Annotated in this window: 63 protein-coding genes (2 of these 63 only partly in view); 36 read left to right on the top strand and 27 right to left on the bottom strand. The window is 60.8% G+C overall.

The window, feature by feature from the left end:
* Positions 1–529, bottom strand: partial view of an ATP-binding protein gene (locus tag QWZ03_RS01990; protein WP_290331198.1) — the 5' end (the start) only. It extends 794 nt beyond the left edge of the window; the window shows 529 of its 1,323 coding nt (coding positions 1–529); its start codon is at positions 527–529; its stop codon lies off the left edge, out of view.
* Positions 529–1,257 carry an osmolarity response regulator transcription factor OmpR gene (gene ompR, locus QWZ03_RS01985; protein ID WP_290331197.1) on the bottom strand — a complete coding sequence of 243 codons (729 nt, stop codon included), beginning with the start codon at positions 1,255–1,257 and terminating at the stop codon, positions 529–531. Before ompR ends, QWZ03_RS01990 begins: the two co-directional genes overlap by 1 nt.
* 182 nt (positions 1,258–1,439) lie before the next feature.
* Here ompR and QWZ03_RS01980 point away from each other — a divergent pair, with 182 nt between their 5' ends.
* The 10 genes from QWZ03_RS01980 to QWZ03_RS01935 all read left to right on the top strand — a co-directional run bounded on the left by QWZ03_RS01980 (position 1,440) and on the right by QWZ03_RS01935 (position 10,978).
* A complete protein-coding gene (locus tag QWZ03_RS01980; RefSeq protein WP_290331195.1) occupies positions 1,440–1,787 on the top strand; it encodes a hypothetical protein in 348 nt (115 codons plus the stop codon).
* 104 nt (positions 1,788–1,891) lie between these two features.
* Positions 1,892–2,275, top strand: a complete 384-nt coding sequence (locus QWZ03_RS01975) for a response regulator (RefSeq protein ID WP_284194458.1) — start codon at positions 1,892–1,894, stop codon at positions 2,273–2,275.
* A 14-nt stretch (positions 2,276–2,289) separates the two neighbouring features.
* Positions 2,290–2,613, top strand: a complete 324-nt coding sequence (locus QWZ03_RS01970; protein ID WP_284194457.1) for an STAS domain-containing protein — start codon at positions 2,290–2,292, stop codon at positions 2,611–2,613.
* The gene (locus QWZ03_RS01965; protein ID WP_290331194.1) at positions 2,613–4,850 is read left to right on the top strand and encodes a chemotaxis protein CheA; all 2,238 of its coding nucleotides are present in this window, start codon (positions 2,613–2,615) and stop codon (positions 4,848–4,850) included. Before QWZ03_RS01970 ends, QWZ03_RS01965 begins: the two co-directional genes overlap by 1 nt.
* A complete protein-coding gene (locus QWZ03_RS01960) occupies positions 4,847–6,562 on the top strand; it encodes a methyl-accepting chemotaxis protein (RefSeq protein ID WP_290331193.1) in 1,716 nt (571 codons plus the stop codon). The genes QWZ03_RS01965 and QWZ03_RS01960 overlap by 4 nt, the downstream gene beginning before the upstream one ends.
* Before the next feature lie 16 nt (positions 6,563–6,578).
* Complete coding sequence (locus QWZ03_RS01955) at positions 6,579–7,118, top strand: chemotaxis protein CheW (protein WP_290331192.1); 540 nt, start codon at positions 6,579–6,581, stop codon at positions 7,116–7,118.
* A gap of 4 nt (positions 7,119–7,122) precedes the next feature.
* On the top strand, positions 7,123–7,971 hold the full coding sequence (locus QWZ03_RS01950; RefSeq protein WP_290331191.1) for a CheR family methyltransferase: 849 nt from the start codon (positions 7,123–7,125) through the stop codon (positions 7,969–7,971).
* Positions 7,968–8,474, top strand: coding sequence for a chemotaxis protein CheD (locus QWZ03_RS01945; protein WP_290331190.1), 507 nt, complete (start codon positions 7,968–7,970; stop codon positions 8,472–8,474). Before QWZ03_RS01950 ends, QWZ03_RS01945 begins: the two co-directional genes overlap by 4 nt.
* Before the next feature lie 47 nt (positions 8,475–8,521).
* On the top strand, positions 8,522–9,667 hold the full coding sequence (locus QWZ03_RS01940; protein ID WP_290331189.1) for a protein-glutamate methylesterase/protein-glutamine glutaminase: 1,146 nt from the start codon (positions 8,522–8,524) through the stop codon (positions 9,665–9,667).
* A gap of 90 nt (positions 9,668–9,757) precedes the next feature.
* Positions 9,758–10,978, top strand: a complete 1,221-nt coding sequence (locus QWZ03_RS01935) for a GGDEF/EAL domain-containing response regulator (RefSeq protein WP_290331188.1) — start codon at positions 9,758–9,760, stop codon at positions 10,976–10,978.
* A gap of 40 nt (positions 10,979–11,018) precedes the next feature.
* Here QWZ03_RS01935 and QWZ03_RS01930 read toward each other — a convergent pair whose 3' ends face one another.
* From QWZ03_RS01930 to QWZ03_RS01905, 6 genes are all read right to left on the bottom strand, one after another.
* The gene (locus QWZ03_RS01930; protein WP_290331187.1) at positions 11,019–11,849 is read right to left on the bottom strand and encodes a substrate-binding periplasmic protein; all 831 of its coding nucleotides are present in this window, start codon (positions 11,847–11,849) and stop codon (positions 11,019–11,021) included.
* A gap of 165 nt (positions 11,850–12,014) precedes the next feature.
* A complete protein-coding gene (moaC, locus tag QWZ03_RS01925; protein WP_290331186.1) occupies positions 12,015–12,509 on the bottom strand; it encodes a cyclic pyranopterin monophosphate synthase MoaC in 495 nt (164 codons plus the stop codon).
* Positions 12,506–13,102, bottom strand: coding sequence for a molybdenum cofactor guanylyltransferase MobA (mobA, locus tag QWZ03_RS01920; protein WP_290331185.1), 597 nt, complete (start codon positions 13,100–13,102; stop codon positions 12,506–12,508). The genes moaC and mobA overlap by 4 nt, the downstream gene beginning before the upstream one ends.
* Positions 13,086–13,613 carry a molybdopterin synthase catalytic subunit MoaE gene (gene moaE / locus QWZ03_RS01915; protein ID WP_290331183.1) on the bottom strand — a complete coding sequence of 176 codons (528 nt, stop codon included), beginning with the start codon at positions 13,611–13,613 and terminating at the stop codon, positions 13,086–13,088. Before moaE ends, mobA begins: the two co-directional genes overlap by 17 nt.
* Positions 13,614–13,617: 4 nt before the next feature.
* Positions 13,618–13,875 carry a molybdopterin converting factor subunit 1 gene (moaD, locus tag QWZ03_RS01910; RefSeq protein WP_284194443.1) on the bottom strand — a complete coding sequence of 86 codons (258 nt, stop codon included), beginning with the start codon at positions 13,873–13,875 and terminating at the stop codon, positions 13,618–13,620.
* Positions 13,876–13,880: 5 nt separating this feature from the next.
* Positions 13,881–15,092 (bottom strand): molybdopterin molybdotransferase MoeA, encoded by a 1,212-nt coding sequence (locus tag QWZ03_RS01905; RefSeq protein ID WP_290331182.1) that lies wholly within the window; start codon positions 15,090–15,092, stop codon positions 13,881–13,883.
* 213 nt (positions 15,093–15,305) lie between these two features.
* Here QWZ03_RS01905 and nadA point away from each other — a divergent pair, with 213 nt between their 5' ends.
* From nadA to QWZ03_RS01885, 4 genes are all read left to right on the top strand, one after another.
* Positions 15,306–16,256, top strand: a complete 951-nt coding sequence (gene nadA, locus QWZ03_RS01900; RefSeq protein ID WP_290331180.1) for a quinolinate synthase NadA — start codon at positions 15,306–15,308, stop codon at positions 16,254–16,256.
* A gap of 150 nt (positions 16,257–16,406) precedes the next feature.
* Entirely contained in the window at positions 16,407–17,480 is a 1,074-nt protein-coding gene (locus QWZ03_RS01895; RefSeq protein WP_284194440.1) for a bifunctional nicotinamide-nucleotide adenylyltransferase/Nudix hydroxylase, read from the top strand.
* A gap of 38 nt (positions 17,481–17,518) precedes the next feature.
* Entirely contained in the window at positions 17,519–18,235 is a 717-nt protein-coding gene (locus tag QWZ03_RS01890; RefSeq protein ID WP_290331179.1) for a helix-turn-helix domain-containing protein, read from the top strand.
* 69 nt (positions 18,236–18,304) lie between these two features.
* On the top strand, positions 18,305–18,727 hold the full coding sequence (locus tag QWZ03_RS01885; RefSeq protein WP_290331178.1) for an Mpo1 family 2-hydroxy fatty acid dioxygenase: 423 nt from the start codon (positions 18,305–18,307) through the stop codon (positions 18,725–18,727).
* 73 nt (positions 18,728–18,800) lie between these two features.
* On the opposite strand, the gene QWZ03_RS01880 is transcribed toward QWZ03_RS01885, so the two are convergent.
* The 3 genes from QWZ03_RS01880 to pepN form a co-directional block, all read right to left on the bottom strand.
* Positions 18,801–20,927: a putative bifunctional diguanylate cyclase/phosphodiesterase gene (locus QWZ03_RS01880; RefSeq protein WP_284194437.1), complete on the bottom strand. Its 2,127-nt coding sequence runs from the start codon at positions 20,925–20,927 to the stop codon at positions 18,801–18,803.
* A gap of 15 nt (positions 20,928–20,942) precedes the next feature.
* Positions 20,943–21,377, bottom strand: coding sequence for a response regulator (locus tag QWZ03_RS01875; RefSeq protein ID WP_284194436.1), 435 nt, complete (start codon positions 21,375–21,377; stop codon positions 20,943–20,945).
* A 183-nt stretch (positions 21,378–21,560) separates the two neighbouring features.
* Complete coding sequence (gene pepN, locus QWZ03_RS01870; protein ID WP_290331177.1) at positions 21,561–24,209, bottom strand: aminopeptidase N; 2,649 nt, start codon at positions 24,207–24,209, stop codon at positions 21,561–21,563.
* A gap of 271 nt (positions 24,210–24,480) precedes the next feature.
* Here pepN and QWZ03_RS01865 point away from each other — a divergent pair, with 271 nt between their 5' ends.
* The 3 genes from QWZ03_RS01865 to cobA are packed head-to-tail and all read left to right on the top strand — an operon-like array spanning position 24,481 to position 27,409.
* Complete coding sequence (locus tag QWZ03_RS01865) at positions 24,481–26,148, top strand: nitrite/sulfite reductase (RefSeq protein ID WP_290331176.1); 1,668 nt, start codon at positions 24,481–24,483, stop codon at positions 26,146–26,148.
* The gene (locus QWZ03_RS01860; protein WP_290331175.1) at positions 26,141–26,656 is read left to right on the top strand and encodes a DUF934 domain-containing protein; all 516 of its coding nucleotides are present in this window, start codon (positions 26,141–26,143) and stop codon (positions 26,654–26,656) included. The genes QWZ03_RS01865 and QWZ03_RS01860 overlap by 8 nt, the downstream gene beginning before the upstream one ends.
* A gap of 3 nt (positions 26,657–26,659) precedes the next feature.
* Positions 26,660–27,409, top strand: coding sequence for a uroporphyrinogen-III C-methyltransferase (gene cobA / locus QWZ03_RS01855; protein WP_290331174.1), 750 nt, complete (start codon positions 26,660–26,662; stop codon positions 27,407–27,409).
* A gap of 14 nt (positions 27,410–27,423) precedes the next feature.
* On the opposite strand, the gene QWZ03_RS01850 is transcribed toward cobA, so the two are convergent.
* Positions 27,424–27,735, bottom strand: a complete 312-nt coding sequence (locus QWZ03_RS01850; RefSeq protein WP_290331173.1) for a hypothetical protein — start codon at positions 27,733–27,735, stop codon at positions 27,424–27,426.
* On the opposite strand from QWZ03_RS01850, the gene QWZ03_RS20860 reads away from it, so the two are divergent.
* On the top strand, positions 27,642–28,109 hold the full coding sequence (locus QWZ03_RS20860; protein WP_308447499.1) for a DUF3309 domain-containing protein: 468 nt from the start codon (positions 27,642–27,644) through the stop codon (positions 28,107–28,109). The genes QWZ03_RS01850 and QWZ03_RS20860 overlap by 94 nt on opposite strands.
* 99 nt (positions 28,110–28,208) lie before the next feature.
* Positions 28,209–28,925 (top strand): alpha/beta fold hydrolase, encoded by a 717-nt coding sequence (locus QWZ03_RS01840; RefSeq protein ID WP_290331171.1) that lies wholly within the window; start codon positions 28,209–28,211, stop codon positions 28,923–28,925.
* A gap of 272 nt (positions 28,926–29,197) precedes the next feature.
* On the opposite strand, the gene QWZ03_RS01835 is transcribed toward QWZ03_RS01840, so the two are convergent.
* The 3 genes from QWZ03_RS01835 to QWZ03_RS01825 form a co-directional block, all read right to left on the bottom strand.
* Positions 29,198–29,425, bottom strand: a complete 228-nt coding sequence (locus QWZ03_RS01835) for a hypothetical protein (protein WP_290331170.1) — start codon at positions 29,423–29,425, stop codon at positions 29,198–29,200.
* 184 nt (positions 29,426–29,609) lie between these two features.
* Positions 29,610–29,864: a GlsB/YeaQ/YmgE family stress response membrane protein gene (locus QWZ03_RS01830; RefSeq protein WP_290331169.1), complete on the bottom strand. Its 255-nt coding sequence runs from the start codon at positions 29,862–29,864 to the stop codon at positions 29,610–29,612.
* 84 nt (positions 29,865–29,948) lie between these two features.
* Positions 29,949–30,170, bottom strand: a complete 222-nt coding sequence (locus tag QWZ03_RS01825; RefSeq protein ID WP_290331168.1) for a CsbD family protein — start codon at positions 30,168–30,170, stop codon at positions 29,949–29,951.
* A 420-nt stretch (positions 30,171–30,590) separates the two neighbouring features.
* Between QWZ03_RS01825 and QWZ03_RS01820 the strand changes: the two genes are divergently transcribed.
* The 4 genes from QWZ03_RS01820 (at position 30,591) to QWZ03_RS01805 (ending at position 34,446) form a co-directional block, all read left to right on the top strand.
* A complete protein-coding gene (locus tag QWZ03_RS01820; protein ID WP_290331167.1) occupies positions 30,591–31,928 on the top strand; it encodes a cation:proton antiporter in 1,338 nt (445 codons plus the stop codon).
* A 265-nt stretch (positions 31,929–32,193) separates the two neighbouring features.
* The gene (locus QWZ03_RS01815; protein WP_290331166.1) at positions 32,194–32,682 is read left to right on the top strand and encodes a CsbD family protein; all 489 of its coding nucleotides are present in this window, start codon (positions 32,194–32,196) and stop codon (positions 32,680–32,682) included.
* 199 nt (positions 32,683–32,881) lie between these two features.
* The gene (locus QWZ03_RS01810) at positions 32,882–33,706 is read left to right on the top strand and encodes a BON domain-containing protein (protein WP_290331165.1); all 825 of its coding nucleotides are present in this window, start codon (positions 32,882–32,884) and stop codon (positions 33,704–33,706) included.
* Between the two features lie 203 nt (positions 33,707–33,909).
* Complete coding sequence (locus tag QWZ03_RS01805; protein ID WP_290331164.1) at positions 33,910–34,446, top strand: ferritin-like domain-containing protein; 537 nt, start codon at positions 33,910–33,912, stop codon at positions 34,444–34,446.
* Positions 34,447–34,476: 30 nt separating this feature from the next.
* Here the strand turns inward: QWZ03_RS01805 and QWZ03_RS01800 are convergent, their stop codons facing one another.
* Positions 34,477–34,746, bottom strand: coding sequence for a hypothetical protein (locus QWZ03_RS01800; RefSeq protein WP_290331162.1), 270 nt, complete (start codon positions 34,744–34,746; stop codon positions 34,477–34,479).
* A 217-nt stretch (positions 34,747–34,963) separates the two neighbouring features.
* On the opposite strand from QWZ03_RS01800, the gene QWZ03_RS01795 reads away from it, so the two are divergent.
* The 6 genes from QWZ03_RS01795 to QWZ03_RS01770 all read left to right on the top strand — a co-directional run bounded on the left by QWZ03_RS01795 (position 34,964) and on the right by QWZ03_RS01770 (position 41,188).
* Complete coding sequence (locus QWZ03_RS01795) at positions 34,964–36,037, top strand: OmpA family protein (RefSeq protein ID WP_290331161.1); 1,074 nt, start codon at positions 34,964–34,966, stop codon at positions 36,035–36,037.
* A 262-nt stretch (positions 36,038–36,299) separates the two neighbouring features.
* A complete protein-coding gene (locus QWZ03_RS01790; protein ID WP_290331160.1) occupies positions 36,300–36,776 on the top strand; it encodes a hypothetical protein in 477 nt (158 codons plus the stop codon).
* Between the two features lie 158 nt (positions 36,777–36,934).
* Entirely contained in the window at positions 36,935–39,097 is a 2,163-nt protein-coding gene (locus tag QWZ03_RS01785; RefSeq protein ID WP_290331159.1) for a catalase, read from the top strand.
* Between the two features lie 159 nt (positions 39,098–39,256).
* Complete coding sequence (locus QWZ03_RS01780) at positions 39,257–39,415, top strand: hypothetical protein (RefSeq protein ID WP_290331158.1); 159 nt, start codon at positions 39,257–39,259, stop codon at positions 39,413–39,415.
* Between the two features lie 167 nt (positions 39,416–39,582).
* On the top strand, positions 39,583–39,990 hold the full coding sequence (locus QWZ03_RS01775; RefSeq protein ID WP_290331157.1) for a ribbon-helix-helix domain-containing protein: 408 nt from the start codon (positions 39,583–39,585) through the stop codon (positions 39,988–39,990).
* A gap of 49 nt (positions 39,991–40,039) precedes the next feature.
* Positions 40,040–41,188, top strand: coding sequence for an extracellular catalytic domain type 1 short-chain-length polyhydroxyalkanoate depolymerase (locus QWZ03_RS01770; protein ID WP_290331156.1), 1,149 nt, complete (start codon positions 40,040–40,042; stop codon positions 41,186–41,188).
* A 51-nt stretch (positions 41,189–41,239) separates the two neighbouring features.
* On the opposite strand, the gene QWZ03_RS01765 is transcribed toward QWZ03_RS01770, so the two are convergent.
* Entirely contained in the window at positions 41,240–41,614 is a 375-nt protein-coding gene (locus tag QWZ03_RS01765) for a hypothetical protein (protein ID WP_290331155.1), read from the bottom strand.
* Positions 41,615–42,298: 684 nt separating this feature from the next.
* Here QWZ03_RS01765 and QWZ03_RS01760 point away from each other — a divergent pair.
* Positions 42,299–43,036 carry a Crp/Fnr family transcriptional regulator gene (locus tag QWZ03_RS01760; protein WP_290331153.1) on the top strand — a complete coding sequence of 246 codons (738 nt, stop codon included), beginning with the start codon at positions 42,299–42,301 and terminating at the stop codon, positions 43,034–43,036.
* Positions 43,037–43,220: 184 nt separating this feature from the next.
* Here the strand turns inward: QWZ03_RS01760 and QWZ03_RS01755 are convergent, their stop codons facing one another.
* From QWZ03_RS01755 to QWZ03_RS01740, 4 genes are all read right to left on the bottom strand, one after another.
* Positions 43,221–43,412: a hypothetical protein gene (locus tag QWZ03_RS01755; protein WP_290331152.1), complete on the bottom strand. Its 192-nt coding sequence runs from the start codon at positions 43,410–43,412 to the stop codon at positions 43,221–43,223.
* A gap of 115 nt (positions 43,413–43,527) precedes the next feature.
* Positions 43,528–43,899, bottom strand: a complete 372-nt coding sequence (locus QWZ03_RS01750) for a YXWGXW repeat-containing protein (protein ID WP_290331150.1) — start codon at positions 43,897–43,899, stop codon at positions 43,528–43,530.
* 424 nt (positions 43,900–44,323) lie between these two features.
* Positions 44,324–44,905, bottom strand: coding sequence for a sterol desaturase family protein (locus QWZ03_RS01745; protein ID WP_290331149.1), 582 nt, complete (start codon positions 44,903–44,905; stop codon positions 44,324–44,326).
* Between the two features lie 95 nt (positions 44,906–45,000).
* Entirely contained in the window at positions 45,001–45,369 is a 369-nt protein-coding gene (locus QWZ03_RS01740; protein WP_290331148.1) for a PRC-barrel domain-containing protein, read from the bottom strand.
* A gap of 388 nt (positions 45,370–45,757) precedes the next feature.
* On the opposite strand from QWZ03_RS01740, the gene QWZ03_RS01735 reads away from it, so the two are divergent.
* Entirely contained in the window at positions 45,758–46,117 is a 360-nt protein-coding gene (locus QWZ03_RS01735) for a hypothetical protein (RefSeq protein ID WP_290331147.1), read from the top strand.
* A gap of 93 nt (positions 46,118–46,210) precedes the next feature.
* Here QWZ03_RS01735 and QWZ03_RS01730 read toward each other — a convergent pair whose 3' ends face one another.
* The gene (locus QWZ03_RS01730) at positions 46,211–46,528 is read right to left on the bottom strand and encodes a hypothetical protein (RefSeq protein WP_290331146.1); all 318 of its coding nucleotides are present in this window, start codon (positions 46,526–46,528) and stop codon (positions 46,211–46,213) included.
* 141 nt (positions 46,529–46,669) lie between these two features.
* Between QWZ03_RS01730 and QWZ03_RS01725 the strand changes: the two genes are divergently transcribed.
* The 3 genes from QWZ03_RS01725 to QWZ03_RS01715 all read left to right on the top strand — a co-directional run bounded on the left by QWZ03_RS01725 (position 46,670) and on the right by QWZ03_RS01715 (position 49,325).
* Entirely contained in the window at positions 46,670–47,389 is a 720-nt protein-coding gene (locus QWZ03_RS01725) for a Crp/Fnr family transcriptional regulator (RefSeq protein WP_290331145.1), read from the top strand.
* Between the two features lie 267 nt (positions 47,390–47,656).
* Positions 47,657–48,349, top strand: coding sequence for a Crp/Fnr family transcriptional regulator (locus QWZ03_RS01720; RefSeq protein WP_290331143.1), 693 nt, complete (start codon positions 47,657–47,659; stop codon positions 48,347–48,349).
* 163 nt (positions 48,350–48,512) lie between these two features.
* Positions 48,513–49,325: a beta/gamma crystallin-related protein gene (locus QWZ03_RS01715; RefSeq protein WP_290331142.1), complete on the top strand. Its 813-nt coding sequence runs from the start codon at positions 48,513–48,515 to the stop codon at positions 49,323–49,325.
* 673 nt (positions 49,326–49,998) lie between these two features.
* Here QWZ03_RS01715 and QWZ03_RS01710 read toward each other — a convergent pair.
* Both QWZ03_RS01710 and QWZ03_RS01705 read right to left on the bottom strand, forming a co-directional pair.
* Entirely contained in the window at positions 49,999–50,499 is a 501-nt protein-coding gene (locus QWZ03_RS01710; protein WP_290331141.1) for a hypothetical protein, read from the bottom strand.
* Positions 50,500–50,548: 49 nt separating this feature from the next.
* Positions 50,549–51,154 carry a diguanylate cyclase gene (locus QWZ03_RS01705; RefSeq protein WP_290331140.1) on the bottom strand — a complete coding sequence of 202 codons (606 nt, stop codon included), beginning with the start codon at positions 51,152–51,154 and terminating at the stop codon, positions 50,549–50,551.
* 245 nt (positions 51,155–51,399) lie between these two features.
* Between QWZ03_RS01705 and QWZ03_RS01700 the strand changes: the two genes are divergently transcribed.
* The gene (locus QWZ03_RS01700; protein WP_290331139.1) at positions 51,400–52,116 is read left to right on the top strand and encodes a Crp/Fnr family transcriptional regulator; all 717 of its coding nucleotides are present in this window, start codon (positions 51,400–51,402) and stop codon (positions 52,114–52,116) included.
* A 42-nt stretch (positions 52,117–52,158) separates the two neighbouring features.
* Here the strand turns inward: QWZ03_RS01700 and QWZ03_RS01695 are convergent, their stop codons facing one another.
* The 3 genes from QWZ03_RS01695 to QWZ03_RS01685 form a co-directional block, all read right to left on the bottom strand.
* The gene (locus QWZ03_RS01695; protein WP_290331138.1) at positions 52,159–52,473 is read right to left on the bottom strand and encodes a BON domain-containing protein; all 315 of its coding nucleotides are present in this window, start codon (positions 52,471–52,473) and stop codon (positions 52,159–52,161) included.
* 69 nt (positions 52,474–52,542) lie between these two features.
* Positions 52,543–52,797, bottom strand: coding sequence for a GlsB/YeaQ/YmgE family stress response membrane protein (locus tag QWZ03_RS01690; RefSeq protein ID WP_290331137.1), 255 nt, complete (start codon positions 52,795–52,797; stop codon positions 52,543–52,545).
* Positions 52,798–52,847: 50 nt separating this feature from the next.
* Entirely contained in the window at positions 52,848–53,072 is a 225-nt protein-coding gene (locus QWZ03_RS01685) for a CsbD family protein (RefSeq protein WP_290331136.1), read from the bottom strand.
* 334 nt (positions 53,073–53,406) lie between these two features.
* On the opposite strand from QWZ03_RS01685, the gene QWZ03_RS01680 reads away from it, so the two are divergent.
* On the top strand, positions 53,407–53,775 hold the 5' portion of the coding sequence (locus tag QWZ03_RS01680) for a DUF4398 domain-containing protein (RefSeq protein WP_290331135.1). 9 nt of this gene lie beyond the right edge of the window; only the first 369 of its 378 coding nucleotides appear in the window; it begins with the start codon at positions 53,407–53,409; the stop codon falls past the right edge of the window.

The following is a 53,775-nucleotide window of genomic DNA, read 5'->3' as shown; positions in this document are numbered from 1 at the left end:
CAAACAGGGCCGCTACGGTGAGGGCCACCAGGGCAAACATGGCGGCGCTGGCAGCCAGGGTCCAGCTGGCATCCATCTTGAAGCGGCCCAGTGGCACTACCAGCCAGCGCGGCTGGCCCAGCATGTCTACCTTGACCCAGAGCTGGCGCTTGGGCCGGCGCACCTCACGTATTTCGCTGACGCCCGCCAGCTTGCGCCGCAAGGTGGCGGCAACCTCGCGACTCTGCGCCGACAGCAGGGGGCCGGCTTTGCGTACTTCCGGGTTGTCGATGGCAATCAGGTAGGGGGTATAGGGGCGGCGGGTGGCCGCCAGCCACTCGGCCTGCTCGACAGGCGTCATACCATCCAGTTGGTCTTCCAGGTCTGCCAGCACCTCGCTGACCTGTTCGGTGATGGCTGCCGCCACCATTTGCTGGCGCTGGTAGGCGAACAGGGCAATGACAAAGCTGACGCTGATGATCAGTGCGCCGGCGGTCAGCCAGGTCAGGCGCCAGAAGATGGTCTGCGGCAGTACCCGGGACCAGCGCATCAGCGTTCGCTGCCATCCGGCACGAAGACATAGCCAAAGCCCCACACCGTTTGGAGGTAGCGCGGCTCGCCCGAATTGTCTTCAATCAGCTTGCGCAGCCGAGATACCTGCACATCGATGCTGCGGTCAAAGGCCTCGTGTTCGCGGCCGCGGGCCAGCTCCATTAGCCGTTCGCGCGATAGCGGGGCGCGCGGATGGCCGGCAAACACCCGCAGCAGGGCAAACTCGGCATTGGTCAGCGGCAGCGGTACACCCTCGCGCAGCAGGCGGCGGTTGGCGATCTCCAGGCGGAATGGGCCAAAGTCGAAATGCTCGCCCTCGGTCAGCGGCGCGGCCAGTGCCGATGGCTCCTTTTGCCGCCGCAATACGGCATTGATGCGGGCCAGCAGCTCACGCGGATTGAAGGGTTTGGGCAAGTAGTCGTCTGCCCCCATCTCGAGGCCGATAATGCGGTCGATATCGTCCCCCCGCGCAGTCAGCATGATGATGGGGATATTGTCACCCATGGCCCGCAGCCGCCGGCAGACCGACAGGCCATCCTCGCCCGGCATCATGAGGTCCAGTAGCACCAATTGCGGTCGGTTGCGCTGCAGCCGCGCTTCCAGCCGGCTGGCATCCTCGAAGGCATCCACCGAGAAACCCTGTTCGTTGAGATAGCGTTGCACCAGTTCCCGCAGGCGCGGGTCGTCGTCTATCAGCAGGATTTTCTTGGGTGCGGAGGCGGTCATGGCGGCAGGGTCTGGAGTAATGAGCGCAGTGTAGCGATTGCACGTCATGCCAGCGCAGGCAGATGTAAAAAAGCTTTACCGGCAGGCATGCTGGTCAAGCCCGTTTACAATTGGGTTCCGTCGCCGGGTTTGAGGCGGCGTATTCTCAAGTTATCGACTTCATCCTGTTGCTATATACCATCATGTCGCGCACTGCCCATCTCGCCATCCTGTTGCTGGCCCTGCCTTTGGCATGGGCTGGGCCGGATGCGCCTGCACCCGCCAGGCCGGAGCGTGATCACGCCCAGCCCAGGATGGAGCGCGAGCATGAGCGCTTTCAGCATCGCCAGGCCCGCATACGGGAGGCGCTGGAGCGGGGTGACCTGACGCCGGCCGAGGCCGCATTGTTGCGACAGCGGCTGGAGATGCGGCGCGAGCGGCTGGAGCGCTGGCGCAACCTGCAGGAGCGTTTGCGCGAGGCTGCCCGGCCCGAGACGCCTGCGATGGTGCCGGCCCCACCGGCCGGCCAGCCGCCGGCTACGCCACCCTGATGCTGCGGTTTGCGCAAAAGCGGCGCCTGGCTTGAAATGCAGCTTGGCAGGGAGGCCAAACGCTGCACTACAATGGGTTGAGTCTCCATCCCACGTTTGCTTACATGGCCGCCGCTGACAGCAAGAAGACTGTACTGATAGTGGATGATTCCACCAGCCTCCGGCAGGTGGTGCATCTGGCTTTGCTGCAGGCGGGCTACGAGGTGATCGAGGCCGCAGACGGTAAGGAAGGCTTGGCGCGCCTCGATGGTCGCCGGGTACATCTGATCATCTCCGACGTGAACATGCCCAATATGGACGGCATCGCCTTTGTGCGGGCCGTCAAGCAGCTGCCAGACTATCGCTTCACGCCCATCATCATGCTGACCACCGAGGCGCAAGAGGACAAGAAGATAGAGGGGCAGATGGCGGGCGCCAAGGCCTGGGTGGTCAAGCCCTTTCAGCCCGAGCAGATGCTGCGTGCCGTATCCAAGCTGATACTGCCCTGAAAGACCATGTCACCATGGCGATCTCCTCCATCTATCACCATGAGCGCTGCATACTCCGCATTGATGGATCGCTGACCATCTACGAGGCGGGCGAGGCCAAGCGCAGGCTGATGGATGAACTCAACCTGGCGCGCGAAGTGGAGGTGGATCTGGCCGGTGTGGCCGAGCTGGACACCGCCGGCATACAGCTGCTGCTGATGCTCAAGCGTGAGGCGGCCAGGCAGGAGAAGCCGCTGTTCTTCCATGGCCATAGCAAGGCGGTGCTGGCGGTGGTCGATCTCTACAATATGGCCGGCGTGTTTGGCGACCCAGTGGTATTGGCAGGCGGAGCGGGCTGATGAACCTCGAAGCCGCCAAGCTGGTTTTCTACGAGGAATCCTACGAGCTCCTGGCGGCCATGGAAGCGGCGCTGCTGGCGGTGGAGAATGCCGCCGGCCCGGAGCGGGGCGAGCATCTCAATGCCATGTTCAGGGCTGCCCACACCATCAAGGGGTCCGCCGGGCTGTTTGGCCTGAACGAGATCGTTGCCTTTACCCATCTGTGCGAGAGCGTGCTGGACAAGGCCAGGGAGGGCGAGCTTGCCATCACGACCCCGCTGATTGAGCTGCTGTTCACCTGCCGTGACCATATCGGCGGCATGGTGGATGCCGTGCGCTGTGGTGTGGCAGCACCGGAATCCAGTGCCTTGGGCGCGCAACTCAAGTCTTACCTGGATGACACGGCGCAGGCAGTGCCCGCGCCGGCGGCGGCTGCCATGGTGGTACAGCAGGAGCATGCCGGGCCCAGGGTGGAGGTCGAGAGCGGCGGCGACCATGTGGTGTCCAGCGACCACTGGCATATCTCGCTGCGTTTTGGCGTCGATGTGCTGCGCAATGGCATGGACCCGATTTCCTTTATCCGCTATCTGGCATCACTGGGGCGGATTGCCTACCTCACCACCTTGTATGACGGCTTGCCCAACCCTGAGGACATGGACCCGGAGAGCTGTTATCTGGGTTTCGAGATCGAGTTTCAGGCGGCGCCCAATGTAGACAAGCTCACCATTGAGAATGTGTTCGAATTCATCCGCGATGACAGCAAAGTGCGCATCTTGCCGCCGCATGCCCATATCGCGGAGTACATACGGCTGATCAAGGATATGCCTGAGGGCATGTCGCGCCTGGGCGAGATACTGGTGCGGGGTGGCGCGCTGACGCCGATGGAGCTGGACGAGGTACTGGGCATACAGCGTGAGAATGCCGGTGCCGGTGAACACCGACCCCTGGGCACCCTGCTGGTGGAAGAACGCCTGGCGCCACCGCAGGCGGTGGCCGCCGCGCTGGACAAACAACGTGAGCATGCTGCCCAGAAAACCCGCGAACACCGGGTCGTCAGGGTGGATGCGACCCGGCTCGATGCCTTGATAGACCTGGTGGGGGAACTGGTGATCTCGGGCGCGGCGGCACAGCTGTCGGCCAGCCGCAGTGCCGATAGCGCGTTGATCGAGACCATCGCCTCGCTGGGCGAGCTGGTGGAGCGCATACGTGACGAAGCCCTGTCGCTGCGCATGGTGCCCGTGGGGGAGATATTCAGCCGCTTTCCCAGGGTGGTACGCGATGCATCGCGCGAACTGGGCAAGGATATCCAGCTGGAATTGGCAGGCGAGGAGACCGAACTCGACAAATCCATGGTGGACAAGCTGGCTGACCCGCTTGTGCATCTGGTGCGCAATGCCATAGACCACGGCATAGAGGGTTCGGATGCCCGCCGCATCCGTGGCAAGGCCGACTATGGCACGGTCTGGCTCAATGCCTACCATGAGTCCGGCAGCGTGGTGATCGAGGTTGGCGACGATGGCGGCGGCATGGACAGGCAGCGGATACGCAACCGTGCCGTGGAGCGAGGCTTGATACAGGCAGACGAAGTCTTGAATGACCAGCAGGTATTGCAACTGGTGTTCGAGCCGGGCTTTTCCACGGCAGAGACCGTCACCAACCTGTCGGGCCGGGGTGTAGGCATGGATGTGGTGAAGCGCAATATCGAAGCCCTGAAGGGCAATATCGAGATAGATTCGGTGGCGGGAGAGGGGACGGTGGTCAGGCTGCGCGTACCGCTGACCCTGGCCATCATCGATGGCTTCCGCGTGGGTGTGGGCCAGGTAAGTTTCGTGATTCCGCTGGATATGGTGCTGGAATGCCTGGACCTGCCTACCGATACGGGCAACAGTCGGCAGCATTACCTCAATTTGCGTGGCGAGGTGTTGCCCTACCTGCCCTTGCGCGAGTTGTTCGAGGTGGATGCACCTGCTCCGGCCCGGCAGTCGGTGGTGGTGGTGCAGTATGGCAGCCAGCGTGCTGGCTTGGTGGTGGACAATCTGGAAGGCGAGCTGCAGGCGGTGATCAAGCCGCTGGGCCAGTTGTTCCGGGGCGTACGCGGCCTGGCGGGATCCACCATCCTGGGTAGCGGGGCGGTGGCGCTGATACTGGATGTGCCTGACCTGATCAACCGGGCTGCCAAGAATGAACGGCGCAAGGTGGCGTTGATTGCCGCCCGCGAAGCTCGTCACCCGGCATTGCGCGAGGAAGATCGACCATGAACTGGCTGGGCCGCCTATCGATGTTCAAGAAGCTGCTGCTGGCCTTTGGGCTGATGGCTGCTGTGCTATCCGTGGTCGGGGCGGTGGCGGTTCAGGCCTTGCACCAGGGCCAGCAACGGCTGGAAGGCCTGCACCGGGTTCATGCCGAAGCTGCCCATACCTTGGAGCGGGCGCATGTGCGACTACTGCAGCATCGCCGCACGCTGGCTGAGATCATCTATGCTGAATCTGGCCAGCGCGAGGCTTTGCTGGCCAGCCTGAAGGAAAAGCAGCGCGATCTGGATGCCGCGCTTGTGGGCTTCCTGCAGGAGGCCGATAGCGGCATGGAGACCGGCTTACGCCAGCGGATTGCCGAACACTACCCGCGCTACCTGCAGCGTATTCCCGGCCTGCTGCAACTGGTGCAGGCCGAGCAGCAGGCCGAGGCGAATGCGGTTCTGCTGCAACAGATTGCGCAGGATTTCGGCCCCCTGGAGACCGCGCTGGAGCAGGCCGCCAATGACCAGACCGCACTGCTGGACAAAAGCATGGCGGATGAAGCCAAGACCTTGGCCAACTGGAGTGTGGCTGTGCTGTGCCTTAGCGTGGGTGGCCTGCTATTGGCGGGTGTGTTGGGCTATGGCGTTGCCCGCTATTTCACCCATTTGCTGGGTGGGGAGCCTGAGCAGGCTACCCGGCTGGCGCGCCGGGTGGCGGCGGGCGATTTCAGCCTGGCCATCGTACTGAGGCCGGGTGATGATCGCAGCCTGATGGCCGCCTTGGCCGCCATGCACCAGCGTCTGCACGAGATGATTCAGGAGTTATGCGATGCGGCGCAGTCGAATCTGCGTATCGCCTCGCAGATAGAGGCGTCGTCCAGCGCCTTGTCGCAGACCGCCAGCGAGCAGGCCAGTGCCATCGAGCACACCAGTGTAGCGGTGGAGCATATCAACCTGGCGGTCAGCCAGAGCACCCGGCATGCGGCAGAGACCGATCAACTGGCTGGCCGTGCGGCCGGTGTGGCCAGCGAAGGGGGGCAGGCGGTGGCGGCGTCGGTTGAAGCCATGCGGCAGATCGCCAGCAAGATAGGCGTGGTGGACGATATCGCCTACCAGACCAATTTGCTGGCCTTGAACGCAGCCATCGAGGCGGCACGCGCCGGCCAGCACGGCAAAGGCTTTGCCGTGGTGGCGCAGGAAGTGCGCAAGTTGGCCGAGCGCAGCCAGACTGCGGCCAGAGAGATAGGGACGCTGGCCGGTGAATCGGATCAATTGGCGGCACGCGCCGGTAGCCTGCTCAATGGCGTGTTGCCTGAAATTCGGCGTACGGCTGAACTGGTTGGCGAGATACATGCCTCTGGCCGCGAGCAGACCGACAGCATCCGCCAGGTCAGCCAGACCGTGGTGCAACTGGGCCTCAGTACCCAGACCAATGCGGCAGCGGCCGAGGAGCTTTCGGCTTCGGCCGAGGAGCTGCATGCCCATGCGCGGCGACTGAATGATCTGCTGGAGCGCTTCTGCCAGGCGGGTGAACACCAGTTGGCTGCGGCCGAACCTACCAGGATTGCGCCCACGCCGGCACCCATGAAGCTGCCTGGTAGTACAAAGCCCGTGCAACTGCAGGCGCCTATGGCGCCAGACGCGGCCAAGCCGGTGTCGCCGCGGGCACCGCTGCCAGCCAGCCTGACACATCCTTCTCAACCGGTGGACGAAACGCAGTTCGTCCGCTTCTGATCCCGGTGGTGACACTATGAGCCAGGCCCTTACTCCTCACCGACGTGCCAGCGTACCCATGGTCGAGCCGGTGGAGCAGCCGCAGTACCTGACCTTCAGGCTGGGCACTGAGACCTATGCGCTGGAGATATTGCATATCAAGGAAATCATTGAGTATGGTGGCCTGACGGAAGTGCCGCTGATGCCGCGTTTTCTGCGCGGTGTGATCAACCTGCGCGGCGCGGTGGTACCGGTCATCGACCTGGCTGTGCGGTTTGGCCGGCCCGCCACCACCATAGGCAAGCGCAGCTGCATCGTGATCGTGGAAGTGCAGTACGGTGACGACTGGCACGACCTAGGCGTGATTGTGGATGCCGTGGACGAAGTGCTGGATCTGCCGCCCGAAGCTATCGAGCCGGCGCCGGCCTTTGGCGCCCAGCTGCGGGCTGAGTTTATCCGTGGCATGGGCAAGATCAGCGGCCGATTTGTCATCGTGCTGGCGCTTGAGCATGTGCTGTCCATCGACGAAATGGCCGAATTGGCCGGTACCAGTGAAAGCCTGCATCCTGAAAGCTGAGCATGTGAGCCCCGCACCGGTGGAGGCACTTTCCCCGCATGATTTTGGCCTGGTGCAGATGGCGGATGCCGAATTTCTGCTTTACCAGGTGCTGGTGGAGCGGCTGACCGGCATACATCTGGCACCCATCAAGAAAGCCATGTTGTCTGGCCGCCTGGCCAAGCGGCTACGCGATCGCAGCATTGCCAACTACGGTGAATATTTCCGCCTGATAGGCGACGGTGGCGATGCCGAGGAGCGCCAGCTTGCCATCGATCTGATTACCACCAACGAAACCTATTTTTTTCGCGAGCCCAAGCATTTCGATGCCTTGCGCGATGTCTTGCTGCCGCAACTGGGGCGGCAGCCGGTGCGCATCTGGAGCGCAGCCTGCGCCAGCGGAGAGGAGAGCTATAGCCTCGCCATGGTGCTGGCCGATCGATTGGAGCCTGGGGTGGCATGGGAGGTCATCGGTTCCGATATTTCCAGCAGGGTGCTGTCGATGGCGCGGCGCGGGCTCTACCCGATGGAGCGGGCGCATCATATTCCGCCTGAATACCTCAAGCGCTTCTGCCTGCGGGGCACCGGCGACTATATGGGTAGCCTGCTGATAGACAAGGGGCTGCGACAGAAGGTGCGCTTCATGCCGGTCAACCTGATTGCCCCCTTGCCGGAATTGGGTCGGTACGACGCGGTCTTCCTGCGCAACGTCATTATCTATTTCGATGCCGAAACCAAGCGTCGGGTGGTGAATGCCGTTGCTGCCACCCTCAAACCTGGGGGCTGGCTGGTGGTCGGCCACTCCGAATCGTTGATAGGCATACCCAGCGATCTCGAGCCGATACTCCCCACCATCTATCGGAAGCGCATATGAGCTTTCAGATTGATATCTTTCTGCAGCCGGGCGAGGTGTATTTCGGCGACCGTGATACCCGCATACGCACCCTGCTGGGCTCTTGCATCGCCATCACCTGGTGGCATCCCAGCCGGCAGGTGGGTGGCATGTGCCATTACCTCTTGCCGCAGCGGCCACAGGGGCATCCACGTGGCGAAGGCCCGCTGGATGGACGCTATGCCGAGGAGGCTTTCCAACTGGCCATGCGCTATATTCATTCGGCAGGGACCTTGCCCGCAGACTATGTGGTGAAGATGTTTGGCGGTGGTCAGATGCTGATAACCGATACCGGCCGCATGCCGGCTGTGGGCGAGCGCAATATTGAATTTGGCAAGCAGTGGCTGGCGGGCAATGGCTTCCGGTTGAGCCGGGAGCACCTGGCAGGCAATGGCCATAGGCACATCGTGTTTGATGTCGCCACTGGCGATGTGTGGTTGCGCTACCGGCCGCAGGATGAACCCGCCGGCAAGACTAAGCCATAGCGTACCCCGGCAGGCGCGGGGGCTTGGGGACAGACAGGGGGGATGCGATGCCCATCAACGTGCTGATCGTCGATGACTCGGCCGTGGTGCGCCAGGTGGTGAGCGAGGAGCTGGGCCGCGAGACCGATATCAAGGTCATCGGTGCGGCTGCCGACCCTATCTTTGCCCAGGAACGCATGAAGCTGCAGTGGCCCGATGTCATCGTACTGGATATCGAGATGCCCCGTATGGACGGCATCACCTTCCTGAAAAAACTGATGGTGGAGCGGCCCACACCGGTCGTCATCTGTTCCAGCCTGACTGAGAAAGGTGCGGCCATTACGCTGGAGGCCTTGTCCAGCGGGGCATTGGGCATCATCACCAAGCCTTCCATCGGCGTGCGGGATTTTCTGCAGGACAGTTCGTCTGACCTGATTTCGGCCATACGGGCGGCCTATGCCGCTACAGGCCGCCTGAAACTGCTGCGCAGCATGCCCGCCACGCCATCTGCCGCGCCGCCTGCCAAGCAGCCGGCGACGCCCATGTCCTTCGTGACGGAGAAGATACAGTCTCCCAAGCTGACCGCCGATGCGATATTGGACGCACCCAATGGCATGCCCGTGGTGGGGCAGACCGAACGCATAGTGGCGGTGGGCATATCGACCGGCGGGGTGCAGGCCTTGGAACAGATACTGCCCATGTTGAGCGCAGATTGCCCGGCCCTGGCCATCGTGCAGCACATGCCCGAGAAATTCACGGCGACCTTTGCGGCGCGGCTCAATACCCTGTGCCGGATCGAGGTCAAGGAGGCGCAGAATAATGACAAGCTCTTGCGCGGCCGGGCCTTGATTGCACCGGGCGGCAAGCACCTGCTGGTGAAGCGGGCGGCGGGCCACTATTACGTTGAGGTGATAGATGGCCCCTTGGTGAGCCGGCACCGGCCCTCGGTGGATGTATTGTTCCGCTCGGTGGCCAAGTGCGCCGGCCGCAATGCGTTGGGCGTGATCATGACGGGCATGGGCGACGATGGCGCCAAGGGACTGAAGGAAATGCGCGACAGCGGCGCCGCCACGATAGCCCAGGATGAAGCAAGTTGTATCGTGTTTGGCATGCCCAAGGAGGCCATACGTCTGGGCGCTGCCGACAATGTGGCCAGCCTGGGGGATATTCCCGGCTTGATTGAAAGGGGCGCGCAGCGGCAGCTTTCCCGATAGCTTGGGCTAGTATTCTGTTAGACGGTGCGATCAAGTCGCCCTATATTACAGCTTGTTAATATTAACTGGCGGGACTCAAGGGCAAAGCCGATGTCAGTCAACGCAGAACTCAGCGTCATGGTGGTGGAGGACAGCGCGGTGCAGCGTCTGCACGCGCTCGACCTGTTGGCCAATCTGGGGATCAAGAAAACGCTGGAGGCAGAGAACGGACGGCACGCGCTGGAGGTGCTGGCGGTGAACGACAAGCCCGACATCATGATTACCGACCTGGAAATGCCGGATATGGATGGCGTGGAATTGATACGCCATATTGCCGAGCAGCACCTGGTCAATGCCTTGATCGTGGTGTCTAGCCGCGAGACCACCATCTTGTCCACGGTGGAAACCATGGCCCAGGAGCACGGACTGATCGTGCTGGGTATTGCGCAGAAGCCACTGTCCTATGATGGCCTGGCCAATCTGATCGCCAGATTCCGCCCCGGCGAGGTGTCGGACAAACAGCGCGAAGCCCAATACAGTTTTACCCCCAACGATATCCGCCGGGCCATCATCAATCGCGAGCTGGTGCTGCACCACCAGCCCAAGGTGACGACCCATTCGGGCGTGATGCGGGGGGTGGAGGCGCTGGTGCGCTGGCAGCATCCCGAGCTGGGACTGGTGCCACCGGCCAATTTCATTCCCTTGGCCGAGGAAGCCGGCATCATTGATGAATTGACCGATTGGGTGCTGGAGACGGCGCTCAAGCAGTTGCGCGACTGGCATGCCAGGGGCTTGACCATCAGCGTGGCGGTCAATCTGTCGGCCAAGTCGCTGTCTACGCCAGACCTGGCTGATCGTATTGCGGCCGTGACCAGCCGCATCGGCATAGAACCCAAATACCTGCTGCTGGAGATTACCGAAACCGCCGTGATGTCGGATCTAGCCTTGTCCTTGGGTACCTTGGCGCGCTTGCGGCTCAAGGGCTTCGGCCTGGGCATAGATGACTTTGGCACGGGTTTCTCATCCATGCAGCAGCTCTCGCGTATTCCCTTTACCGAGCTGAAGATAGATCGTTCCCTGGTACATGGCGCCTCCGAAAAACCCCATCTGCATGTCATGCTGCAAAGCACGATAGAAATGGGCAAGAAGCTACACCTGACTACGGTGGCGGAAGGCGTGGAAAACCCTTCAGACTGGCAGTTGATAAGGCTGTTGGGCTGCGACGTGGCGCAGGGTTTTTATGTCTCCAAGCCGGTGCCTGGCGATGCCCTGGCGGGCTGGCTCAAGCAAGGTACCCAACATCTGCGGCCGCAACGGCCCAGCATGGGTTGAGCCAGTCAGGCCCGGAGCTGGCGGTGCCGCCGTGCCAGGGTCAGGCTGGCGATATCGGGCAACGCCCCAAGGGGGCGGGGCAAGCCGGGGTGAGGGTCTTGCCTGGCGGCTTGGCCATCAGGGCCGCCAAGGTACCTCGCTGATGCAGCTTGTCCAGCGCCGTGTTGATACGGCTGAGGTAGTGGCTGATAGGGGCATTGCGGGCTACGCCGATATGGATGGGGTCTTTCACCATGGGGCGGTTGATGATCTGCCAACGGCCCAGGTGACCATAGCGCAGGTTCAGATGCTGTTCCATATCGTGCGGATCCTGGCGGGTAACGGCCAGCAGCACGACATCCACCCGCTTCAGCCCCAGCATGATCAGCCTGCTTTCCAGGGAGGGAGCTTCCTCCTCCACCTTGAACAGCTTGCCGCGCTGTTCCTCAAACTCGCCACCATACTGGGCGCCACGCATGATGGAGAGCGTCTTGCCACGCAGGTCTGCTAATCCGTGATAGCTGAAGGCTTCGCCGGAGCGCACCACCATCCAGACATGCGTATCCCAGATGGGACGGGATAGCAGCAAGGCAGCTTCCCGCCTAGTGGTACGTGAGACGCCCCATAGTAGGCCCTGGCCCAGTTCTGCCATACGCTGCGCGCGGCGCCATGGATAGGCCTTGATATCAAACTGCAGCCGGGCTTCATCCCCCAGCAGCCGTATGGCCTCCGCACGCCTGTCATCGACCGGCTTGGGTTGGCCGGCGGCTGTCATCCGCTCTGCGATCAATATGGTGAGCCGTGCCGGTTCCACCGAGTTTGCCATGGCAGTACCGATCAACAGGAGCGAGCCTAGGCAGGCAAACAGGCGGTAGATCAGGGGTAATCCCATGGCGCGGCGCTATCACAAGGGGATGAACAGGTGCCTATCCTACAGAGGGAAGGTGAAAACTACCATGCCATTGCCGGCCCATGCTTGTGCGTCACGCTCCCCTCCATCAGATCGTTACCGATACAGGGGGAAGCGTCTTGCAAGCGGGTGCTGGTACGCGTGGCGTTAGTGGTTACCCTGCTCGCCAGCCCGCCAGTGCCCCGACTTGCCACCACGCTTTTCCAGTAGCCGTACGGTGTCGATGACCATGCCCTTGTCCACTGCCTTGAGCATGTCGTAGATGGTCAGCAGCGCCACGCTGACCGCCGTCATGGCTTCCATCTCCACCCCGGTGCGCCCCACCGTCTCTGTCGTGGCGCGGCAACGGACTGCATGGTGGGTGGCATCCAGCTCAAACTCCACCGCCACATGGGTCAAGGGGATGGGGTGGCATAGCGGGATCAGGGTGCCAGTCTGCTTGGCCGCCATGATGCCGGCTAGCCGCGCCACACCCAGTACATCGCCCTTGCTGGCCAGGCCCCTCTGCAATCGCTCGAAGGTGCTGGGCTGCATGCTGATACGACCCTCGGCGATGGCGACCCGGTGGGTCTCCGCCTTGTTGGCCACGTCCACCATGTGGGCCTGGCCCTGGGCGTCGAAATGGGTCAAATCATTGCTCATGTCTTATGCTCGTCTGCGGCGACTGCCGCCAAGGTATTGAAATTGGCAAAGCTGGCGCTGTCGTCAAAGCCGACAGCAGCGGCAGGCAGGGTGTTCAGCCAGCCCAGTACCCGGCCCTGGCCGCTATCGAGATAGCGCGACAGGGCGCTGCACAGGGATCGATGCAGCAGGCAGCACACCGGCTGCGGACCCTCTGCTGTCGTGGCGTAGGCCGCTAGGGTAGTGCCGTTTACCGCACTCAGCAGGCGGGCGGCCAGCTCAGTGGGTAGCAGGGGCATATCGCATGGCAGGCACAATAGCCAGTCGCTCTGGCTGTGTAACAAGGCAGTCTCTATACCGGCCAAGGGGCCGGCGTGGCCAGGGCGGCTGTCGCCCAGCAGTGGCAGGCCGCTGGCAGCATAGTCGGCGAGGTTGCGATTGACGCTTAGGCTGACCCGCTGGGGGCGGACGGATTGATGCGCCAAGCGGCTCAGTGCATGCTGGTACAGGGGTGTGCCCTGCCAGGGCACCAGGCCCTTGTCCAGGCCGCCCATGCGGCTGCCCTGGCCGCCGGCCAGTATCACGGCTTCAAAAGGTTCAGTCGTGTTCGTCATTGCCATATTGCTCGCTGACGACCTTGTGCCAGCGGGCGGCTGCACTGTAGTCGGTTTCGCGGGCATCCACCCAGCGCGGTCCTTCGGGTGTCCATTCCTTCTTCCAGAAAGGGGCTCGGGTCTTGAGGAAGTCCATAATGAAGGCATTGGCTTCGAAGGCGGCATGGCGATGGGCGCTGGCGACCAGCACCAGCACGATGGCGTCGCCAGGGTATAGCTTGCCGACCCGGTGGATGATGCTTACCCCATGCAGTGGCCAGCGCACGGCGGCTTCTTCTGCGATCCGTATCAGGGCTTTTTCGGTCATGCCTGGGTAGTGTTCCAGTTCCATCGCCACGACATCATCGGCCAGGTTCAGATCACGTACCAGGCCCACAAAACTGGTGATGGCGCCAATACCGCGGTCGCCGGCAGACAGGGTACGCATCTCGGCCTGCAGGTCGAAGTCCTCGGCCTGTACCGCAACATGAAAGCGCGCCGATGGAATCGTAGCTTGAGGCAGTGTTTCCATCGCGCTAGCCTCCTGTGACGGGAGGGAATACCGCGACCTCGGCACCGTGGTGCAACTGGGCGCTGAAATCGGCCATTTCCTGATCCAAGGCGACGCGATAGACGCGCTCGCCAGCCAGTTCCTCTGCCCAGACGTCGCCACGGGCCGCCAGGTGGGCAATCAGGCCCGCCACGGTTTGTATGCCTTCGGGCAGGCTCAGTTGTTCTTCTGCCATGCCAAACCGCTCACGCAGGCGGGCGAAGTAAAGCAGTGTCACTTGCATAGGGGCTATCCAATCAATTGATCCAGTGGCAGATACCGTACGGTATCGCCTTTCTTCACGGTATGGCCGGCGGGCAGGTCTATCAGGCCGCCGGCCCAGGCCAGGCTGCTCATGACGGCGGAGCCCTGGCTGGGGTAGAGGGTGGCGCTCAATCCACCGATGCTGTCTACTTCCAGCCTGGCGCGCAGAAACTCCCGGCGCTTGTCGGCGCGTGGCCAGTCAAAGCCGGCGCTGACCTGGAGGGCGGCAGCCGGTTGTGACGGGCAACCCATACGGCGCAGCAGGAAAGGACGGGCCAGCAGTAAAAAGGTCAGGAAGGCGCTGACTGGGTTGCCGGGCAGGCCGATGAAGTCGGCCTGTCCTACCTTGCCAAACGCCAGCGGCTTGCCGGGCTTGATGGCAATACGCCAAAGATCCAGCTGCCCCAGCTCGGATACCGCTGCCTTGACGTGGTCTTCCTCGCCGACCGAGACCCCGCCGCAGGTGATGACCACGTCGTTCTCCCGTGCCGCATGGCGCAAGGCGGCCAGGGTGGCGTCATGGCTATCGGCCACCTTGCCGTAGTCGTTGACCTGGCATCCCAGCCGGCCCAGCAAGCCGCCGATGGCAAACTGGTTGGAGTTGTAGATGCCACCTGCCGGCAGCGGCTGGCCGGGCTGGGTCAGTTCGTCGCCGGTACACAGCAGCCCCACCCGCAAGGCCGGATGTACCGCCAGTTCGGCTATGCCCAGAGAGGCGGCCAGCGCGATATGTTGGGGGGCCAGTCTTTGGCCTGCCTGCAATACCGTGCTGCCAGCAGCGATGTCCTCTCCCAGCCGGCGTATGTGCTGGCCAGGGAGGGGGGGCGTCTCCAGGCTGATCACGGCGTCGCCAGCGTTGACCTCCTCTTGCGGTACCACGGCGTTGCAGCCCGGCGGCACAGGCGCGCCGGTAAAGATGCGGGCGGCGCTATTGGCCGCTAGCGGCTGGCCGGTTGCGCCAGCGGCGATGCGTTGCACCACCGGCAGGCTCGCGGGTATCTGTGCAAAGTCGGCGATATGGAGGGCATAGCCATCCATGGCGCTGTTGTCGAAACCGGGTACTGCCAAGGGGGCGATCACATCTTGCGCCAGCACCCGGCCATCGCATTCGCTCAGCGGCAGGAATTGCTGCCGGGTATCGGCCTGGGCTGACGCCAGCAGGCGGGCCAGGGCTTCGTCAAAGGTCATCAGGGACATGGCAACGGCTCAGAGTCATAGGTGCGACCTAACCCTACACCAAGGCGGCATGCAAGGGGAGGGTGGTGGCACAAAGCCCTTGATTTTGTTATGGTGCGTTTGTGCTGCTGTAGCAAGGCGCGGGGATTCTGCGTGCAGCCTGCAAGAACCGCCCGGTTCACCGGGCCCAGTCTGCCGCCGGAGAGGCGGTGTATCAACATGGAAGGAACTGCCATGTCCAAGCGTGTCGTAACGCTGGCGCACTATTACACTGCGCCGGAAATCCAGCAGATGGCCGACAAGGTCGGCGACTCTCTCGAACTCTCGCTCTATGCCCGTGATGCCAATGCCGACGTGATCGTCTTTGCCGGCGTGCGCTTCATGGCAGAGACCGCCAAGATACTGAATCCTCAGGCCGAGGTCATACTGCCTGACGCCGGTTCCACCTGTTCCCTGGTGACGCAGACCGACGTCAAGCGCCTCAAGGCCTGGCGCGACAAGCATGCCGACCATGTGCATGTGTCCTATATCAACAGCTCGGCCGAACATAAGGCCTTGAGCGACTGGATCGTCACCAGCCGCAATGTGGACGACATCATTGCCCACCTGTATGCCCAGGGCCAGAAGGTGATCTTCTCGCCCGACCGCAATATGGGCGCCTACCTGAACTACCAGTACGGCTACGACATGCCGCTCTGGAGTGCGGTGTGCGAGGTGCACGACAAGTTCAACGAAACCGCACTGAATGAAGGCATGGCCGCGGTGGCTGGCCCACGCTACCTGATTGCCCACCCGGAAAGCCCGCTGCCGGTACTCAAGCGCGCCGACTATGTGGGCTCCACCAGTGGCATGCTGAACTGGGTGAAACAGTTCGACCGCGAACCCGACGCCACTCTGTTTGTGGCAACCGAGGATGGCATACTCTACAACATGGGCCTGGCCCGGCCAGACCTCAAGATTGTGCAGGCGCCCATCTATGCCGGCTGCCAGTGCAATCAGTGCCCTTATATGAAGCTGAACAACGTCGAGCGGGTACAGCGCGCGCAGGCTGGCGAAGGCACCCGCATCGATTACCTGAGCCACGAGCAGATGGATGCCGCCCGCTTGCCGATAGAACGCATGCTGGCGTTCAGCGAGGCGCAGATGCGGCAAGCCAAACCGGCGCCAGAGGTAATGCCTGCCTGATAATAGGCAAAGAGTAAGATCGAGGGCAGTGTGAACTGCCCTTTTTGTTGCGTTGCGCCCAGCCCGCATGCCGCTTGGCTCATGGCCGAAGCCTACGATGTGCAAGCGGTGGCCCAACGCTGTCATGGCAGGACAAACGGCGTACATACCATGCGTGAATTCGACTACCTGATCTTCATCGGCCGCTTCCAGCCTTTCCACAATGGCCATCTGTGGACCCTGCAGCACGCCCTGCAGCTGGCAGACAAGGTGATCGTGCTGTGTGGCTCGGCCCGGCAGGCGCGTACACCCAATCATCCGTGGACGGTCGATGACCGCGAGCAGTTGATACGCATGTCCTTGTCGGACGAGGTGCAGGCCAGGGTGTTCGTCGTCGGTATCTCGGACCGCATGTATAACGACCAGCAATGGCTGACTGAGGTGCAGAACCTGGTTGACCGGGTGATCGCTGTGGACAACTCCGACGTGGGTAGCCGGCAGGCGCAGTTCCGCATCGGCATCGTCGGGCCGCCACGGGGGGCCAAGAAGGGCAATGCCGAGTATCTGGATCTGTTCCCGCAGTGGCAACGGGTGGAGGCGCCCGAGTTGCCCGATGTGCATGCCTCGCGCATACGCCATGCTTTTTTCGATCCAGACCGGGGTGACGACTGGCCGGGCTGTGCGGCACTGCTGCCAGCACCGGTATTCAACTGGCTCAATGCCTTCCGCGCGGGCGAGACCTTTGCCAACCTGCAGGGCGAGTACCTGTTCGTTAAACGCTATCGGCAGAGCTGGGCAACGGCGCCCTATCCACCTACCTTCGTGACGGTGGATGCGGTGGTCATCCATTCCGGGCATGTGCTGCTGGTGCGTCGCCGGTCTGCGCCGGGCAAGGGCCTGTGGGCGCTGCCTGGCGGCTTTGTGACACCGGATGAACGGATCAAGGATGCCGTGATACGGGAGCTCAAGGAAGAAACCCGGCTCAAGGTGCCAGCCCCGGTATTGGCGGGCTCCATCCGCGCCAGCAGGGTATTTGACCATCCCCAGCGCTCCCTGCGGGGACGCACCATTACTCATGCCTTCCTGATCGAACTGGCGCCAACCTCGGAGGGGCTGCCCAAGGTCAGGGGCGACGACGAGAGCGACAGGGCCAAGTGGATGCCGCTGTTCGAGTTCAATCGGATGGAAGAGCAACTGTATGAAGACCACTTCTATATCGTGAACTGGTTCCTGGGACAGGTCTGACGCGCCCTGCCTATACTGCCGCCATGGAACCGGGACGCATGTATCTATGGCGGGGCAGGGCGCTGGTGCTGGGGGTGGACAGCGACTCCACGCCGCATGCCCACCATGCGCTGCAACTGAGCCTGGCACTGGAAGGCGCCTTCCGCCTTACCTTGCAGGACAGCAGCACACGCATGGCCACGGCGGCACTGTTCCTGCCGGGGCAGCCGCATAGGCTGGCGGCCAATGGCGCCTTGATGGCACACCTGTTCATCGACCCCGGACAGCGTTCGCTGGCAGATTGGCGCCGGGACGAGATACCCGCCGCGCTGCCTGCCGACCTACTGGCGGCCTTGCGGGCTGCCTGGCGTACACCACTTGCGCTGAGTGCCTGTGAGCCCCTGGTGGCGCAGTGGCAGGATGCCTGGCTGCCTGGGTTTGACCGGGCACCCGTGCTGGACAGCCGGATTGCCCAGGCGCTGGCCCTGCTGGCGGAGGAGGGCGAGCTCACGGCCGAGTACCTGGCCGACACATTGCAACTGTCGCAAAGCCGCTTCAGCCACCTGTTCAGCCAGCATACCGGCCTGCCTTTTCGCCGCTACGTCTTGTGGATGCGGCTGCTGGCCGCTGTGGCGCAGCTGGGCCGAGGCGGCAACCTCACCACGGCCGCCCATGCGGCAGGCTTTGCCGACCTGGCCCACATGAGCCGGGTATTCCATGCCACTTTCGGGGTGGTGCCCTCCACCCTCAGCCGTGTTGCCATCGTGGCGGCGTAGCGGAATCGTTCAAGCCCGGCCATGGGCTGGCGCGCTACATTGTGTCTTCATACCAAGAGGAGGCAGCCCATGAGCGCCATAGACCAGTTGTTCGACCGTTATGGCGAGAGCCATCAGCACCCCTTCAACAAGCGCGTGCACTGGGTGTGTGTGCCGCTGATCACTTTCAGCCTGCTGGGCCTGCTGTGGGCGGTAACGCCGTGGCTGGCCATAGGTTTCAGCCTGCTGGCGCTGACCTACTACCTGCGCCTGTCGCCCGCCATTGCCCTGGGTATGCTGCTGGTGGCGGGCAGCATGCTGTTGTTGCTGTCACGCCTGCCCTATGTGCTGGAAGTCAGTCTCACCATCTTCGTGCTGGCCTGGATAGGCCAGTTCATCGGCCACAAGGTAGAGGGCAAGAAGCCCTCGTTCTTCGAGGACATCAAGTTCCTGCTGGTGGGGCCGGCCTGGCTGCTGGGTTTCATCTATCGCCAGTACCGTATTGCCTATTGAGCGATGAGCCCAAAGTACGCAACACAAAGCAAACAGCCCTGCAATGCAGGGCTGTTTGTCTTGGTACTGTCGACTACCATTGCCTGCGCTGGGCAATCAGGGCCGTGGCATCGGCGGCCGGCAGGGGTTTGGCAAAGTAATAACCCTGGGCGAAATCACAAGCCATCTCTCGCAGGGCAGCCAGTTGCTCGGCAGTCTCCACGCCTTCGGCTATCACCGCCATGCCCAGGTTACGGGCCAGCAGCACAATGGCGCGTACGATTTCGCGGCTGAAGTGGTCACCGGTGATCTGGCGTACAAAGGAGCCATCTATCTTCAGTACATTGGAAGGGAAGCGGTGCAGATAGGACAGTGAGGAATAGCCGGTACCGAAGTCATCCATCAGTATCTGTATGCCGCGCGCACGGATGGCTTCCAGCATGCCTATGGTGGCATCGGTATTATCCATCAGTATGCTCTCGGTAATCTCCAGCTCCAGCCTGCCAGCCTCTATCCCTGCATTGCTGATGGCGAAATCGATCTGCTCAACCAGATTGGGCTGATTGAACTGCTTGACCGACAGGTTGACGCTGACCCGCAGCATCAGGTCGGGGAAGGCCTGCTGCCATTCGGCCACCTGCAGGGCCGAGGTTTCAAGCATCTGCCGGCCGATTTCGTTGATCAGACCGATTTCCTCCGACAGGGGAATGAACTCGGCCGGGCTGACCAGCCGGCCATCAGGCTGGCGCCAGCGCACCAAGGCCTCAAACGCCGCAATACTGCCGGTGTTGAGATCGACGATGGGTTGGAAGTAGGGCAGGAACTCCTGCGCGGCCAGGGCACGGCGCATTTCCTGTTCCATCTTGAGGGCGCGCAGCATGGTGCCCTGCATGGCACGGTCAAACACCTCCAGCTTGCCACGACCGCGCTGTTTGGCGCGGTGCATGGCCGTATCTGCGTCCCGTATCATCTCCTCGGGGTGCGAGTAACCACCCGACGAGAGGGCGATGCCCACACGGGCGCCGGGATAGACCTCGTGGCCTTCCAGGTCTATGGGCTTGGCCAGCTCGGTCAGCATGGCCTCGGTAAAGCGGAGCGCCTCGGAGGGATCCTCGATGGCATCGAGCAGGATGGCGAATTCATCGCCACCAAAGCGTGCCACAACGTCGCCTGGCCGTTGCACCTGGCCCAGGCGCTCGGCGGTGACGCGCAGGATGCGGTCGCCGGTGGCATGGCCAAAGCTGTCATTGATATAACGGAAGCGCTCCAGGTTAAGGCAGAGCACGGCGCAGAGATAATCTGGGTCGCGCGTGGCGTGGCCCAGCGAAAAGCCCAGGAAATCGGTAAACATGGCCCGGTTGGCCAGGCCGGTGAGGCTGTCGTGCAGGGCGTCGTACAGCATCTGCTCTTCGGCCCGCTTGCGCTCCGTGATGTCGGTCAGCGAACCGGCCATGCGAAATGCCAGCCCGGTATCGGGGTCTATCATGGCCATGCCACGGGTCAGCATCCAGCGCCAGCTGCCATCTTTGTGGCGCATGCGATGCTCGGCCTCGAAGTGCGGTGTTTCACCCTTCAGATGCTGTATCAACTGCAGGCGCAGGCCTTCGCTTTCGTCCGGGTGGGTCAGCGCCAGCCAGGTCTCGGGCACCGGATCCAGCAGCTCGGCTTCGTCATAGCCCAGCATGGCTTTCCAACGTGGCGAGAAATAGATGCTGTCCTCGCGGATATTCCAGTCCCACAGGCCATCGTTGGCGCCGCGTATGGCCAGTTCATAGCGCTCCTGGCTCTCGCGCAGGGCCAGTTCGGCCTGGCGCTTGGCGCGGCGGTTGCCGGTCTCGCGCAGTTCACGCTCCACTACGCTGGCCAGCCGCTTCAGGTGGGTCTTGAGGATGAAGTCGTTGACACCGGCCTTCATCATGGCCACGGCGGATTCCTCGCCTATGGTGCCGGTGACGACGATAAAGGGGATGATCTGGCCATGCTCACGGAAGACCTTGAGGGCTTCCTGGGCAGAGAACTGCGGCATGGAGTAATCGGACAGGACTAGATCCCAATTACCCCTGTCCAGGGCGGCACGCATATCTTCCGGCGTGTCCACCCGTTGGTAGTTGACGGTAAATCCCTGGCGGCGCAGGGCGAGCACATTCAGCAGTGCGTCGTCTTCCGAATCATCGACGACCAGCACCGAAAGGGTTTTATCCAACAGGTTGGGTTCGTCCATGTGGATCAACAGCGTTTACCCCTGCACCGGCTCGTTCAGCATCAACCAGTAGATGCCTACCTGTTTGACGACTTCCATGAACTGCATGAAATCGACCGGCTTGCGGATATAGCTGTTGGCCCCCAAGCTGTAGCTCTTGACTAGGTCGTCTTCTTCCTTGGAGGTGGTCAGCACCACCACCGGGATCAGGCGGGTGGATTCATTGCTGCGAATTTGGCGCAGGACCTCGATGCCGTTGAGCTTGGGGAGCTTGATATCCAGCAGTATCAGCACCGGTAGTTCACTGACATCGCGACCGGTATGGCTGCCCTGCCCATACAGATAGTCGATGGCCTCTTGGCCGTCGCGCGCCACCACGATGGGATTCTGTATGCCGTTCTTGCCGAAGGCCCGTATGGTCAGCGCTTCGTCATCCGGGTTGTCTTCAACCAGCAATATCGGGGTTTGCATGCTGCCTTCCTGTTGGCGGCGCTAAGCCGCCCTTTATAAGGGGAATCGCTTGAACACTAGACCACAGCAGGCTTGCAGGGCAAGCGCGGGCTGACCTTGCTGGCATATTTATTCGTCGGGCAGGCGGCCGGCACCCTGCCAACAAATGGGGGGCGCTTGATTGCACCCCCCATTCATCATGCCTTACAGCAGGTTCTTCGAAACAATCTCATACACATCGCGTGACAGCCCGGCATGGGCAGCCACCCGCTCGAGTGCGGCACGCATATGGGCGCGGCGCACCGGCTCGAGCTTCTTCCAGCGGTTGAAGCTGCCTGCCAGTCGAGCTGCAACCTGCGGGTTGAGCTTGTCCACTGCCAGCAGGGTGTCGGCGGCAAATTCATAACCGCTGCCATCGATGGCGTGGAAACCCGCCAGATTGTTGTGCACAAAGGTGCCGATCAAAGAACGTACCTTGTTGGGGTTGGTCAGGGCAAATGCCGGGTGCTGCATCAGCGCCTTGATCTTGGCCACCACGCCCAGCCGACGACTGCTGGCTTGCAGGGTGAACCACTTGTCCATCACCAGTGCTTCATCAGCCCACTTGCTGGCAAAGCTGGCCAGGGCGGCATCGCCTTCAGGCCAGTTCACCAGGCAGGCGAGGGCAGCCTGGGCATCGGTCATGTTGTTGGCCTCGGCAAACTGGCGTTCGGCCAGTTCCATCAGGCCGCTTTCATCCAGCTCGGACAGATACGCCAGGGCGATGTTCTTGAGCGAGCGGCGGGCCACTGCGGTGGCTTCGTACTGGTAGGTGCCGCTATCGAGCATGCGGGTGTAGGCCGCCTTGAACTCGCTGCGTAGCGCACGGGCCAGGCCCAGCTTCATGGCTTCGCGGCCAGCGCGGATGGCGTCGGGGTCGATCTCGTCCTGCTGGTCGGCCAGATAGGTTTCGGCGGGCAGGGTCAGCATCAGGGCGACCAGGGCCGGGTCCAGGCTTTCGTCGGCCAGCACGCGGCGCATGGCGGCCACGAAATCGTCCTTCAGCGCCAGTTCACCACCGCTGCGGGCCGCATCGATCAAACCTTGCAGGTCTTGCAACATCAGGGTCTGGCCGGCTTCCCAACGGCAGAAGGCATCGCTGTCGTGGGCCAGCAGGTGCACCAGTTGCGGCCGGCTGTAGGGGAAGTCCAGCTTCACCGGGGCCGAGAAGTTGCGCAGCAAGGACGGTACGGGTTCCACCGCGACATTGATGAAATGGAAGGTCTGGCTGGCCTCCTTGACCGACAGCACGCGGCTACCGGCAACGGCCTCGGCTTCGCCGGCCAGTTGCAAGGGCAGGTCGGCGCCATCGGGGCCGACCAGGCCGAGTGTCAGCGGGATGTGGAAGGGCTGCTTTTCGGCCTGACCTGGCGTGGCCGGGCAGCTCTGGCTGACTTCCAGGGTATAGGTTTGCGCGGCAGCGTCGTATTGGCCACGCACACGTAATACCGGGGTGCCAGCCTGCGAGTACCAGCGGGCAAACTGGCCCAGGTCGTAGTCGTTGGCATCGGCCATGGCGGCGCGGAAGTCGTCGCAGGTGACGGCCTGGCCGTCATGGCGCTTGAAGTAGAGGTCCATGCCTTTGCGGAAGCCATCGCGGCCCAGCAGGGTCTGGTACATGCGCACCACTTCGGCGCCTTTTTCGTACACCGTCACGGTGTAGAAATTATTGATCTCGATATAGCTCTCGGGCCGGATGGGGTGGGCCATGGGGCCGGCATCCTCGGCAAACTGATGGGTGCGCAGGGTACGCACGGCATCAATGCGGCAGACTTCGGCGCTACCCATGTCGGCCGAAAACTCCTGGTCGCGGAAGACGGTGAGGCCTTCCTTCAGCGACAGCTGGAACCAGTCGCGGCAGGTGACGCGGTTACCGGTCCAGTTGTGGAAGTACTCATGGGCAATCACGGCTTCAATGCCATCGAAATCCACATCGGTGGCGGTGTCGGCGCGGGCCAGCACATACTTGGTATTGAAGATGTTGAGGCCCTTGTTCTCCATGGCGCCCATATTGAAGTCGCCGACGGCGACGATCATATAGGTGTCGAGATCGTATTCCAGGCCATAGCGCTGCTCGTCCCACTGCATGGATTTCTTGACCGAACTCATGGCGTGCGCGCACTTGTCGAGGTCGGCAGGCTCAACCCAGATTTCCAGCGCCACTTCGCGGCCCGAGGTGGTGGTGTAGCGATCTGCCAGCAGCGACAGCTTGCCGGCGACCAGGGCGAACAGATAGGCCGGTTTCTTGAACGGGTCTACCCACTTCACCCAGTGGCGATTGCGGTCCAGCGTGCCTTCGCCCACCTTGTTGCCGTTGGACAACAGCACCGGCCACTTCTGCTTGTCGGCCACGATGGTGGTGCTGAAGCGCGCCATCACATCGGGGCGATCCAGGTAGTAGGTGATCTTGCGGAAGCCCTCGGCCTCGCATTGGCTATAGAAATTGGCGCCCGAGCGATACAGGCCATTGAGGCTGGTATTGGTCTCGGGGTGAATGACGGTCACGATCTCGAGGATGGCATTGTCCGGCATGGCGGCAATCGACAGCGATTCGGCATCCAGCTCATAGCGGTTGCTGTCCAGCAGCTCACCATCGAGCTTGACCGATTCCAGCTCCAGCTCGCGGCCATCGAGCTGGAGTGCAGCGCGGGCATCGGGGTGGGCCGGGTTACGGTGCAGCACCAGGCGCGAGGTTACACGGGTATGGTCCTCTTCCAGATCAAAGGTCAGGTCGACCTTGTCGATCAGGAAGCTGGGCGGGGTGTAATCCTTCAGTTGGATGGGCTGGGGAGTCGTTGCGTCGAGTTTGGCCATGGTGGTCTCAGGCTGCGGCATGGCGGCAGGATCACTGCCGCCATGCCAGGGGAAATAACGTAAACGCTCGATTATAAACCCGACCGGGCTTTCTGTTCTTGCACAGTATTTCCATCGCTAGGCGAGTGGGGGAAACCCTTGCCGCAGCGGGGTGACGGAAACCGGCCCTTATTTATATGCAGGTCGTGCGATATGAATAGATGTAAACGTTCGTTATTCGCATAAGGCTGTCCTGTTATTCTGCAATGCTCCGCATAGGTGGCTTCCCGACATGTATATCTACGACGACTACGATCAGCAGATTGTTGACCAGCGTGTTGATCAGTTTCGCGATCAGACCCGACGCTTCCTGGCCGGCGAGCTGACAGGCGAGGAGTTCCGTCCCCTGCGCCTTCAGAACGGGCTCTATATACAGCGCCATGCGCCCATGCTGCGGGTGGCCGTGCCCTATGGTCATCTGCGCAGCGACCAGGTGCGCGCGCTGGCAGAGATCGCCCGTAAGTACGATCGCGGCTACGGCCATTTCACCACCCGGCAGAATATCCAGTACAACTGGCCCAAGCTGGAAGACGTGCCCGATATCCTGGCTGACCTCGCCAAGGTACAGATGCATGCCGTGCAGACCTCGGGCAATTGTGTACGCAATACCACGACAGACCAGTTTGCCGGCGTGGCGCACGACGAGATCATCGATCCGCGCCCATGGTGCGAGCTGATAAGACAGTGGTCCACTTTCCATCCCGAGTTCGCCCACCTGCCGCGCAAGTTCAAGATTGCAGTATGTGGCTCGGTTGAGGACAGGGCGGCGACCTGGGTGCACGACATAGGTGTGCATGTGGTGCGCAACGCAGCGGGTGAGGTCGGTTTCAAGGTGATTGTGGGCGGTGGCCTGGGCCGCACCCCCATGGTGGGCGCCGTGATACGGGAGTTCCTGCCCAGCCTGCATCTGTTGAGCTATCTGGATGCCGTGCTGCGGGTCTACAACCGCTATGGCCGCCGCGACAACAAGTACAAGGCCCGTATCAAGATACTGGTCAAGGCCATGACGCCCGAGGCATTTGCCGCCAAGGTGGAAGCCGAGTGGAGCCATCTGAAGGATGGCCCCATGACCCTGACCCAGGCCGAGATAGACCGGGTGGCTGCCTTTTTCACCACGCCGGCCTACCAGGCACTGCCGGCCGAGGACGAAGGCTTTGCCCGCCTGCGTAGCGAGAACAAGGCCTTTGCCCGTTGGGTGGAGCGGAATGTATTCAAACACAAGCAGCCTGGCTATGCGGCGGTGACGCTATCGCTCAAGGCCACCGGTGTGGCGCCGGGCGATGCGACCGATGCGCAGCTGGATGGCGTGGCAGAGCTGGCAGACCGCTATTCGTTTGGCGAGATACGGGTAAGCCACGAGCAGAACCTGATACTGGCCGATGTGCAGCAGGCCGACCTGCCGGCCGTGTGGGAAGCCGCCAAGCAACTGGGCTTCGCCACCCCCAATATCGGCTTGATCACCGATATCGTCTGCTGCCCCGGTGGCGATTTCTGCGATCTGGCCAATGCCAAGTCCATACCCATCGCAGAGGGCATACAGCAGGTATTTGCCGACCAGGATTACCTGTTCGACCTGGGCGAAATCGATCTGAATATCTCGGGCTGCATGAATTCCTGCGGACACCACCATGTGGGCCATATCGGCATCCTGGGCGTGGATAAGAGCGGCTCGGAGTGGTACCAGGTGTCGCTGGGAGGCCGTCAGGGTCACGATGCCAGCCTGGGCAAGGTGATTGGTCCCAGCTTCGCCCAGGACGATGTACCGGGTGTGGTCAGGCAGATCATCGAGGTCTTTGTGGAGCACCGCCAAGGCGATGAGCGCTTCCTTGACGTGTTTGACCGGGTGGGCATGGAACCCTTCAAGTCCCGCATCTACCAGAAGGAGCGTGCCCATGGGTAAGCACCCGCACATCATCAAGCTCGATCGCAGCAACGGCCAGCGCGAGATCGTCGCCAACCACTGGCTGCGCGTGGCCGAGGGCTGTGACGACACCATCCCGGCGCATACCCTGCTGCCTTTGAAGGAATGGCTGGAGCGGCGTGACGAGTTGCTGGGGCGTGCCGATGTGGGCATCTGGTTTGGGCCGGATGACGAACCCGAGGCACTGGGGCAGGACGCAGCCCGGCTCAGCATCATTGCCGTGGACTTCCCTGCCTTTACCGATGGCCGTGGCTTCTCCATAGGCCGTTTGCTGCGCGAGCGTTATGGCTTTGCCGGTGAGCTGCGGGCGGTGGGCGATGTGTTCAAGGATACCCTGCTGTATCTCAGGCGCTGCGGCTTCGATGCCTTCGAGATACGTGCCGACAAGGATGTGGAAGAAGCTGCCAAGGGGCTCGATGACTTCAGCGAGTTCTATCAGGGCGCGGCCGACCAGCCCTTGCCCCTGTTCCGGCGCCGGGGAGGCTGAACCATGGCGGGCAAGGTCCATCTGATCGGCGCCGGGCCGGGCGCGGCTGACCTGATCACCGTGCGGGGCATGCGCTTGCTGCAGCAGGCCGATGCCGTGCTGTATGACGCCCTGGTGCAGCCGGAGATGCTGGACTACTGCCCGCAGGCCGTGCTGATACCGGTGGGAAAACGTTGCAACAAGACCTCCACCGCCCAGCGTTTCATCAACAAGATGCTGCTGGATGCCGCCCACAAGTACCAGCGCGTGGTGCGGCTCAAGGGCGGCGACCCCATGCTGTTTGGCCGCGCCCAGGAAGAGCTGCAGGCGCTGGCGCAAGCGGGCATCGCTTGCGAGGTCGTACCGGGCATTACCGCTGCCCTGGCGGCGTCGGCCGATGCAGGCGTCTCGCTGACCAGCCGTGGCCAGGCCCGTAATGTGCTGTTTGCCACTGCGCGGGTAGGCGAGGGCGAGGCGGGCAGCGATTGGGTCAGGCCGGTGATGGCAGCGGATACCACGGTGCTGTATATGGGGGTGAAGCAGGCGGCCGAGATAGCTGCCGCCTTGCTGGCTGGCGGCATGCGGCCCGACACCCCACTCTTGATTGTGGAAAATGCCTCCCTGCCCAATGCCCGCGAATGGGCCATGAGCCTGGCCGAACTGCCACAGGCAGCTGGCTGGGAACTGGCCGGGCCGGCTATCTTGCTGGTAGGTGAGGTCTACCGCGCCAAGCAAGCCCTGGCAGATGGGCTACCGCTGCAAGGCCTGGGTTAATTGCGGGCGCCTGCCTAGCTGTTCCGCTGGCGGGCGAGAAACCGCTGTACCTGCAGGCTGGCGACTTCGGGTGTCATGGCATAGTGCTGCCGCAAAAGCCCAGTTAACCGGCTTTCGCTGCCCTCCGAGTCCAGTAGCTGTGCCTCGCTCAAGCGGGGCCATACCTGTTTGGCAGCCGCCACCTGCTGGCGCCACTGCATTTGCGCGTCAGCCATCAGTTTAGGCTTGGTCAATGCCGCTACGGTCTGGGCATGGCTGGTGCTTCTGGGGGTATTGCCAGATTGCGCATAGCTGCTATTGCCTATCTGCGATTTGGACTTGTTCATGCTGCGCTCCCCCGCCCACTCCGCCTCTCGCGGGTTGCGAGCGTCAGGATGGCGATATCAGGCACACAATGGTCGCACGGGATCGCGCCGTCAGTGCGCTGCCGCACTTAGTCGTTAGCCCGCCATTGCGCCTAAACACAGCATTGTGCTGTACCGCACAGACGGTGTGGCTCGCCAAGTTGATGCTGACTGTTCAAGACTTCAAGGAGAAGATCATGAGCATAGGCACAATATTACTGATTATCGTGATCTTGATGCTGTTTGGGGCGATACCTAGTTGGCCTCATAGCAGGGGTTGGGGTTATGGGCCCAGTGGTGGTTTGGCGCTGGTAGTTATCATCCTGCTGGTCCTGGTGCTTACGGGCCGTTTATAGATTGCAGCCACAAGCCACACCCCCGTCCTCGCAAGCCAGATAGGGCTTGTTGCTGGACATGGATAGGCCAGCTTGCCCAACACGCCGGGAGGCACACCAATGACTGCTGCCGATAGCCCCCACCTGCTATTGCTACCAGGGCTGCTCAACGACGCCAGGCTGTGGCAGCATCAAACTGCCGTGCTGGGCAATATGGCTCATGTGGCGATAGCCGATCTCACTGGTGCCGATTCCATCGCTGCGCTAGCTACCACCGTACTTGCGCAAGCCCCTGCCGAGCGCTTTGCGCTGGCGGGTTTGTCCATGGGGGGCTATGTGGCCCTGGAGATCATGCGGCAAGCACCAGAGCGTGTACTGGCTCTGGCTTTGCTTGATACCAGTGCGAGGCCTGATAGTGCGCAGGCCACAGAAAACCGGCTGGGCTTGATGGAGTTGGCTGAGAAGGATTTCCCTGCCGTATTGGCGACCTTGTTGCCGAGGCTTTTGCACCCCAGCCAATTGCACGATGCCGCCCTGGTGGGCACGGTCAACGATATGGCTACCGATCTGGGCAAGCAGGTATTCATTCGGCAGCAGACCGCCATCCTGGGCCGGCCAGATAGCCGGCCTACGCTCGGTGCGATTCGTTGTCCTACCTTGGTGCTGTGCGGCAAGGACGATGTCATCACCCCGCTTGAAGTGCATGAAGAGCTGGTTGCCGGCATTGCTGGCGCCAAGCTGGTGGTGATCGAGACCTGTGGCCATCTCTCCACCTTGTGTCAACCACAGCAGGTGGCCGAGGCCTTGGAGGTCTGGCTATTTGATATCAAGCCCTGACATGCAGTACGACTACCGTGGGCCCCTAGAGCCTGTTCAAAGTCTTTTCGCCGCGTCGCGGACCGCTGGGCTCGCAACCTTGCCGGATGAAGGGCAAGGCGCAAGCCGCGCAGCGGTACGGGTACCGTCAGCGGCTTGTAAAGCTGCCATTCGCCGGCAAGGCTGCGAACCCGTAGGGCTGAGCTGGAAAACGGCCATTCACTGCGTTGTGGCGCTTGGCAATAACTTGTTATTGCCTGCGCACCACGCCTTGTGCCTGGCTATTTTCCAGATCAGCCCAGCGGGCCGGCGCGAGGCGAAAAGACTTTGAACAGGCTCTTATCCAGCAAAGGGTCTTGTTCCTGGTTGAGCCTGTCAGATAGATCCTGCAGTTTTTTCCGCTGCTCACGCCTGTGCATTTTCTGTATGCGATATTGTTCCAGGCTGCCCACCGGGGTAATCATCAGCGCATGTAGCGAATTGGTGGCGGGTATGGGAGGGTAGAACGTCTTCTTGGACATGGGACTCCTGTCTGCATGGGGCATCTGCCCAATGAGAGGCGTGCCCCATTCAATCCGCCTGCCAGCCCTCAGGCTTGGCGCTACGGGCAAATCCCCCCGTAGCGATGCTGGCTAGGTCTGCAGCGGACAGTACATAAGCACGGCAAGGTCGCACCACACCGTCTGTTGTGCTTTGCTTGTGGCGCTATTGGCTAGCGCGGGCAATGCCGTGGTAAATCATCAGTAGCAGGCTTGCACCCACTACGGCTACCAGAATGCTGTAGAGATTGAGGCCAGTAATGCCGCTCAGACCAAACGCCGTGAACAGCGATCCGCCGATAATGGCGCCCAGCATGCCCAATACGATGTCTAACACCAGGCCTTGACCTGAACGGTTGAGTATCTTGCTGGCCGTCAAGCCGGCAATCAGGCCCAGCAATAGCCATGCGAAGAAGGACATGATGAACTCCCACAAAGTTGGTGGCTGGGTCCGACGGTACGCTCCAAGGCGGCAGACCCAGCCGATACGCCGCGACCGTTATCGCTATTGCATAGGTGGGGTGTAGTCCTTGTTCTTGTCTTCAAAACCCTTGATCTGCCGTTCGGCATCGTCCTTGCTGACGCCGTAGGTCTCCTGGATCTTGCCTGCCAACTCGGTGCGCTTGCCAGCAATGACGTCCAGGTGATCGTCGGTGAGCTTGCCCCACTGCGCCTTGACCTTGCCTTTGAACTGCTTCCAGTTGCCTTCAACAATATCCCAGTTCATGTCCTTGCTCCTCTGCATGCAGCTTCTGCCTGGCGTTCGGCGACATTGCCGATTCGGCACCTGGCGTGCCACCACCGGTGGGTGGCGGCAGGGCCAGAGGGCAGATAGCTTGTTCAGGCTAGTGCTAAAGCAGGGCAAGGTCGGTGCGCTAGAGTACATAAGCAGCAGGTATCGAGATATGCGCCTTGGTTCGGCAGCATACGGTAGGCCTATCGAAACGAACGTATAAATGGTTAGGTCGCCTTGTCGTGACAGGCAGCACAAGACGACTATCCATGACCCATGGTGTGTCCAAACACGTGGGCCTTGTAGGGAGCCTCCAGAAGCCCCCGCGTGCGTCACAATACGGCGCTGCGCGCTTGGAACAGCCGTTTCTGGAAGTGCCCTTGGTCGCGGTTTGCTACGAAGGTAAGCAACATCATGGGCTTTGCTGAATGGACGCTGCTGATCGGGGGGCTGTTGGTCACCATGGTGCTGACCAGTACCCTGTTGGGGCGTCTGCCGCTTAGCAGCGCCATGATCTATCTGGCCCTGGGCTATTTACTGGGGCCGGCTGGTATGAACGTGCTGCGGCCCGATCCTTTTGTGCATGCCGCCTTGCTGGAGCGCATTACAGAGGTTGCCCTGCTGATATCGCTGTTTGCCGTGGGCCTGCAATTGGGCGTGCCACTGCGAGACAGCCGATGGCGCTTGCCGCTACGACTGGCATTCATTTCCATGGCAGCCATGGTGGCCATGATCACCTTGTTGGGTGTCTGGTTGCTGGATCTGCCGCTGGGTGCAGCCGTACTGCTGGGCGCCATTCTGGCGCCGACTGACCCGGTACTGGCCTCTGACGTCCAGTCCGATCCCGGCACTCATCCGGATCGGCTGGGTTTCAGCTTGGCAGGCGAGGGTGGGCTCAATGACGGTGCCGCCTTTCCGTTTGTCATGTTGGGCCTGGGCTTGCTGGGCCTGCATGAGCTGGGTCCTGGCTGGCTACGGTGGTGGGGGGTGGATCTATTGTGGGCGACCTTGGGTGGTATGCTGATTGGTGGCGTGCTGGGTATGGCAACCGGACGTCTGGTGGTTTACCTCCGTAGCCGTCATGGTGAGGCGGTGGGGCTGGATGTTTTTCTGGGTCTGGGCCTGGTATGCCTGGCCTATGGCATCGCCCAACTCAGCCTGGCGTCAGGCTTCCTGGCGGTGTTTGGCGCAGGACTGGCCTTGCAGCGGGTGCAGGAGCAGCCTCAGCCCTACACCCACCCTCTCAAGCCTACCGACGACCCGGAGGGGCGCTCCTATGATGAACTCGCGACGCATTCACACCATGCCAGTGCCACCATGCGCGACTCGGTACGTGGCTTCAACGGACAGCTGGAGAAGTTGGCGGAGCTGGCTCTTGTGCTGACGGTTGGCGCCATGCTGGCTTATGCCCACCCGCTGCCGGCTGTCTGGTGGTTTGTTCCCTTGCTTCTGCTGGTGTTGCGGCCACTCTCGGTGTGGGTTGTCACAACCGGCGAACGACTGACACAGCCGCAGCGCGCCATGATCGGCTGGTTTGGCATACGTGGCATAGGCTCCATGTTCTATTTGCTGCTGGTCTTGAGCCGGGGCGTGGAGGGCGTGCCTGCCGATATCCTGGTGTCACTGACCCTCTGGACGGTAGCGACATCCATTGTGGTGCATGGCTTGACTGCACAGCCCCTGATGCAACGCTATGTCAACTGGCGGCAACGGCGGTTGGCGGAGTTGAATCAGTCCTCATTGCCTGATTGATGCCGCTGCCGCTAACTAGCACAAATACCTTTACGGGCAGGCGGCTGGGCGAATTGCAATCTGACATAGAGCCTGTTCAAGGTCTTTCGCTGGCAAGGCTGCTCACCCGCAGGGCTGAGCTGGAAAACGGCCATTCACTGCGGAATGGGCTTTAAGATCGCTAGCGTACATACATTCCCCTGCAATAGGCCCAATGTTTGAGTGCTTTCACTATCCCGACACCCGCAATATCGCAGGGCGCGGGACACTCATCAGAGGCTACATCATGCAAAAACCCACCCTACCGAATACCGGCAATGGCTCCAGCAAGGGCGCCCTTCCGCCCCATACGGGCGCATCCAACAAGAATGAGCCCTTGATCAATCAGCCCCCACAGACCTTGCGCGAAAAGAACAGTGATCGGGAAACCGAAAAGCAGGCGGATGCGCCTGATGCGCCGCTGACCAAAGATGCGCAGCCTGCCACCAAGGTTTTTTCCAATACGCCACCTCCCTTGAACAAGGACGACGAGGACGGTGACCCGGTAGGCCAGCCACTACAAGCTGCCGAAACGGGTAGCGACAAGTTCAAGGGGAAGTGGCAGCAATTTGTAGGTCAGGCCCACACTGCCTGGGGCAAGTTGACCGAGGACGAGTTGCTGAAGTCCGGCGGCCAGGAACAAAAGCTCTCCGCACTAGTGCAAGAGCGATATGCCATACCCCGCGGCGAGGCTGACAAGCAGGTGAAGACCTTTATCGACAAGTGCAATTGCTGAGCATGCCGGCTGCCCTTGCCCGGTCAGATCGGGCTGGGGCAGCCATCATCCAGGGAGTCTGCAAGCATCCGTGCATGCATCGGCGAAACAAGCATCGATAGACAGAGCTTGGGATTTTTCCACGGATTCCCTATCGCCCGCAGGAGGCAGCCTTTGACTGCGCTCTCCTGGCTCTATGCCCATAAAATGGAGAAGCATCATGTACAAGCTCAAACCCAAGAACCTGCTCCTGTCGTGCGTCCTGTTGGCGACAGGTGGCATCGTTTCGGCAGATACCGTTGCGCAGAACGTGATCGACGCCCGCCAGGAAACCCAGATATGGACTACCTATGCGCTGAGCCCCTATTTGCGCGCCCATGATCTCAAGGTGGCGGTGCAGGCTGGCAAGGCGACCCTGACCGGCAAGGTGGCAGACGATGTCAACAAGGATCTGGCGCAGGAGATCGCCCTGGGTGTCACCGGTATCAAGGAAGTGGATAACCAGATCGTGGTGCTGAGCGAGTATGTCGCCCCTGCCTCGCCCGCCGACCGCAGTTATGGGGACCGTATCGATGATGCCACCATTTCGACCACCATCAAATCCAAGCTGGCCTGGAGCAAGCACACCAGCGGGGTGGCGACCGAAGTCGATAGCACGCGGGGCAAGGTCACCTTGAAGGGTACGACCGACAGTGCCGCCGCCAAGGAGTTGGCAGGACGACTTGCCATGAATACCCGCGGCGTGGTCTCGGTCAACAATCAGCTGGCGGTGACACCCGGCAAGCCTGGCATGGTCGATGCCACACAGTCTGCCATGGCCGGAGCAGGTCGGGATGTGGCAGATAGCTGGATCACCACCAAGGTGAAATCGACTTTGCTTTACTCCAGCAATGTGACGGGGTCCGATATCAAGGTCAGTACCAAGGGCGGCAACGTCACGCTCAGCGGCAAACTGGCCAGTGGTGCCGAGCGTGCGCTGGCCATAGAGCTGGCCAAAAACGTCCGTGGCGTAAGACAGGTGAACTCCAAGGCTCTCACTTTCTAGCAGCACCCCTGACGAAACCCCGCTAGCGATGATCCGCTAACGGGGTTTTCTGTTCGGTAGCGAACTGATTGGGATGGTAATAGTGCTTATAACGTCGTTATCTGACAGTGAGGCAGGCCTTCCTATCTGCCAGATGGCGTGCGCATTGTGACACTGGGGTGCGCACTTTCACTCATTGCAAGTGATGGCGAGCGAGAACAATCATGGATGAAGTGCAATCAGCTTTACCTCCGGGTATCGATGTGGAGGCTATCAGGGCTGCCGCCAGGCAGTTCTACGATGGGGCAGTAACGGTAGGCTACCAGGCAGACCGGGAGGCTGTTGTCGCCATGCTGAATGGAGCGCTGGCGACCGAGCTGGTCTGTATCTTGCGCTACAAGCGCCATTACTACACGGCGAACGGACTGCAGAATGGGCCTATCAAGGCCGAATTCCTGCAACATGCGCAGGAGGAGCAAGGTCATGCCGACCTGCTGGCGGAGCGTATCGTGCAACTGAATGGGGAGCCCGACTTCAATCCCGCCACGCTGATGGCGCGCAGCCATGCGGAATATGATGATTCGGCCAGCATAGAGGACATGATCAAGGCCAATCTGATCGCCGAGCGGGTGGCGATTGAATCGTATCGCCAGATGATAGAAACCCTGGGCGACGCCGATCCGACGACGCGCCATATGCTGGTCGGCATCATGGCGGTGGAAGAGCAGCACGCAGAAGATATGCGAGATCTCTTGTCCTAATACGCAACGACGATGGTTGGGTGGCCTGCGTTAGGCCTCTGTGTCCAGCAGCCCACCCAGTAGCCCGTTCTCCACGCCCGGCGTAGGGGCGGTATGGCCTGCCCGTGCTGGGGGGGATGAAGGCGCTGACGCTATGTCCGCCTGACCGAACAACCTGTCCAGCAAGCGGGCAGAAGTCACCTTGCGCTGGGTTTCCATGTTCCATACGCGGTTACGCAGACTGTCACCCCAGTCGTAGACCGCGCGCACCTTTTCTGTTGTGGCAGTGCGTTCCACTGGCCGTACCAAGTCTATCGGCATGACTTCCTCCCGCCCCTACCCAGGCCGCCGGATGCGGCTTGGCCCGCGATGTTCTGCAGCTTGTCCCCATATTGGATGCCTCTTCTTGCCATGGCGATGTGCGCGAGCGTACAGACCAGCACTTTCCTGCCGCGCACCCTGCTGGCAGCCGTATCTCATGACCTTGGTGGCTTTCTTACTCAGTCAAGGTCAGCCATCACTACGACACGAGGTCAACATGAACCACATCAAAAGCATTGCGTTAGCCGTTTCCTTGCTGGGCTGCTCCGCCGCCAGCATGGCCTTGGCCCAAGACAGCCGTTACGGCTCGGCGCCGGGCAGCTACAACTACTACAACGCCTCTTGGTATGTCGCACCCAGCGTCATCAGCATGGACCCGGATAGCCGCTTTGGTACCGGGCACCGTGGCACGGGCGGTGCTTTGCGTCTGGGAAAACCGGTATCGCCAGACTGGGATATCCAGTTCGGGCCTGCAGCCGCCAGAGTCCATGATGGCGGCCAACGCTACCGGCAGGTCACCGTGGGTATCGATGCGCTCTATGTCATGTCACGCGAGGACTTTCGGCCCTTCCTGCTGCTGGGGCTGGGTGCCGAATACGACAAAGCTGGCATGCATGGGGCAGAAGCGCAGCGCACCTCGCCCTATATCAATGCTGGCCTGGGGTTTCAATATGGCTTTGATAACCAATGGGGTATGCAGGCCGATGTGCGCCGCGCACGTAGTTATCTCGGTGGCAATGATTTCAGCTTTGACCGTGCCAGTACCACCGTACTGTCATTGGGCCTGACCTACGCCTTTGACAAACCCCGCACGCCCGCACCCGTTGCTCGTATGGTGGCACCGCCCGAACCCGTGATGATGCCGGCCCGTGTGGCGTTTGCCACTGCGCCCGAAGCACCGACGCCCCAGTTCGAGCGCTACAGCTTGTCATCCACCGAACTGTTTGAGTTTGACAGTGCCGAGCTGGGGGTGTTGCAGCCCAAGCTGGATGAGATTGCCAATGCCTTAAGCCATAACCAGCAGATAGGCGAAATCGTCATTACCGGACACACCGATCGCCTGGGTACGGCGTTTTACAACCAAGCCTTGTCGCAACGGCGAGCCGAGGCAGTCAAGGCCTATCTGGTCAATAGAGCAGTAGCCGCTGATCGGCTGCTGGCCGTGGGGCGCGGCGAGAGTCAGCCCGTGGTGGATTGCCGTCAGCAGGGACGTACCGAGCTGATCCACTGCCTGGAAGGCAATCGTCGTGTCGTGATCGAGCGCATCGAACTCGAGCGGCCGAGCCAATAGGCCGCTCTGCAGTAATTGGCCGTGCATGGCTGGGACAGGTAGGCCGCGCCAGTCATACAGAAAGCATATGCGCGCTAGCGCACTGACCGGGGGGCGCGGAATCATTATTGTTCCAATGCCCCTTACTACACCCGCCCATTCCGGGGTCGCGGGATTCACAATGGAGGTAACAATGAACAAGCCCAGCGTACAGAGCACAAGCAACGGCAGCAACAAGACTGCAGGACCTGCCCCGAAAATCAGTAGCCAGCAGAGCGCTTTGATGTCTCCACGACGTGAAGCCGAGTCGGGGCATGCCCCCGCTACCCGCGATCACCATGCCACAACCAAGGTCGAACATAGGGATGGCTCCAAGGCTGAGTCCAAGGCTGAGTCCAAGGCTGAGTCCAAAAGTGCTGCACGCAAACCTGAGGGCCTGACCATGCCCTTGCTACCCATTGTGAGTGCAGATTTGCCGCTGAGCTTCTTCGCGGCGTATGCCAAGGCGGGGGGGGAAGCCATACAGCGCTACCAGGCCATGTTCGAGCGCAGTACGCAGCGCTACTACAGTGCTATCAATGCTTATCTCGAGGCATATCGAGGTGATTTGTCGGCGCCGACCGATGAGTACGAACTCAGCCGGGCCGACACGACCGACCGTGCGAGTCATCCCATTGAACGTTCACCCGTGCATGGTTCGCATCACCCGGCTCCTAGCGTTGGCAAGCAAGAGGCCAAAGGCGCGAGCGACCGGGCTTGAGGCAGAAACAATCAGTGTGATAGCTGCTGTGGCTGAGGCGCGCTCGATCCGTTCTTAAAGGGCGGCGAGCGCTTCCTTCATGGCGTTTTTGATAATTGCTTTATGGCCCAACCTGATGTCGCTAGCCTGATCACCGCCATCAGCGCGAGGAGTACGGGATGGAAAAGGGTAAACAGACTGATGGTGATGCCAAGCGAGATGATCTGGAGTTGTTTGGCCAGCAAAGCGCCGGTCAGTACCTCACCACTGATCAGGGGCTGCGCATCAACGACGACCAGAATTCGCTCAAGGCCGGCGAGCGTGGTCCTAGCCTGCTGGAGGATTTCATCCTGCGGGAGAAGATCACACACTTCGATCATGAGCGTATCCCTGAGCGTGCCGTCCACGCCCGTGGTGCGGGAGCCCATGGTTACTTCCAGGTTTACGCATCGCAGGCCGAATTGACACAGGCAGGTTTCCTGCAGAATCCGGCGGAGAAGACGCCGGTGTTTGCCCGTTTCTCTACCGTTGCCGGTTCACGTGGCTCATCTGATATGGCCAGGGATGTCCGCGGCTTTGCGGTGAAGTTCTATACCAACGAAGGCATATACGACCTGGTCGGCAATAACATGCCGGTGTTTTTTATCCAGGACGCAATCAAATTCCCCGACCTGATCCATGCCGTCAAGCCGGAGCCGCATAACGAGATTCCACAGGCCGCCTCGGCGCACGATACGTTCTGGGACTTTATTTCGCTGATGCCTGAATCCCTGCACATGATCATGTGGGTGATGTCGGATCGCGCCATGCCTCGCAGCCTGCGCATGATGGAGGGCTTTGGTGTTCATACCTTTCGTTTTATCAATGCGCAGGGCAAGTCGCGGTTTGTGAAGTTTCATTGGAAGCCACTCCTGGGCGTGCATACGGTTGCCTGGAACGAAGCCATGCTGATATCCGGGCAAGACCCGGATTTTCAGCGGCGTGATCTATGGGAGGCCATAGAGATCGGTGACTTCCCGGAGTGGGAGCTGGGTGTGCAGATAGTCGAGGATGAAGATGAGCATAAGTTCGACTTTGATCTGCTCGACCCCACCAAGCTGATTCCGGAAGAACTGGTCCCTGTACTGCGCATCGGCAAGATGGTGTTGAATCGCAATCCGGACAATTACTTTGCCGAGACCGAGCAGGTGGCTTTTCACCCAGGCCACCTGGTGCCTGGCATAGACTTTACCGATGACCCCCTGCTGCAGGGGCGTTTGTTTTCTTATACCGATACCCAGCTGAGTCGACTTGGGGGGCCCAATTTCCACGAGATACCCATTAATCGCACCGTGGCGGACATGCATAACAACCAGCGCGATGGGCATATGCGCCAAGCCATCGATAAAGGTGGCGTGGCCTATTCGCCCAATACGCTGGGTGGCGGCTGCCCTATGCAGGCCGGAATCAAGATGGGTGGTTTTGTCAGTTATGGCGAAACCACCCAGGCCTACAAGACCCGTGGAAAAGGCCAGAAATTCTTCGATCATTTCAGCCAGGCTGCGATGTTCTTCCACAGCCAGTCTGATTGGGAGCAGGCGCATATCGTGAGTGCTTTCCAATTCGAACTGGGCAAGCTCCAGACAGCGGCTGTACGCGAACGCATGCTGGGTATGCTGGCGCACGTCGATGGCACACTGGCGGCCCGCGTGGCCACTGGGCTGGGTATTGCCGTACCCGAGTCCGTGGCGCCCCCGCTAAATCATGCGGTGCCGGCCGATGCCCGAACCGAAGCCTACGAACCCAGGCCCATCAGTCTGCATGTGGGTAGCTCTGCTGCCTTGAGCATGGCCAACAAGGCGGTCGAAGGCATCAGAAGCCGCAAGGTCGCCATACTGGCTGCCGACGGGGTGGATGAGGTGGCCCTGCTTGCCATGTTCAATGCACTCTTCGCCGCTGGTGCACATGGCCGGGTCGTCGCCCCGAGAGGCGGGGTGCTGACAGGTGTGGGTGGGACAGAAATACAGGTCGATCATAGCTTGCTGACGACCAGCTCCGTTCTGTTCGATGCCATCTATGTGCCTGGCGGAGCGGGCAGCGTTGCCACGCTCAAGCGCGAGGGTGCCGCCTTGCAGTTCATCGATGAGGCCTACAGGCACTGTAAGACCATTGCGGCCACGTGCGAGGGCTGTGAGCTGGTCGATGCTGCCTATGCAAGGAGCGCACAGGAAGGGGTGGCCGACTCCTCGGCAGGAATCATCCTGGGGAGGCATGCAGCGACCAGCACGGTGGCGGCAGATTTCATCGCCGCCGTGGCACTGCACCGACATTGGCGTAGGGAGATGAAGGCGGTGGTGGTGTAGCGCTTGCGCGTCAGCTGGATAGGGCGCTTGGTCAGCCTGACGCAGGCTAGGTTGGGGAGCGTACAGACCAGGGGGCGCCCCTCTGCCATGGTGTATTGACCGCATTTAACTTTCCAACACGCGCTGGCGCGTGTGTTGAATGCGACGAGGAGTTACACCATGGATAAACACTTCAGGCTGCCCCACAGCCACCGTGACATAGCCGGCAATCTGGTTCCCCCTTTGTTTGGCGGATTCGCCTTGCCTTTGGGCATTCGGCTGGCCGCCTTGTTGCTTATCGTTGTGGCGCTGTCCCTGCTTGCGGTGTCAGTCGTATAAGCCGCTAGGCAATGCATCTTCCTCCTATTTGCCTGCAAACGGGCTCGACCGATGCAGTGTCAAGGTCGCCAGGCTGATTTTTCCGACCATCTTGCCACTGTTGTGCTTGACACCCCCAGCCAAAGGCCTACATTAACCATCCATATGGATGGTGTGGGGATGGTTTTATGAAGGACATGCGGCTTAAGGCTGGTGAAACAGAGAAGATCACCATCAATCTGGGCGTGGTTGACCTGGGGCAGATAGACCTGTTGGTGCAGGAGGGGTTTTACTCCAACCGCACCGACTTCATGCGTACGGCGGTACGCAACCTATTGAGCAGCCATGGTGAAGTTGTTAAGCAGGCCGTGGCCCGCCATACCCTGACCCTGGGTTTACAGCATTTCACCCGACAGGCGTTGGAGGCCGTGAGGGCACGCGGTGAGCAGCTTCAGATCCAGGTAGTAGGGCTGGCGAGCATTGATGACGATGTCTCGGTGGAGCTCGCCCTCGCCACCATAGAGTCGATTTACGTATTGGGGGTTTTGCAGGCCAGTCCGGCTATCAGAGCGGCCTTGGCTGAACGGATACATTGATTACAGCTGCCCCAGCCTTTGCTGCAGCGGCTGCCTGAAGGGGCAAGAAATGAGTAAACGCGTGCAAGGCCTATTCCCGGAAGTAAGTCGTTTGACGGCTATGGGTCGCTTGATGGATGCAACAGCCTTGATACAGCAGACACTGGGTGGGGGGCTGACCACACCTGCTGGCGTGGTGCCGCCGTTTGAACAGGCTCGGGTCATTGAGGGCTGCTTTGAGCGCGTTGACCCCCCTAAACCGCGTGCCGCACAGCGCACGGCGGGGCCAGTCAGCGAGTCGGCATCATCTACCACCACGCCGGGGCATGACGATCTGCGCTTTATCGATGGTAGTTTCAGTTGCATGGCGGGTACCCGCAGCTACAAGCTCTATATACCCAGTGGTCACCACCAGCAGATGCTGCCCATGATAGTCATGCTGCATGGCTGCACCCAATCTCCCGATGATTTTGCTGCGGGCACAAGGATGAATGCCATTGCCGAGTCCATGCCCTGCATCGTGCTGTATCCGGCACAGTCATCGCAGGCCAACCACACCCGCTGTTGGAACTGGTTCAAGCATGCCGATCAGCAGCGCGATCAGGGTGAACCTGCCATCATCGCCGGCATGACGCGCGAAGTCATACAGCGCTACCCCGTCGATACCCGCCGCGTCTATGTGGCAGGGCTCTCGGCGGGAGGCGCCATGGCCATGGTGATGGGGGCAACCTATCCCGATCTGTATGCAGCGGTGGGCGTGCATTCGGGCATACCTTATGGGATGGCCACCGATCTGCCATCGGCATTGGCTGCCATGCAACGCGGCCCTGGATCAACGGGGTCTGCCAGCGTCAGGCGTCCTGCGCACAGCACGCTGCCCATGATCGTCTTTCATGGCGATAGGGATACCACTGTCCACCCCGCCAATGGCATTCATGCCATCAAGCAAGCAAAACCGGGCGGTGCCGGCCAGGCGGGTAGTGCCGCCATCAAGGGGCGCACCAGCGAATGGCGGGGCCAGGTAAAAGGCGGCCATCGCTTTACCGTCACTACACATCATGATGAAGCTGGCACTAGCGTTGCCGAGCATTGGCTGGTGCATGGCGCAGGGCATGCTTGGTCTGGTGGGAGTGGCGCGGGCAGCTATACCGACCCGCGCGGCCCTGACGCCAGCCAAGAAATGGTGCGATTCTTTCTTGCGCATCCCGCCAGCCAGTGAGCGGTAATGATGCGCTTTACCCTAGCCAGAGCAGGTATTCAGGCCAACGCGTCATTTGGCCTGCTGTTTGCTGGTAAAGGGTTGTAGGGCCACTCTCCTGCGCGATATCAGATCGGCTGCGCACAAGGGCTGTGTGAAGTCTTGTCTATAGGTACCCAGATAGGTTTCTATGGCCTGGTAATAGCGTTGCGTACGCCTGCCCCTGGCGACCAGATAGCGCTGTAGCAATGCACCCCTTGGGATCGCACTGCAGCGTCGGTAGTTGTCCTGAAAGCCACTGTGGCGGGCGGCCCGGGTAATCAGCGCCTTGGCCGCGTCGGCGGCGGCAACGGAAACCAGGCACAAGCGGGTGTAGCCTGCGTTTGCGCCGCGTATGCTGGTATGGGTAGCAAGTCTGGTGGTGCTGGGCGCGTTGGGCTTGGTCATGATGGCCTCCTGAGTGAATCCTGTAACTCACCTTCGATGGCGGTCAGGTTTAGCTGGAACAGTAGTGAGTCCCTGGCCTGGATTCCGTACGGTAGCGCGCTTATGCAAATCAGGTAGGGTGTGCTGCTCCGCTGCTGCCAAACATGTGCGGGTAGTTTTAGTCTGTGCCGGTCTGTCATCCAGGCCGCTATCCTGCGTTAGCGGGAGTTAGCGGCCATCTTCACAAGCCTTCCTGCCGTGTCGTAAGGGCTTGGACACAACGATTCTGCCTTGGCGTAGCCTAGTAGTAGTGTTAGTTGTCAGGGAAGTGCGATGTGCGTCTTTCCGGTACCTCAGTCCAGCGGCCAAGTTGTGGATTAAATCGTTGTCCACCCCATCTCACGTCTCGTCGCCCGATACCCTCACTCCCCTATGTCCTTATGGATAGGCCATCCAAGCAATCGAGCATGGGGGTGGTCGGGCAAGTTAGTGTCATGCCAACTGCATGTGTACCCACTCTGTAGCAGCCCTTGCTTGAAGCCAGGCCAGACTGGCGCGGCAGGGTGACTAGCAAGCCGGCAATTGGGGCTTGCGATGGTATGTTCGCTATCGAACATAGTGGGTTGTGGTGGCTGGATACAATTTGGCCAGATGCCTTGCAAGGCACGTTGGCGGCTGGTCCGCCCCATTTCCGGAGCCCGTACTGTGCATGACCTTCATCCCCAAAAGAATCGCTTGTTTGCTTCGCTACCCGATACAGACGGACAACGCTGGCGCCAGCTGCTGGAGCCTGTCGAATTGCTGGCCGGGCAGATACTGCGCGGCGCCGGCGGCCATATGCACCATGTGTACTTTCCGACTACGGCCATCATCTCCTTGCTGTGCGTGATGGAAAATGGCGCCTCGACCGAGGTCGCCGTCATCGGCAACGATGGCCTGATAGGCCTGCCGCTGATGATAGGCAGCGGCACCACACCCTATAGCGCGGTGGTGCAAAGCGCGGGTAAAGGGTTTCGGATCAAGGCATGTGCCATGCAGGAGGAGTTCTTTCGGTCTCAATTCGTTGCCCAATTATTGCTGCGCTACACCCAAAGCCTGATTACCCAGCTCTGCCTGACCGCTGCCTGTAACCGGCACCATTCGGTGGACCAGCAATTGTGCCGCTGGCTGTTAGTCAACCTGGATAGGCTGGAGAGCAATGAAGTGACCATGACGCAGGAAATGATCGCCAGCATGCTGGGCGTGCGGCGTGAAGGGATTACCGAATCGGCCTTCAAGCTGCAGAAGGCTGGCTTGATACGCTATACCCGTGGCCATATCCAGGTGCTGGACCGTAAAGGGCTGGAGCAACGCAGTTGCGAGTGCTACGCCGTGGTCAAGCGCGAGCAGGACAGATTGCTGCCTATGGCCTCGGTATCTGAAGCCGACGTAGTGGCCAGTTAGCGGCGGGGCACGCTCAATCGGCTTCATGCGTGCCCTTTGGTGAACGCAACCCATTATGGCGAGGGGGTTGTAGTAAGCAGTGCCGCCATCAATCCGGCAGAGCGCTAAGGTATGGCGCCAGGATTGCCCTGGGGCCTGCTCAACCCATTCTTACCGAGCAATGACCTGAATTCCTAACAGGCGCTCAATCCGTCTGTGTGTTGTCGACCTGGCGCCTGTGGTCATTCCGCCGCTCATTGCCGTTCAGCAATTGATTCTGCCATTGCCAGTCGCCTTCGTCCTGCGCTGGTGACATACGCCGGTCTGCATCACGACGTTCCTCTGCTTGCTCTGCAGTATCTGCGCCGGCATTGCCGCCCTGATTGTATTGAGACATATCATTTCTCCTTGCTCGCAGTTTGATCAAGCCCATGTCCTGCCTGCCCGGGCCTGGTTTTCGGGCGCAAATCAGCACATTGTCGATAGAGGTACTGACAGGCCTCCTCGTTCAGTCAGGGTCGAGGTCGGCGACCGTCATGCCGATCGTGTCGATCAGTGTGGCCATCCCGTCTTGTGTCACGCCGTGACCAGTGCCCACCGTCGAACTGCCACCGGCCATCACGCCTGAACCACTGTGGCTGGTTGTAGCTGTAGCCTGGCCGCTCGCGTAACCAGCGGCCTTCAATCCAGATATGGTGACGACCATTCCAGCGCCAGTGTCCCGGCGCCCATACATGGCCGTGGCGAAATCTCGGCTCGGTCGCATGGCGCGGAGCCGGCGGTGCAATATTGATGGATATGCCGACCTGCGTAGCCGATGCCAGGGGCAAGGCGGTAGCGACGGAGGCCGCTATCGCGGTAAACCAGAGCAGTTTTCTGAACATCAGGTTCTCCTTCTATCCCTACGCAGGCTGCCTGGTAACGTGACCCGCCACTACCTGCTTGGTTGCACGTTGCAGCCAACGTGGTGCGTGGGCACCGGGCTGCCGCAGCAATGGAATGAACACCGCTACCCTAATCGTCCAAACCTCCGGTGTCCGTTCGATATCGCGCATAGCGAGGGGTAGTCGTGCCCTGGGTCGGGATACAAGTCAGGCTGGGGGCGCCAAGCACACTGCAACGTGCGCCTCATGCTTCTCCGCCTGGGACGACGCCCGCTCGCTCAGTCCCACCGATGCTGCACTCTGGCCGAGCAGCCAAAACGTCGCCCCCTTTGGCGAGCCAGCCCGTGTCCCCGGTTTGGATCGCATCATCATGGTTTGGCAGCAGGGCAGCGCCACATCATGGCAGGTGCCGCTACGCTGGTTTTTAGCGAGGGGGATCATCGTTCAAACGCTGACGCTGTACTTGTTGGCGGGTGCCCAAGAGGCAATCCCATGCATTGCTGGTTACGCCATAGCAGGCAGGCTTTGCGGCGTAATGATGCAAGGCATGCCAACGCTTGCGGCGCTTCAGCCAGGCGCTGTCGGTATGCCAGTGGTGGATGGCATGGTGGGTAATGGCATAGCCCTGGTAACCAGCCAAAATCCCCAGCGTGAGGGCACTGGCGTGCCAGTGGCCTATCAATACCAAGGCGGGGAGAAAAACCACTCCGCCGATCAGCAAGGCGCTGATGACCGTGGGGATGCAGATAAGCGCAGCGGGGCGCTGATGATGCGCCGCGTGCCAGCGACGAAACGGCTGCAATCCGTGTAGCACAAAACGGTGCAGGCCATACTCCATGGCGCTCCAGCTGGCCAGGCCTACCAGGGCGTAAATCAGCATGGTCCAATGCTCGGCCAAAGGGCTGGCGAGGAGCAGGTAGCCCGCCAAAGCCAGGACCGCCATGCCATACAGGGCAAAATCGGCTCTGTAGGCCAGCTTGCTATGTTCCAGGCTAAATAGCGCCATGTTTTTCCTTATCGCCATTTGGCAAAGCCTGCAGCGTGCGCATGGAGCCGGATGCCGCGCAGGGGGGCGAGGCATCCGGGCGACGGCTTGAGGCCTTACTCCCAGTAGGGGCGACGCTCATAGAACTTGTACACATCACGGTTCCACTTCTCATCTGCCATGGAAGGCCAGTGGTCGGCGCTGAATCCGGGTGCGGCCTTCAGCTTTTCCTTCTCCACGTCGAGTACATACTCGTTCTTGCTGATGTTGTATTTGAAGGCGCTGTAGGGCACGGCGAACAGCTTCTCGCCCATGCTGAGAAAACCGCCAAAGGCCACCACGGCGTAGGCCACCTTGCCGGTGTTGGGGTCGATGACGACTTCCTTGATATCGCCCAGATTGTCGTCGTGCGGGTTGACCACATTGGTACCGATCATGCTTGAGGCTTTGACCGGTGAATTGGAAAACGCTTGTAGCTGGCTCATCGCTATGCTCCTGTGGCGGGTTGGGGGAACAGGAAGTCAGGCAGCTAAGGTCGAATCGAGGGTTGCACCTGACCATGCCGACGCTGAGTTCCAACGGACACACTAATCCGGCTAGCGGGGTTTTTCGGTACGGCATCGAACATAGTGCGGAGATGGCCGGTATCGAGGCAAGCACAGGCAGGCAAGCGTGCTTGCTTGTCGGTCTCCGGTTGAGATGGGTGGTGCCTTGCCTTGACTGGCAGACGGCTTGTCCACTCGGGGCGGGCATACGCCATGGTGTGGATGCCTGTCATGCCGGCTGCACCCATACACTAGTGGCTGAGGGTGTCAGCTACACCACGAAGGCAGCGCTCGTTTGTCTATAACTAGCCATGGAGGGGATGCCACCATGAACTTGCAGGAAAAGTATCAGGATCAGCAACTCGAGCACATCATTGACCAGGCCATGATCTACCAATGCGCGTGCCCGGCTCAGGTAGCCCGGTTGATGCTGGCATTGCGTGAGGTGCATGGCTATGAGCAAACCTGTCTGAGTCGGGATGACGCACCCTTGCGCGAGACACATCACCTGATTGCTGAAGCCACGGCCGAAGCGCATGCACGGTTGCAGGCATGCCTGGACCGGGTGATCGCGCTGGAAGGTTGGGATGTATCGCATCTGACCATGCCTGAGGGCCTGCGCAAACTGCAGCAACAGGAGATTCAGCGCTGGCTGGCAGACCATCGGGGGAGGGGCGGTAAGCCGTAGTTCTTGCGTTAATCGCCACATCTTATGCACCCGGAACCGGGTGCCGGCTTGCGGCGCCTGCGCGTCAGAATGCGTATGGCTCCGCAGCCCGCCTTACTCTTCCTGCGGGGCGGTCAATTCGCAGAGCCATTCCTGCATGGCTGGCATGTCTTCTTCTGCCCTCAGCTTCTGCTCATAACCCTGCCAGCGCATGCGGTTGCTACCCACATCGATCAGCGTTGGGTCGTAGAGCCGCAGGGCGTGCTCGTCCGGGTCTGCGCCATTGCCGGTCCCGCCCGGCTGGAACACCAATTCGTGCACCCCCTCGCCGCTGGCGTACCGCAGGAAACCCGGGCCTATCGCTTGATGGCCCAGCTCGGTCGAAACGGCGTGGCCGTTCGGGTGCCGCAGGATGTGGATGGATGCGTTCATGCTACCCAGCCTATGCATCCACCGCATAAGCATCTGTGCGGTATCGAACATAACAATGGTGGTCGGCTGCGTATACTCGAAATCAGTTGCCGCCGTGACATGGGCGGCGCCCCGCTTTGCCTGTATACGATGGAGCACCATGTGGACTTGTTGCTAAACCCCAGGACCAACCATCTGCTCGCGGCCCTGCCCGATGCCGAATGGTTGCGCTGGTTGCCCATGCTGGAGCGTGTCGATATGCCGCTGGGCCAGGTGCTGTATGAATCTGGCAGCCAGATGAGCCATGTCTATTTTCCTCTCTCTTCCATTGTCTCGCTCCTGTATGTGATGGAGAACGGTGCCTCGGCCGAAATTGCCGTCGTGGGTTACGAAGGTTTGGTGGGGGTGTCGTTGTTCATGGGGGGCGAGACCACACCCAGCCGTGCCGTGGTGCAAAGTGCCGGGGTGGGCTATCGGCTGCGTGCGAAATCGATCAAGGATGAGTTCAACCGTTCCGGCCCGGTGCTGCACCTGTTACTGCGCTATACCCAGGCGCTGATTACCCAGATGGCGCAAACCGCCGCCTGCAATCGTCATCATTCGCTGGATCAGCAGCTATGCCGCTGGCTGTTGTTGAGCCTGGATCGGCTGCCCGCCAATGAGTTGGTCATGACGCAGGAGTTGATCGCCAATATGCTGGGTGTACGCCGCGAAGGCGTGACCGAGGCGGCGCTGAACCTGCAGAAGAGCGGCTTGATCCACTACGCCAGAGGGCATATCACCGTGGTAGACAGGCCTGGCCTGGAGAAGCGCAGCTGCGAATGCTACGCGGTGGTCAAGCGCGAGTATGACCGCTTGTTGCCCATGAAGCTGGCGGTTTGATCGTCGTTTGTTTGATCGGCACCCCTACGGTGCTCTGTCCGCTGGCAGACAGACGGCAAGGCCAGATCTGACCCAGACTCAAGTTGGGGTGCTTCCCCGATGCCTACCCGCCAGGCCAAACAGAAGACAGCAGTCAAGCACAGTTAGTCACGGCATTGCGTGGTAGGCCAACCGGCTGAACGACCCCGACAGGTAGATGGCGGACAACCGCCTTTAGGCCTGCAGCCTATCTGCCATTTGCAGACAGGCCTCACAAGGGAGAACGGCTTGTCTACCACCGAGAACCACCTGATTGCCACGCTGCCGCGCAAGGACAGGGCGCACCTGCTGGGCCTATGCGAGCCGGTGCAGCTTTTGATGTCCGAGGTATTGTGCGAGCCCGGCAAACCAACCCGCTTTGCTTACTTCCCCACCGACAGTTTTATTTCGCTGGTGGCGATGATAGATGGCAAACCCGCCCTGGAGGTGGGTATGGTGGGGTCGGAGGGTATGGTGGGAGTACAACTGGCGCTGAATGTGGCCAAGGTGCCGCTGCATGCCGTGGTGCAGGGGCCCGGTAGTGCCTTGCGCATCAAGGCAGAGGCGTTTACCCATGAGTTGGGCCGCAGCAGTGCATTGCGCCGGGCCATGCATCGCTACATCTATGTGCTACTGGCCCAGATGGCTTCCTCGGCGGCCTGCCTGCATGTGCACATGATAGGGCCTCGGCTGGCCCGGTGGCTGCTGATGAGCCAGGATCGCGCCCATGCCGATCACTTCCACATGACCCAGGAGTTTCTCGCCTACATGCTGGGGGTGCGCCGGGTCAGCATTACCCAGGCGGCCAGCGCCATGCAGGCCAGCGGTTTGATCAGCTACCGGCGTGGCGAATTGACGGTGCTGGATCGCCTAGGGCTAGAGGCAGAGGCCTGCAGCTGCTATGCCAAGGATCTGCGCGACTACGCGGCGCAGATGCATTGAGTCACGCAATCAAATCTTCGCCAATGTACGACGCCGTACAGATGCCAATGTGGGACTACGCCATATTGGGCTGACCGGCCTGTGGCATGTATCTCGTGAGATCCGGTACGAGCAAGGCGTGAGTCAGGCCTTTGGCATGCACAACCCATTGCAGGAGGCATCAATGCATACCTATTGGAGAACAGCGCTGGCGCTGGCTGTTGCGGCTATCGCGACCCAGGCAGCGGCGCAGGTGACATTCTATGAGCGAGAGGGCTTTGAGGGCCGCTCCTTTACGACAGGCAGGCAAGTCAGCAATTTCCAGCAGTATGGCTTTAACGACCGCGCCTCATCGGTGGTGGTGCTGAGCGACCGCTGGGAGGCCTGTGTCGATTCACGTTATCGGGGTAATTGCACGGTACTACGTCCTGGCCGATATGCTTCGCTGGCCGCCATGGGCTTGAACGACCGTGTGTCTTCGGTGCGTATCGTGGCCGGCAACGCTCGTTTTGACGATGATCGCTATGCGCCCGACCCTTTGCCGGTTTACGACAATCGGCGGCGTAACAATGAACGCCTGTATCAAGCCCATGTGACCTCGGTGCGCGCCATTCTGGGCTCGGCGGAGCAACGGTGCTGGGTAGAGCGGGAGCAGGTGAGCGAGAACCGGCGTGATACCAATGTGCCTGGCGCCATCATGGGGGCCTTGATAGGCGGCGTGCTGGGGCACCAGGTCGGCGGCGGTCGAGGCCGTGATCTGGCGACTGCTGGTGGCGCGGCTGCCGGGGCAGTGGTCGGTGCCAATATCGGCCGCGACCGCAATGGACAGCAAACCTACACCCAGGACGTACAGCGCTGCACCACCAGCCATAGGCATACCCGACCGGAGTATTGGGATGTGACCTATGACTTCCGTGGGGTGGAGCATCGAGTGCAGATGGCGTATGCGCCAGGTAGCACTGTGACAGTCAATCGCCGAGGCGAACCACGTAACTGATAGTTCCCTGTGCCCTTGGGGCGGGTCCGCGCGGTGCGTGGCCCCGCCCTGTTTTTTTGGGGGGGCTACCAGATGGATATGCCACGTATGGGCCTTGTCTGCCAGCGCACAGACTGGGTGACAGGGCAGGTACACGCTATGGACAGGCGCTGCTTGATACTACCCCCAGTGGCTAGGCGCCGCTTAACCCGTGCCCTGGCACAAGGCCATATCATGCAATCCAAGCACACCCTTAGCACCATCGTGGCCGACAAGCTGGCCAATGCCAATATGACCACGGACGGTTCGCCCGTGCTGGAGGCCAGGCCGTACCGCTACCATGCGCAGGCTATGCCCGCTTCGGACGAGTCGCCAAGAGAGCCAGGACGGCCTGCAGATTTTCCTACAGTTACAAGCCACTATCGGTATTGGCTCAGTCAGCGTTTCAACAGTTATCGCAAGTTACTTAAACGCTTGCTACGTATACGGGCAATCAGCTTGCCGCATAAGTAAGCGGGAACAGTTGCAAAAGGCAGGGGGAAGAACCCCCTGCCTTTATTTGGCACCCTGGCCTAACAATGCTGTTGTTTCGGATGGTGCAGACTTGCCGTGCCCCATTGCTGCCTGCTGCGCGCGATGAGTTGCAGGCTAGTCACAGACGCTGAGAGGACGTGGATTACCCGAACGGGAGGCTCTACTCTGCTGCTGCCGACGTCAGGTGGGCCTGCGCGCTGCTGCTGAGGGCGCGATCCGCCGCGGCACGCGCCTCGATTGGCTGTGCTGCCTCGTGCAAGGCCGCGGCTTCGCGGTGGAGCTGCGCAGCGGCTTCATGCTTGCTGGCCGCCTGTTTGTGCAGGCCGCTGGCTGCATAGCGCCCGTTCTGCTGATGCGCTGCGCTTGCTTGCGAAGCGCTGCGCAGATCGGCCATTTGGTATGACGCCCGGTGGCGGACGGGCGCTAATGCAACGCGGTCGACATGGGTTGTCGGCAGGCGATGTGGCGCAGTCATCAGGCGATGTATCAGATTCTGCAGAAGTTGGGTACGTTGGGTGGTCGTGTTCAGGATCAAGGCACTAACAGACGCCATCTGGTCGTCCGCACGGCTAGTGTGGCTGATACGGTGGATGGTGGCGATCACGGCGGGAGGCACTGCGCCCCCCATGATCGCCTGTGCCGGATATAAGGTGGTATCCATGATATTTCGTTGCTCCGCTCTGGATGTAACCCACCCCAAAATGCGGAGATCAGATCTCGGCATGCAGGGCGGTTATGCTTTCCCTCACTGATACCGGCAGGCCCTGCTTGCTGATCTTGATCCGGTACATGTCGCGATCTGCCAGCTCTATCAACTGCCGGGGTTGCTGCTGCTCGCCATTGTAGAGTGCGACCCCGATGCTGGCGCCTATGAGCAGTTGCTTGGTGGCCAACAGGTACGGTGCCGACAGGCTTTGCTGGATTTTCTCGATGATGGTGAGTACCGACAGGGCCCCGTTGATTTCCGGCAGCATGATGACGAACTCATCCCCACCCAGGCGGGCCGCCGTATCGCTGACACGCAGGCAACTGTTCAGCCTATAGGCAACCTGTTGTAGCAACAAATCGCCCTGGGCATGGCCCAGTGTGTCGTTGATGGCCTTGAAACCATCCAGGTCCAGCATCAGGACGGCCAATTGCCGGTGCTGACGTGCGGAGATCGCCATGGCCTGCCGCAGTCTGTCGTATAGCAAACGCCGGTTGGGCAGGCCGGTCAGCACATCGTGGTCCGCGCCGTACCGGGCAATGCGCAGCATGCCGGCCAATCGGATCAGTCGCTTGCGCAGGCGCAAGTTGGCATCTTCGAGCGTTTCCATGGTTTTCCTCCTGCTGGGTTGGGTCACGGGGGCCAGGTACGCTGCTGCGCCATGTAATTAAAGTCCGGCTGGCCGATAGATTTCTGCCATGCTGCGCTGCAGCGTAAAATGTCCTACTAACAATACAAATACCTCAAGCTTGCGTGTGCGTCAGTGTGATGGCGTACATAGCGCAGCACCATCTGCGATGGTGGCAGCTGCCGCCGGACAGGTTGCAAGCCGGGATAACAGGAGGAAGCATCAGTATGGATGCGAGACAGAACAAACTGTTGGCTGCACTGCCTGCACCCATCATGGAGCGGCTACTGCCGCACCTGGAGCCTGTCAGATTGATACTGGGCCAGGTGTTATGCGAGTCGGGCGGCACTCAGAAGCATGTCTACTTCCCAGTCAGCGTCATTGTCTCCTTGCTGTACGTGATGGAGGATGGTGCCTCGGCCGAGATTGCCGTGGTGGGAAACGACGGCATGGTGGGCATTGCCTTGTTCATGGGGGGAGAGACCAGTACCAACCGCGCCTTGGTACAGAGCGCCGGCTATGCGTTCCGATTGCCGGTGTGGTTGCTCAAGCAGGAGTTCGAGCGTGGTGGCCCGCTGCAGCATATCCTGCTGCGTTACACTCAGGCCTTGATCACCCAGATGGCGCAGACGGCAGTCTGCAATCGGCACCACTGCATAGACCAACAGTTGTGCCGGTGGCTGCTTCTGAGCCTGGACCGCCTGACAAGCAATGAACTGGTCATGACCCAGGAATTGATCGCCAACATGCTGGGCGTCAGGCGGGAAGGGGTGACCGAGGCGGCCGGCCATTTGCAGGCGGACGGGCTAATACAGTACAGCCGCGGCCACATACTGGTACTTGATCGACCGGGCCTGGAGGCAAGGGTGTGCGAGTGCTACCGGGTGGTCAAGCATGAATACACCCGCTTGATGGCAAACAATTGTGCCAACGCCATCAAGTAGCAGCGCTGCCTGATGGCGTTGTACATACCTGACGCGCTTACCTTACTTGACGCGCATATCATCCTTGACCGACTTCACGCCCTTGACGTTGCGGGCTACCTCGACCGCCTTGCTGATGGCGGCTTGTGAGCTGACAAATCCACTCAACTGAACCACGCCTTTGAAGGTCTCGACGTTGATCTCGGCCACCTTCAGGGTGGGCGAATCCAGTATGGCGGCCTTTACCTTGGTGGTGATCAGGCTGTCATCTATGTACTCGCCGGTGCTTTCCTGCTTGCTGGTTGACGCGCATCCCAGCGCTGATACCAGTACGGCACCCAGGAACAACAGGGATAGGTAGTGCTTGATCGTCTTCATGATGCTTCCTCCAGAGATGTTGCAAAGCAGCAGAAAGCGGGTGCTTCCTGCCTGAACAGGGAACGCATGTCAGTCCGTGTCGCAAACCAGGCTGTGGTACAGCACGATCAGCAATACGGCGCCGATGATGGCAACGAGGACACTGTGAAAAGTGAAACCGGTCAGGTCCAGCATCCCCAGCCTGGTAAAGACCCAACCGCAGAACAGTGCACCGGCGGCACCGAGCAGGCTGTCCAGCCATATGCCCTGGCCTGAGCGATTGACGATCATGCTGGCGCTGATGCCAGTGATCAGACCGAGCACGATCCAGGCGAACAGCAACATGATGATCTCCTGCAGGGCAACACCCTTACGGCCAGGTACTGCCCACTGCGCTATAGCGGGAGCGTAGGCCCCCCCACCTTGTTACGAAGCTCAAACCGCCGTATTTCCTGCTCGGCTTCGTCCTTGGTAATACCGTAAGCCTCTTGAATCTTGCCTACCAGCTCGACCCGCTGGCCTGCGATCAGCGCCAGTTGCTTGTCGGTCAGCTTGCTCCAATGGGCTTTGACCTTGCCTTGGTAGTGCTTCCAATTACTTTCAACGATGTCCCAGTTCATGTCCTGCTCCTTGCGTGTGAGTCTGTGCTGGGCGGTATCGGCATGCCTGCATCAGTAACTGCATCACCCTATCTGGATGGCTGGTACTGACGCCTGACTGGCATACGCCCCAGAGACAAACCAAGGCTAGGCGCACGCCCTATGGATAGTCGGTACGGTGGAGTACATAGGCGCCGTTAAATGGGGGCGAGGCACGGCAGGCTGGAGGCAAGCAAGGCCGGCGGTAATCCGTGCTTCGTATGTGCGACAGCGCACCGATTGGATGGCGGTACACGCCTATAACTTGCCGCATCGAGGGCAATTTCACCCTCGGCTCACTACCGGGGACAGAAAAATGAAAAACCAATCGAGACTATGGCAGGCAGCACTGTGCGGTGTGGCAGTGGCCTTTGCCGCCGGCTGCGGCAGCCTCAAGACACCTGCAACGGCGGATGTGGCGGTTTCCAGTGCTGCAGTGGACAACGCGGCCGGTGCAGGGGGCGCCCAGTTTGCCCCGGTTGAAATGAGCCTGGCGCGGGAAAAGATGGCCCTGGCGCATAAGGCCATGGCAGCCAAGGACTACAAGCGGGCCAGCGAGTTGGCCACCCAGGCGCAATCAGACGCCAAGCTGGCGCAAAGCAAGGCCAATTCGGCCAAGGCCCAACTGGCGGCAGATGCCTTGCAAGACGATATCCGGGTTCTGCGTGAAGAGTTGGAGCGTAGC

This window comes from Chitinimonas viridis, assembly GCF_030409555.1.
In the GTDB taxonomy this organism is placed as follows: domain Bacteria; phylum Pseudomonadota; class Gammaproteobacteria; order Burkholderiales; family Chitinimonadaceae; genus Chitinimonas; species Chitinimonas viridis.
This window is presented reverse-complemented; position numbering and strand designations above follow the sequence as displayed.

Bases quoted from the DNA above. Each gene is read 5' to 3' on its own strand.
- ompR (WP_290331197.1), bottom strand. From the start codon at position 1,257: ATGACCGCCTCCGCACCCAAGAAAATCCTGCTGATAGACGACGACCCG.
- QWZ03_RS01980 (WP_290331195.1), top strand. From the start codon at position 1,440: ATGTCGCGCACTGCCCATCTCGCCATCCTGTTGCTGGCCCTGCCTTTG.
- QWZ03_RS01975 (WP_284194458.1), top strand. From the start codon at position 1,892: ATGGCCGCCGCTGACAGCAAGAAGACTGTACTGATAGTGGATGATTCC.
- QWZ03_RS01970 (WP_284194457.1), top strand. From the start codon at position 2,290: ATGGCGATCTCCTCCATCTATCACCATGAGCGCTGCATACTCCGCATT.
- QWZ03_RS01965 (WP_290331194.1), top strand. From the start codon at position 2,613: ATGAACCTCGAAGCCGCCAAGCTGGTTTTCTACGAGGAATCCTACGAG.
- QWZ03_RS01960 (WP_290331193.1), top strand. From the start codon at position 4,847: ATGAACTGGCTGGGCCGCCTATCGATGTTCAAGAAGCTGCTGCTGGCC.
- QWZ03_RS01955 (WP_290331192.1), top strand. From the start codon at position 6,579: ATGAGCCAGGCCCTTACTCCTCACCGACGTGCCAGCGTACCCATGGTC.
- QWZ03_RS01945 (WP_290331190.1), top strand. From the start codon at position 7,968: ATGAGCTTTCAGATTGATATCTTTCTGCAGCCGGGCGAGGTGTATTTC.
- QWZ03_RS01940 (WP_290331189.1), top strand. From the start codon at position 8,522: ATGCCCATCAACGTGCTGATCGTCGATGACTCGGCCGTGGTGCGCCAG.
- QWZ03_RS01935 (WP_290331188.1), top strand. From the start codon at position 9,758: ATGTCAGTCAACGCAGAACTCAGCGTCATGGTGGTGGAGGACAGCGCG.
- QWZ03_RS01930 (WP_290331187.1), bottom strand. From the start codon at position 11,849: ATGGGATTACCCCTGATCTACCGCCTGTTTGCCTGCCTAGGCTCGCTC.
- moaC (WP_290331186.1), bottom strand. From the start codon at position 12,509: ATGAGCAATGATTTGACCCATTTCGACGCCCAGGGCCAGGCCCACATG.
- mobA (WP_290331185.1), bottom strand. From the start codon at position 13,102: ATGACGAACACGACTGAACCTTTTGAAGCCGTGATACTGGCCGGCGGC.
- moaE (WP_290331183.1), bottom strand. From the start codon at position 13,613: ATGGAAACACTGCCTCAAGCTACGATTCCATCGGCGCGCTTTCATGTT.
- moaD (WP_284194443.1), bottom strand. From the start codon at position 13,875: ATGCAAGTGACACTGCTTTACTTCGCCCGCCTGCGTGAGCGGTTTGGC.
- QWZ03_RS01905 (WP_290331182.1), bottom strand. From the start codon at position 15,092: ATGTCCCTGATGACCTTTGACGAAGCCCTGGCCCGCCTGCTGGCGTCA.
- nadA (WP_290331180.1), top strand. From the start codon at position 15,306: ATGTCCAAGCGTGTCGTAACGCTGGCGCACTATTACACTGCGCCGGAA.
- QWZ03_RS01895 (WP_284194440.1), top strand. From the start codon at position 16,407: ATGCGTGAATTCGACTACCTGATCTTCATCGGCCGCTTCCAGCCTTTC.
- QWZ03_RS01890 (WP_290331179.1), top strand. From the start codon at position 17,519: ATGTATCTATGGCGGGGCAGGGCGCTGGTGCTGGGGGTGGACAGCGAC.
- QWZ03_RS01885 (WP_290331178.1), top strand. From the start codon at position 18,305: ATGAGCGCCATAGACCAGTTGTTCGACCGTTATGGCGAGAGCCATCAG.
- QWZ03_RS01880 (WP_284194437.1), bottom strand. From the start codon at position 20,927: ATGGACGAACCCAACCTGTTGGATAAAACCCTTTCGGTGCTGGTCGTC.
- QWZ03_RS01875 (WP_284194436.1), bottom strand. From the start codon at position 21,377: ATGCAAACCCCGATATTGCTGGTTGAAGACAACCCGGATGACGAAGCG.
- pepN (WP_290331177.1), bottom strand. From the start codon at position 24,209: ATGGCCAAACTCGACGCAACGACTCCCCAGCCCATCCAACTGAAGGAT.
- QWZ03_RS01865 (WP_290331176.1), top strand. From the start codon at position 24,481: ATGTATATCTACGACGACTACGATCAGCAGATTGTTGACCAGCGTGTT.
- QWZ03_RS01860 (WP_290331175.1), top strand. From the start codon at position 26,141: ATGGGTAAGCACCCGCACATCATCAAGCTCGATCGCAGCAACGGCCAG.
- cobA (WP_290331174.1), top strand. From the start codon at position 26,660: ATGGCGGGCAAGGTCCATCTGATCGGCGCCGGGCCGGGCGCGGCTGAC.
- QWZ03_RS20860 (WP_308447499.1), top strand. From the start codon at position 27,642: ATGCCGCTACGGTCTGGGCATGGCTGGTGCTTCTGGGGGTATTGCCAG.
- QWZ03_RS01850 (WP_290331173.1), bottom strand. From the start codon at position 27,735: ATGAACAAGTCCAAATCGCAGATAGGCAATAGCAGCTATGCGCAATCT.
- QWZ03_RS01840 (WP_290331171.1), top strand. From the start codon at position 28,209: ATGACTGCTGCCGATAGCCCCCACCTGCTATTGCTACCAGGGCTGCTC.
- QWZ03_RS01835 (WP_290331170.1), bottom strand. From the start codon at position 29,425: ATGTCCAAGAAGACGTTCTACCCTCCCATACCCGCCACCAATTCGCTA.
- QWZ03_RS01830 (WP_290331169.1), bottom strand. From the start codon at position 29,864: ATGTCCTTCTTCGCATGGCTATTGCTGGGCCTGATTGCCGGCTTGACG.
- QWZ03_RS01825 (WP_290331168.1), bottom strand. From the start codon at position 30,170: ATGAACTGGGATATTGTTGAAGGCAACTGGAAGCAGTTCAAAGGCAAG.
- QWZ03_RS01820 (WP_290331167.1), top strand. From the start codon at position 30,591: ATGGGCTTTGCTGAATGGACGCTGCTGATCGGGGGGCTGTTGGTCACC.
- QWZ03_RS01815 (WP_290331166.1), top strand. From the start codon at position 32,194: ATGCAAAAACCCACCCTACCGAATACCGGCAATGGCTCCAGCAAGGGC.
- QWZ03_RS01810 (WP_290331165.1), top strand. From the start codon at position 32,882: ATGTACAAGCTCAAACCCAAGAACCTGCTCCTGTCGTGCGTCCTGTTG.
- QWZ03_RS01805 (WP_290331164.1), top strand. From the start codon at position 33,910: ATGGATGAAGTGCAATCAGCTTTACCTCCGGGTATCGATGTGGAGGCT.
- QWZ03_RS01800 (WP_290331162.1), bottom strand. From the start codon at position 34,746: ATGCCGATAGACTTGGTACGGCCAGTGGAACGCACTGCCACAACAGAA.
- QWZ03_RS01795 (WP_290331161.1), top strand. From the start codon at position 34,964: ATGAACCACATCAAAAGCATTGCGTTAGCCGTTTCCTTGCTGGGCTGC.
- QWZ03_RS01790 (WP_290331160.1), top strand. From the start codon at position 36,300: ATGTCTCCACGACGTGAAGCCGAGTCGGGGCATGCCCCCGCTACCCGC.
- QWZ03_RS01785 (WP_290331159.1), top strand. From the start codon at position 36,935: ATGGAAAAGGGTAAACAGACTGATGGTGATGCCAAGCGAGATGATCTG.
- QWZ03_RS01780 (WP_290331158.1), top strand. From the start codon at position 39,257: ATGGATAAACACTTCAGGCTGCCCCACAGCCACCGTGACATAGCCGGC.
- QWZ03_RS01775 (WP_290331157.1), top strand. From the start codon at position 39,583: ATGAAGGACATGCGGCTTAAGGCTGGTGAAACAGAGAAGATCACCATC.
- QWZ03_RS01770 (WP_290331156.1), top strand. From the start codon at position 40,040: ATGAGTAAACGCGTGCAAGGCCTATTCCCGGAAGTAAGTCGTTTGACG.
- QWZ03_RS01765 (WP_290331155.1), bottom strand. From the start codon at position 41,614: ATGACCAAGCCCAACGCGCCCAGCACCACCAGACTTGCTACCCATACC.
- QWZ03_RS01755 (WP_290331152.1), bottom strand. From the start codon at position 43,412: ATGTCTCAATACAATCAGGGCGGCAATGCCGGCGCAGATACTGCAGAG.
- QWZ03_RS01750 (WP_290331150.1), bottom strand. From the start codon at position 43,899: ATGTTCAGAAAACTGCTCTGGTTTACCGCGATAGCGGCCTCCGTCGCT.
- QWZ03_RS01745 (WP_290331149.1), bottom strand. From the start codon at position 44,905: ATGGCGCTATTTAGCCTGGAACATAGCAAGCTGGCCTACAGAGCCGAT.
- QWZ03_RS01740 (WP_290331148.1), bottom strand. From the start codon at position 45,369: ATGAGCCAGCTACAAGCGTTTTCCAATTCACCGGTCAAAGCCTCAAGC.
- QWZ03_RS01735 (WP_290331147.1), top strand. From the start codon at position 45,758: ATGAACTTGCAGGAAAAGTATCAGGATCAGCAACTCGAGCACATCATT.
- QWZ03_RS01730 (WP_290331146.1), bottom strand. From the start codon at position 46,528: ATGAACGCATCCATCCACATCCTGCGGCACCCGAACGGCCACGCCGTT.
- QWZ03_RS01715 (WP_290331142.1), top strand. From the start codon at position 48,513: ATGCATACCTATTGGAGAACAGCGCTGGCGCTGGCTGTTGCGGCTATC.
- QWZ03_RS01710 (WP_290331141.1), bottom strand. From the start codon at position 50,499: ATGGATACCACCTTATATCCGGCACAGGCGATCATGGGGGGCGCAGTG.
- QWZ03_RS01705 (WP_290331140.1), bottom strand. From the start codon at position 51,154: ATGGAAACGCTCGAAGATGCCAACTTGCGCCTGCGCAAGCGACTGATC.
- QWZ03_RS01700 (WP_290331139.1), top strand. From the start codon at position 51,400: ATGGATGCGAGACAGAACAAACTGTTGGCTGCACTGCCTGCACCCATC.
- QWZ03_RS01695 (WP_290331138.1), bottom strand. From the start codon at position 52,473: ATGAAGACGATCAAGCACTACCTATCCCTGTTGTTCCTGGGTGCCGTA.
- QWZ03_RS01690 (WP_290331137.1), bottom strand. From the start codon at position 52,797: ATGTTGCTGTTCGCCTGGATCGTGCTCGGTCTGATCACTGGCATCAGC.
- QWZ03_RS01685 (WP_290331136.1), bottom strand. From the start codon at position 53,072: ATGAACTGGGACATCGTTGAAAGTAATTGGAAGCACTACCAAGGCAAG.